Here is a 57671-nt window from a genome sequence, read left to right on the forward strand (position 1 = left end):
ACTCGAACTTCCACGGCCTTGCGGCCACCAGCACCTGAAGCTGGCGTGTCTACCAATTTCACCATCTGGGCAGTATCAGCAACGTTGCCGCTGTTGATGTGGCGCACTATACGGAGAGCTATTTGATCTGTAAACCCCTGTTTTGGTTTATAAATCAAAATTCTTTATGAAACCCCCAAATGCAAAAAACCCGCTTTCGCGGGTTTTGTGTGAGATGCAAGATTGTACTAATCTCACTCTCTAAATTGGTGCCCAGAAGAAGACTCGAACTTCCACGGCCTTGCGGCCACCAGCACCTGAAGCTGGCGTGTCTACCAATTTCACCATCTGGGCAGTATCTGCAACGTCGCCGTTGTCGATGGCGCGCACTATACGGATGCCCCTTTGACCTGTAAAGCGTTGTGATTAAAAATATTCAAAATATTTCGCGGGCGGTGTGTTTGAGCCCGCCAGACGCGTCAGAACCGGCTAATACGGCACTGCTAGAGTCCGAAATTTCCCGTTTCAATACGCGTATGCCAAACTAACCGCATATAGACAAGGTGAAAACTATCTAATGGCCGATTGGCAGACCCTCGATCCCGAGGCCGCACGTGAAGCGGAAAAATACGAAAACCCTATCCCAAGTCGCGAACTGATCCTTCAGCATCTGGCTGAACGCGGTTCGCCTGCTGCTCGTGAGCAGTTGGTCGCAGAGTTTGGACTCACGACCGAAGACCAAATTGAAGCCCTGCGTCGTCGCCTGCGAGCGATGGAGCGCGATGCTCAACTGATTTACACCCGCCGTGGCACGTACGCGCCGGTAGACAAGCTCGACCTGATCCTGGGCCGCATCAGCGGTCACCGTGATGGCTTCGGCTTTTTGGTGCCGGACGATGGCAGCGACGACCTGTTCCTGAGCCCGGCGCAAATGCGTCTGGTGTTCGATGGCGACCGTGCGCTGGCCCGTGTTTCGGGTCTGGACCGCCGTGGCCGTCGTGAAGGCGTGATCGTTGAAGTGGTCTCGCGTGCTCACGAAACCATCGTGGGTCGTTACTTCGAAGAAGGCGGCATCGGCTTTGTAGTGGCCGATAACCCGAAAATCCAGCAGGAAGTGCTGGTGACTCCGGGCCGCAATGCGGGCGCGAAGATCGGGCAGTTCGTTGAAGTGAAGATCACTCACTGGCCGACCCCGCGCTTCCAGCCGCAGGGTGATGTGCTTGAGGTGGTGGGCAACTACATGGCGCCCGGCATGGAAATCGACATCGCGCTGCGCACCTATGACATTCCTCACGTCTGGCCGGAGGCTGTGCTTAAAGAAGCCGCCAAGCTCAAGCCAGAAGTTGAAGAGAAAGACAAAGAGAAACGCATTGACCTGCGCCATCTCCCGTTCGTCACCATTGACGGCGAAGATGCCCGCGACTTCGATGACGCTGTGTACTGCGAAGCCAAGTCCGGCAAGCTGCGCTTGTTTGGCGGCGGCTGGAAGCTCTACGTGGCCATTGCCGACGTATCCAGCTACGTGAAAATTGGTTCGGCACTGGACGCTGAAGCCCAAGTGCGTGGCAACTCGGTGTACTTCCCGGAGCGCGTGATTCCCATGCTGCCCGAGGAGTTGTCCAACGGCCTGTGCTCCCTGAACCCGAAAGTCGACCGTTTGGCCATGGTGTGCGAGATGACCATCTCCAAAACCGGCGAAATGACCGACTACCAATTCTACGAAGCGGTGATTCACTCGCAGGCGCGTCTGACCTACAACAAGGTCAGCACCATCCTTGAGCACCCGAAAACCAGCGACGCCAAGCAACTGCGCAGCGAATACGCTGATGTGGTGCCGCACCTCAAGCAACTGTACGCACTGTACAAAGTGCTGCTGGGCGCTCGTCATACCCGTGGCGCGATTGACTTTGAAACGCAGGAAACCCGGATCATCTTCGGTTCCGAGCGCAAAATCGCTGAAATTCGCCCAACCACGCGTAACGACGCGCACAAGCTGATCGAAGAGTGCATGCTGGCGGCCAACGTGGCCACCGCTGAGTTCCTCAAGAAGCACGAAATCCCGGCCCTGTACCGTGTGCACGACGGCCCGCCGCCTGAGCGTCTGGAAAAACTCCGCGCGTTCCTCGGTGAGTTGGGTCTGAGCCTGCACAAAGGCAAGGATGGCCCTTCGCCGAAGGACTATCAGGCGTTGCTTGAGCACATCAAGGACCGCCCCGATTACCACCTGATCCAGACCGTGATGCTGCGCTCGTTGAGCCAGGCGGTGTACAGCGCTGATAACCAGGGCCACTTCGGCCTGAACTACGAAGCCTATACCCACTTCACTTCGCCGATCCGTCGTTACCCGGACTTGCTCACGCATCGGGCGATTCGCAGCGTTATCCACTCCAAGCAGGATACCCCGCACGTTCTGCGTGCTGGCGCGATGACCATCCCGAAAGCGCGCATTTACCCGTACGACGAAGCGATTTTGGAGCAGCTCGGCGAGCAATGCTCGATGAGTGAGCGCCGTGCCGATGAAGCCACGCGTGACGTGACTAACTGGCTCAAGTGCGAGTTCATGAAGGACCGCGTAGGCGAGACGTTCCCGGGTGTGGTGACAGCAGTTACCGGTTTTGGCCTGTTCGTTGAGCTGACCGACATTTATGTTGAAGGTCTGGTCCACGTGACTGCCTTGCCGGGCGACTATTACCACTTTGACCCTGTGCATCACCGCCTGGCGGGCGAGCGCACCGGTCGCAGCTTCCGCTTGGGTGACACGGTTGAGGTGCGCGTCATGCGGGTTGATCTGGACGAGCGCAAAATCGACTTCGAAATGGCTGAGAAAACCCTCAGCGCGCCGATTGGTCGTAAAAACCGCACCGACGAAAAGCCTGTGCGTAAAAACGTGGGCAAATCCGGGACCAAGCCGACTGAGCCGCCACCGGTTGAAGCGGCTAAACCCGCTCGCCGCAGTGCGCCAGCCAAAACCGTGAAAGCGTCTGACGGTGCTTATCGCTCCAGCGACGCAGCGGCCAATAACGCCGAAGTGCGTAAAAGCCGCGAAGTGAAAAAGGCGCTGTTGGCCGACGCGAAAAACGGCGGTCGAGCATCGGAGTCGGGAAAGTCGGGGAGGGCAGCACCCGCTAAAGACGCGGGCAAGCCTTCCAAACCCAGCAAACATCGTAAAGGCCCGCCAAAATCGGGCGTCGCGCCTGCCAGCAAAAGCGGCGGGTCGCGCAAACCTAAGGCCAAGTCATGAGTCAGTTGGAAAAAATCTACGGCATTCACGCCGTAGAAGCGTTGCTTCGTCACCACCCAAAACGCGTCAAGCACATCTGGTTGGCTGAAAGCCGCAACGATCCTCGCGTCCAGACCCTGGTCGCGCTGGCTGCTGAAAACCGGATCGACGTCGGTCAGGCCGAGCGCCGTGAAATGGATGCTTGGGTTGAAGGCGTACACCAGGGCGTTGTGGCGGATGTCAGCCCGAGCCAGGTGTGGGGCGAGGCCATGCTCAACGAATTGCTGGATCGCACCGAAGGTGCTCCGCTGATTCTGGTGCTGGATGGCGTGACAGACCCGCACAACCTGGGTGCTTGCCTGCGTACCGCCGATGCGGCCGGTGCACTGGCAGTTATCGTGCCTAAAGACAAGTCGGCAACGCTGACCCCGACGGTACGAAAAGTAGCCTGCGGCGCGGCGGAAGTGATTCCGTTGGTGGCCGTGACCAACCTGGCCGCGACGCTTAAAAAGCTGCAACAACGTGGCTTGTGGATCGTCGGTACGGCGGGCGAAGCCGAACAGGAGTTGTACGAGCAAGACCTGACCGGCCCGACCATCATGATCATGGGTGCCGAAGGCAAAGGCATGCGCCGCCTGACCCGCGAGCATTGCGACTACCTGGTGCGCCTGCCGATGGCGGGCAGCGTTAGTAGTCTGAACGTTTCGGTAGCGACTGGCGTTTGCCTGTTCGAAGCCCTGCGTCAGCGCAGCGTTAAAGCCAAGGCCCCTGCCAAAAAGAAATAACCCACACCCGGCCTCAACTGTAGGAGCGAGCTTGCCTCGCGATCTTGTAACGATCAAAAGATCGCGAGGCAAGCTCGCTCCTACGGTTTGGGGGTGTTTGAATTGTTCAAATAATCACCAATCACCTTGCGTCGCTCTTGTCCCTTCTCTACAATTGCGCCCCTTGCCATCATGGCGGGCGCATATGTGCCTCTCTAGGCAAGACACACAAGTGTCATTCACTCCTTGTCTGACCGCTTTAAGTTAGCGGCAGGCTACAACCCGTAAGGAGCATTCATGCGTCATTACGAAATCATCTTTTTGGTCCACCCGGATCAAAGCGAACAAGTCGGCGGCATGGTAGAGCGTTACACCAAGCTGATCGAAGAAGACGGCGGCAAAATCCACCGTCTGGAAGATTGGGGCCGTCGTCAACTGGCCTACGCAATCAACAATGTTCACAAGGCTCACTACGTGATGCTGAACGTTGAGTGCACTGGCAAAGCCCTGGCTGAGCTGGAAGACAACTTCCGTTACAACGATGCTGTGATCCGTAACCTGGTCATCCGTCGCGACGAAGCCGTAACTGGCCAGTCCGAGATGCTCAAGGCTGAAGAGAACCGCAGTGAGCGCCGTGAGCGTCGTGACCGTCCTGAGCATTCTGACAGCGCCGATGGCGATGACAGCGATAACAGCGACGCCAGCGATAACGCTGACGAGTAATCCACGGACCTTTTGAGGAGCCAATTACATGGCACGTTTCTTCCGTCGTCGTAAATTCTGCCGCTTCACCGCAGAAGAAGTGAAAGAGATCGATTACAAAGATCTCAACACTCTGAAAGCTTACGTATCCGAGACCGGCAAAATTGTTCCAAGCCGCATCACCGGTACTAAAGCTCGTTATCAGCGTCAGCTGGCCACCGCTATCAAGCGCGCCCGCTTCCTGGCCCTGCTGGCCTACACCGACAGCCACGGCCGCTGAGACCGGGCAGTCGACAGGTAGTAAAGGATTGAATGCATGCGTGCCCTAGCTGAGTTCATCATGCGAGGCCGTGTGCAGGCCACGTTAATCGTGGCCGGATGTGCGGCATTGCCGTTTTTGTTCTGGTTGAGTGCTGCTGCAGGTTGCCTTGTGCTCCTGCGGCGCGGTCCGAGAGATGCCTTGAGCATCCTCTCATGGGCTTTACTGCCGGCCTTGGCCTGGTGGTTTATGGGCGAACCCCGCACCTTGATGGTGCTGCTGGGAACCCTGGGATTGGCGATGCTCTTGCGCGCCGGTCAGCCCTGGTACCGCGTGCTGCTGGTCAGCGTAGCGTTGGGTGTGGTGTATGGCGTGGTTCTGGGCACGGTTTTCCGCGAACCCATTGGTGCGATGGCGCAGGAGTTGGAAAAACTTCTGCCGCAGATCCTCAGTGGTCTCTACGACAAGTTATCTGACGTAGAGCGAGCGCGCCTCGGAGCACTGATTGCACCCGTCCTCACCGGTTTGATTGCAGCTTTGATGCAGGTCGTCAGCGTGCTGAGCCTGATTCTTGGGCGTTACTGGCAAGCGCTGTTGTATAACCCGGGCGGTTTTGCCAGCGAATTTCGCAGCATCCGCCTACCGCTGGGACCAGCGCTATTGTTGCTGGCGTGCATGCTTGTAGGTCCGAACTTCGGTCCGCAAATGGCCATGCTGACGCCGTTGTGCAGCGTAGCGTTGTTCTTCGCCGGCCTGGCCCTGATACACGGGCTGGTAGCGAAAAAGCGACTGGCCAAGTTTTGGCTGGTGGGGTTGTACGTCACGCTGCTGCTGTTTATGCAGCTGATCTATCCGTTGCTCGTGGTCTTGGCCATTGTCGACAGCCTGATTGATTTTCGCGGACGTCTGGCGCCGAAAGACGCTGATAAAGGCTCTGCGGACGGTGAAGGTTAAAAGTTAAGAGGATTTTCACATGCAACTGATCCTTCTGGAAAAAGTCGCAAACCTGGGCAACCTGGGCGACAAAGTAAATGTTAAGGCCGGCTACGGTCGTAACTACCTGCTGCCGTACGGCAAAGCTACCGCTGCAACCGCTGCCAACCTGGCTGCGTTTGAAGAGCGTCGCGCTGAGCTGGAAAAAGCAGCAGCTGACAAGAAAGCTTCGGCCGAAACTCGTGCTGCTCAACTGGGCGAGCTGGAAGTGACTATCACTGCCACCGCCGGTGACGAAGGCAAGCTGTTCGGTTCGATCGGTACTCACGACATCGCTGATGCACTGACCGCCTCTGGCGTTGAAGTTGCAAAAAGCGAAGTTCGTCTGCCGAACGGCACTATCCGCAACGTTGGCGAATTCGACGTGGCTGTGCACCTGCACGCCGAAGTTGAAGCAACCGTACGCGTTGTTGTGGTAGCTGCTTAAGCAGTCTTAACTGACTGGCACCGTGTGTGCTGGACGGTTAACATCGGGCACGATCCTGTTTACAGGTCGTGCCCTTTGTCTTTCTGCTGATCCTGATTTTCACCCCAAACTGACACGTGGCCATGAACGATATTTCCGCTCCTGAGCAATACGACCTGCAAACCGCAGCCCTGAAGGTGCCGCCGCACTCCATCGAGGCCGAACAGGCTGTACTCGGTGGTCTGATGCTGGACAACAACGCCTGGGAACGCGTGTTGGATCAGGTCTCGGACGGCGATTTTTATCGGCATGACCATCGCCTGATTTTCCGCGCCATCGCCAAGCTGGCCGACCAGAACTCACCGATTGACGTCGTGACCCTTGCCGAGCAACTGAACAAGGAAGGTCAGACCTCGCAAGTCGGTGGTCTGGGCTACCTGGGCGAACTGGCGAAGAACACCCCGTCGGTGGCGAACATCAAGGCCTACGCCCAGATCGTTCGTCAGCGTGCGACGTTGCGCCAACTGATCGGCATCAGCACTGAAATTGCCGACAGCGCCTTCAACCCGGAAGGCCGCACCGCAGAAGAGATCCTCGACGAAGCTGAACGGCAGATTTTCGCGATTGCCGAGGCCCGGCCTAAAACCGGCGGCCCGGTGAGCGTCAACGACCTGTTGACCAAAGCCATCGACCGGATCGACACCCTGTTTAATACCGACGAAGCCATTACCGGCTTGTCCACCGGCTATACCGACCTCGACAACATGACCAGCGGCTTGCAGCCAGCCGACTTGATCATCGTCGCGGGCCGTCCATCGATGGGTAAAACCACCTTCGCCATGAACCTTGTTGAGAACGCCGTGTTGCGCAGCGACAAGGCGGTACTGGTTTACTCGCTTGAGATGCCAGGTGAATCGCTGATCATGCGTATGCTCTCGTCGCTTGGGCGTATCGATCAGAGCAAAGTGCGTGCGGGTCGCCTCGAAGATGACGACTGGCCACGCCTGACCTCGGCGGTCAACCTGCTCAACGATCGCAAGCTGTTCATCGATGACACGGCCGGTATCAGCCCGTCCGAGATGCGTGCCCGTACCCGGCGCCTGGTGCGTGAGCACGGCGAGATTGGCATGATCATGATCGACTACCTGCAGTTGATGCAGATCCCGGGTTCGGGGGGCGATAACCGGACCAACGAGATTTCCGAGATCTCGCGGTCCCTGAAAGCGCTGGCCAAGGAATTCAATTGCCCGGTGATTGCCCTGTCGCAGCTCAACCGTTCCCTGGAACAACGGCCCAACAAACGCCCGATCAACTCCGACTTGCGTGAATCCGGAGCCATCGAGCAGGACGCCGACGTCATCATGTTCGTGTACCGGGACGAGGTGTACCACCCCGAAACCGAGCATAAGGGCGTTGCTGAAATCATCATTGGCAAACAGCGTAACGGCCCGATCGGTACGGCGCGTTTGGCGTTTATCGGCAAATACACACGCTTCGAAAACCTCGCGCCGGGCAGTTACAACTTCGACGACGAGTAACCCGTCGCCCATTTCTGATCGCTACCGCTCATCGGCACTGTCATGTTTGACAGTTACGGCGGGTATTTGCCTGTGCCCCTAATGACTGCGCGATGGTGTGAGTCATTCAGGAGTGCCGGTAATGGATGAGCTTCTCATTTTGGTTGATGCCAATGATCAGCAAACCGGGGTGGCGAATAAACTTAAGGCCCATCAAGAAGGCTTGCTTCACCGCGCTTTTTCCCTCTTCGTGTTCGACTCCCGTGGTTGGTTGTTGCTCCAGCGTCGGGCGCCGGAGAAATACCACTCCGGCGGTTTGTGGACCAATACCTGTTGCGGACATCCGCGCGATGGCGAGCCTACTGAAGACGCGGCTCATCGCCGGCTCGGCGAAGAAATGGGCTTTGATTGCGCGTTGCAAGAAGTCACTGCCTTTATCTATGAAGCGCAGGTGCCGGGCGGGCTTATCGAACATGAATTTGACCACGTCTACATAGGTCGCCATGACGGCGAGCCTGTCCCCAACCCTGCTGAAGCGTCTGACTGGAGGTGGATCGAACCGCACCGGCTATTGAGCTGGATGGGCGCCGAGCCCGAACTGTTCACCGTCTGGTTCAAGACAATCCTCGTCAGCAGCGGTAACCAGCTTGAGCAGTGGAGCCAACGGGCTCAATTGAGAAAGCCGCAAGCCACAAAAGCAGAACGAGCTTTTTTTCAGGGTGAAATACTTGCGCGTGTCTCGCGTACCTTTGCGCTAACCATCCCTCAGTTACCAGTCGAACTCTCGCCTGCCGTTACCAATGCTTATTTGATTCTGCGTCTCGCCGACACGATAGAAGATGAACCTGCGCTCTCTCTGGAGCAGATACGCCTGTATGAAGGCTCACTTTTGGCCGTCGTGTCCGGGCAAATGGATGCCCGGCGTTTAAGTGATGAGGTCGGCGCCTTACTGAGCGTGCAAACCCTAAAGGCTGAGCATGACTTATTAGAGCATTTGGCCTGGGTCATGGAAGCCAATAGCCAACTGAGCCCGCTTCAACGCGATGCGATTGTCGATTGCCTGGCCGTCATGGGCAAAGGCATGAGCGAGTTTCGCCGTGACCTGAGCCTCAAGGGGTTAACTACCCGTCATGATCTGGATCGTTACTGCTACTGCGCTGCCGGTGTGGTCGGTGAAATGCTGACCACGTTCTTTATCGATTATGAGCCAGCGCTTGGCTCACAGCGTGCCTTACTGTCACGCCTGTCGGTGTCCTTTGGTGCTGCGTTGCAATTGACCAATATCCTCAAGGACCAATGGGAGGACCGTCAGCAGGGCATTTGTTGGCTCCCGCAAGACCTTTTTGCGGAGCACGCAGTCGAGTTGTTGGCTTTGCAAGCAGGCCAGAGGAGTCCTGGCTTTGATCGAGCGCTTTGCGAGTTGGTGGGCACCGCACACGCTCACTTGCAGCGAGCCCTTGAGTACGCGCTGCTGATTCCTGCCAAGCACGATGGGATTCGTCGTTTTCTCCTGTGGACTATTGGCTTGACCCTGCTGACTTTGCGCAAGATCCATGCGCGTCCGGGTTTCAGCTCTGAGCCGGAGGTCAGGATCTCCCGCTCGCAAGTGGCCCTGATGATGCGCCTGACCCGAGCCTCGCAGCGGTCCAATACCGGCTTACGCCTGTTGTTTAAATTCGCCGCCCGTCGGTTGCCGCTCACCCCGCTGGATGCGCAGTGGCACGAGGCGGCCTGGGCCATTCATCAGTGGCCGCGCAGTTCTATTGATTTCCTCGCGGATCCTCCGTCAAATTCGGGTATTTGAGGCCAAGCTGTCCGGCGTTCGACTTGCCAAGAAAGCCCAGCGTTACAGTCGGAATTGGTCATTTTTTGTGCTATATTCCGCGCCCGCGAATTTCTCAGTAAATGTCGCGCCCTTTTTTTGCACTCAACACCGGTCATCGACATGCAAGCAGCGAAGCCAATTTTTGACTATCCGAAGTACTGGGCCGAATGTTTCGGGCCAGCGCCATTCCTGCCCATGAGCAGGGAGGAGATGGATCAGCTTGGCTGGGATTCATGCGACATCATCATCGTGACCGGTGATGCGTATGTCGATCACCCGTCGTTTGGCATGGCCATCATCGGCCGCTTGCTGGAGTCCCAGGGTTTCCGTGTGGGCATCATTGCCCAGCCGAACTGGCAGTCCAAAGACGACTTCATGAAGCTGGGCGAGCCGAACCTGTTCTTCGGCGTTGCGGCCGGCAACATGGACTCGATGATCAACCGCTACACCGCTGACAAAAAAGTCCGCTCCGATGACGCCTACACCCCTGGTGGCATGGCTGGCAAACGTCCGGACCGCGCGAGCCTGGTGTACAGCCAGCGCTGTAAAGAAGCCTACAAAAATGTCCCGATTGTGCTCGGTGGCATCGAGGCCTCCCTGCGCCGCATTGCCCATTACGACTACTGGCAAGACCGCGTACGCAACTCGATCCTGATCGACGCCTGCGCCGACATCCTGCTGTACGGCAACGCCGAGCGGGCCATTGTCGAAGTTGCCCAGCGCCTGTCTTATGGCCACAAGATCGAAGACATCACTGACGTGCGCGGTACCGCGTTCATTCGCCGTGACACGCCCAAAGACTGGTACGAAGTGGACTCCACGCGTATCGACCGTCCGGGCAAGATCGACAAGATCATCAACCCGTATGTGAACACCCAGGACACTCAGGCCTGCGCCATCGAGCAAGAAAAAGGCCCGGTTGAAGACCCGAACGAAGCCAAGGTCGTGCAGATCCTGGCCAGCCCGCGCATGACCCGTGACAAGACGGTGATTCGCTTGCCGTCTGTTGAAAAGGTCCGTGCTGACGCGGTGCTGTACGCTCACGCCAACCGCGTGCTTCACCTTGAAACCAACCCGGGCAACGCCCGCGCGCTGGTGCAGAAGCATGGCGAAGTGGACGTGTGGTTCAACCCGCCTCCGATTCCGATGACCACCGAAGAGATGGACTACGTATTTGGCATGCCTTACGCACGTATTCCGCACCCGGCCTACGGCAAGGAAAAAATTCCTGCCTACGACATGATCCGTTTCTCGGTGAACATCATGCGTGGCTGCTTTGGTGGCTGCACCTTCTGCTCGATTACCGAGCACGAAGGCCGGATCATTCAGAACCGCTCCGAAGAGTCGATCATTCGTGAAATCGAAGAGATCCGCGACAAGGTGCCGGGTTTCACCGGCGTCATTTCCGACCTCGGCGGCCCGACCGCGAACATGTACCGCATCGCCTGCAAGAGCCCGGAAATCGAATCCGCGTGCCGCAAGCCGTCATGCGTGTTCCCGGGTATCTGCCCGAACCTGAACACCGACCACTCGTCGCTGATCCAGCTGTATCGCAGCGCCCGTGCCCTGCCGGGTGTGAAGAAGATCCTGATCGCTTCCGGCCTGCGTTATGACCTTGCGGTCGAGTCGCCGGAGTACGTTAAAGAGCTGGTAACCCACCACGTGGGCGGTTACCTGAAGATCGCCCCGGAACACACCGAGGAAGGTCCGCTCAACCAGATGATGAAGCCGGGCATTGGCACCTATGACCGCTTCAAGCGCATGTTCGAGAAGTACACCAAGGAAGCAGGCAAAGAGCAGTACCTGATCCCGTACTTCATTGCGGCGCACCCTGGCACCACCGACGAAGACATGATGAACCTGGCGCTGTGGCTCAAGGGCAACGGTTTCCGGGCAGACCAAGTGCAGGCGTTCTACCCGTCGCCCATGGCCACGGCCACGGCGATGTACCACTCGGGCAAGAACCCGCTGCGCAAGGTCACTTACAAGAGTGACGGCGTGACCATCGTCAAGAGCGAAGAGCAGCGTCGTCTGCACAAGGCGTTCTTGCGTTATCACGACCCTAAAGGTTGGCCGATGCTGCGCGAGGCACTGACCCGCATGGGCCGTGCTGACTTGATCGGCTCGGGCAAGGATCAACTGATCCCGCTGCATCAGCCGGCGACCGACAGCTACCAGAGCGCGCGCCGTAAAAACTCGACGCCGGCTGGCAGTCATAAGGTTGCCGGTGGCAAAACCACCAAGATCCTGACGCAACACACCGGCTTGCCGCCGCGTGCCAGCGATGGTGGCAACCCGTGGGACAAGCGTGAAGAGGCCAAGGCTGCGGCGTTTGCCCGTAACAAACAGGCGGCCAAAGAGCGTCAGGAAGCCGCCAAGGGCGGTAAAGGCAAGAAGCCTGTGCGCAAGCCCGTAGTCCCGCGCTAAAAGCTCGCTCCTACAGATAAGTGCACGGCCTACACCAACGCCAGCCTTCGGGCTGGCGTTGTGCATTCTGGGGTGTGGGGTTACGCGTGGGGGGCTGGGGTTTCGGTGGCGTCTGCGTCTTCTTGCGCGACTTCGTGTTCTGCATCAACGTCTTGATCGTTCTCTACAGGAGTGCCTTCTGCTGCGGCTTTTTTGCGCGCGAGCTTTTCCTCTTTCTTCTGCTCTTTAGCCAGGTCTCGTTGACGTTTGGCGAAGTTATAGTTGGGTTTGGCCATGAGCGATCCTCTTGGGGTCGAAGGTGAGGTTGAGCGGCGCGTATTCTGCCCTGTATTAGTGCCTTGCCGTTAGCTGGGTTTTTGCCAGCAGGCTGTTTGCGCGCAAAACACGACTCTACACCCAGATGCCGATTAAACCCCGAAAAAGCCCAAAATGGCCTAAGGATGCTGGTCTAACGTTCGTTTGCCTGATAGAAGGTCATGACAAAAAACGTCAGGACGTGACGTGGGTCATTGGAACAACGTCCGTTTTCGTGCATCCTGTATACAAATAATGGATTTTTTGTACCCTACCTTGGAGAAAAACCATGTTTGCAAAAGTTGTTGCGGTATCTCTTTTGACCTTGGCCAGCGGCCAATTGTTAGCAGCTGAGTGCAAGGTCACCGTTGATTCGACCGACCAAATGTCGTTCAACACCAAAGCTATCGAGATCGACAAGTCCTGCAAAACCTTCACCGTAGAGCTGACACACTCCGGTAGCTTGCCAAAAGCAGTCATGGGCCATAACTGGGTACTGAGTAAAGAAGCCGATATGCAGCCTATCTCCACTGATGGTCTGAGCGCGGGTATCGACAAAGACTATCTGAAGGATGGCGACACGCGCATCATCGCACACACCAAGGTGATTGGCGCTGGCGAAACCGACTCCGTGACCTTTGATGTCTCCAAGCTCAAAGCGGACGAGAAGTACGGGTTCTTCTGCTCGTTCCCGGGCCATATCTCGATGATGAAAGGCACCGTCACGCTGAAATAAGCGCAGGTCCCTCAAACAGCCCTGACGTGCGTTGCGCCGTCGGGGCTGTTTGCATTCAGGCTCAGGCTTTTGAGTCGGTCATCTTGAAAATGCCTTGGGCGTTGCTGCTGTCGAAGTTCAGGTCGATGCGCCCGGTGTCCGGGTCGACCTTGCGCTGAATAAATTCGACAAACGAGCCCGGCACTTGATGCTCGCGGCACTGACCTTGGGCATCGATCAGCTCGCGGGTGACGGTGCAGGCGCGGTAGGCCGTCTGCATGACCCGCCCCGAAGCTGACACCTCAATGCTGTCTTTCATTGGCCGCTGCAATTCGCGCTGCTGGGCGACGCAGGCGTTCAGGTCCTGCACGCGGTCGGTCAAGTGGTTGAAGCTGTTGCCCTCGGTGGCGATCCAGGCCATTTCTGCGCTTTCGTTGAGCAAGCACTGGTAGTCCGCAGCGTGGACTACGCCGTGTTGGCGGCCAAAGGCGCGGTGCAAGGCGGGCAACAGCGTGCGGGCCTCGCTCAGGCTGCAATGGCGGGTCAGGCTCAGGCGGTTGAGCAGGCTCAGGTGTTCAGGCTGCAGCGGGTCGAGGCTTGAGCCGACCACACGACTGACAGCGTGCTGAAAGGCCTCGCTGAAGCGCCCGGGGTGCAATTCCGAGACAAAAAACTGCGCAATGTCTTCAGGCAGGTCCATCTGGCGATAGCCCCAACCGGTCATGTTCAGTTTGGTCAGCGGGTAGGTGCGCACATCGGTAAAGCCCAGCGGCTCCAGCAAGCGCGCAAACGCCTGACGGCCGCGCGGCAATTGGCCGTTAATGGGCCAGTCCACCGTGCGAATGGCGCCGTGATCAAAGACCACCTTGCGTCCTTGCCGGGCTTGTTCTTCGACATACCGTCGGCCATCTGGCACAGCGTTGACCAAGGTGTGGAACAAACACAGGTTCAGCGCTTGCGCGAGCCATACGCGGTGCAGCGACTGTTCGCTCCAGTTAAAGCGCTGCAAGGCAGGGGGCACCTCCACATGCTCGCGCAACCAGTGAGCGGTTGGCTGATCGAGTGCCGATTCAACCAAAGAGAACAAACCATCGAAAGAAGACATGGGGCAGGGCTCTGACGACCAAATAGAGGTCTATCAAAGCCCTTGAGCCCCGTGCGGACAAGCGAAAAAAAATGCGGGGTTCATTCCGTTTTTTCTGGCTGTGGTGCAGACAGGCCTACGCGGCCTTTTGATGATGAAAGCTGCCCGTCAAAATCTTCATCTGGCCGTTATAACGTAACGAGTAAGATGTCGCGACCGGAGTATTCGAGTGCGTGGAAGGTGTATGGACAGACGTAGCGTGGTGAAATTTCTCTTGGCCGGGTTGGCATTGCCGACGCCACTCATAGCGTATGCCTCACAAGCAGTGCGGCGCGTGAGTGTCAGTCGCGTGCAAGGTTCGACCACGCTGCTGTTTGACCTCAGTGGGCCGGTCATCGCCAACAGCTTTACCCTTGAGTCGCCGCCCCGCGTGGTGATTGACCTCAAACGCGCGGTGTTGGCAGCGTCCTTGGAAGGGCTGGTGCTGGACGGCACGCCTGTTACCGCCATCCGCAGCGGCAAAACCCCGGCGGGTGATCTGCGTATCGTGCTGGACCTGGCAGATGCCGGTGTGCGTGCAGCGCTCAGGCCCCTGTCGGCCAATGGCCACCGTCTGGAGCTACAACTGACGGGCCAGCCGGCGAAAGCGCTTGCCTCATCGGTCGTCACGCCAACTGCGCCCGAGCGCCCCGTCGCCAAGCGTAGTCGAGACCTGTTGGTGGTCATTGATGCTGGCCACGGTGGCAAAGACCCCGGCGCGGTAGGCTCCAAGGGCGAACAAGAGAAGATCGTCGCGCTGCAAATTGCCAAGCTGCTGGCCAAGCGTATCGACGCGCAAAAGGGCTACAAGGCCAAGCTGGTGCGCACCGATGACATCTTTATTCCGCTGCGCAAGCGCGCCGAAGTGGCCCAGAAGCTCGATGCCGATCTGTTTATCTCTGTGCATGCCGATGCCGCGCCAAGGTTGACGGCATCGGGTGCGTCGGTCTTTGCGCTCTCGCAAAACGGGGCGACGTCCTCGATGGCGCGCTGGATGGCGGACCGGGAAAACGACGCCGATTCGGTGGGCGGCGGCTTGAACGTCAAGCTGCACAAGGACGACCCGATGGTGGCGGGCGTATTGCTGGACATGTCGATGAACGCGACCATCTCCACCAGCCTGGACTTGGGGCATCAGGTGCTGTCACAACTGGGCGGCGTTGCGCGGCTGCATCAATCGAGGGTTGAACAGGCCGGTTTTGCCGTACTCAAGTCGGCGGCGGTGCCGTCGATTCTGGTGGAGACCGGGTTCATTTCCAACGTCAATGATTGCCAGCGGCTGCATGACACCCGCCACCAGCGCAAAATCGCCGAGGCGATCTTTGCCGGGGTGGACCAGTACTTCCGTCAGCGCCCGCCTACAGCCTGACCGCGCATGGCCGTAGTCGCTGCCAAGGTACGCAGGCTGCGATGTAAAGATCACAGCCTGCGCAGAAGGTCTCACGGCGCGAACGGCATCTCGCGCTTGTGGTGGGTCTTCTCATAGGTGCTGCAGATGATGTTGAACGCCTCTTCGCGCACCGGCTCGCCGTGCAGGAACGCGTCAATCTCGGCATACGTCACGCCATGGGAGACTTCGTCGGGTTTGCCCGGCGCGAGGTCTTCGAGGTCGGCGGTGGGGACTTTCTCGACCAGAAACTCCGGTGCACCCAAATGCCGGGCAATGGCCCGTACCTGGTTCTTCACCAGCCCGCTGAGCGGGGCCAGGTCGCACGAGCCATCGCCAAACTTGGTGAAAAAGCCCATCACGGCTTCGGCGGCGTGGTCGGTGCCGATCACCAGCCCGCCAGTGGCGCCAGCGATGGTGTATTGAGCCACCATACGCATCCGCGCCTTGGTGTTGCCCAGCACAAAGTCCACGGTTTCTGGCTTCTTGCCTTCAAACGCGCTGACCTCAGCGGCCAGAGCTTTGACCGCCGGGCCGATGTTCACGGTCTGGCGCTCATCGGGGTTGATAAAGTCGACGGCCGCGGTGGCATCGGCTTCGTCCTGTTGCACGCCGTAGGGCAGGCGCACGGCAATAAAGCGGTATGCCTGATCGCCGGTCTGCTCGCGCAACTGCTGCACGGCCTTCTGAGCCAGCAGGCCTGCGGTCAGCGAGTCGACGCCGCCGCTGATGCCCAGCACCAGGGTCTTGAGCCTGGCATTGTGCAGGCAGCACTGAATAAAGGTGATGCGCCGTGCAATCTCGGACTCAAGCGCGGCGGTATTTTTAAACGGCGGTTGGACCTTGAGATCTTCAGCAATCTGACGCTGTACGGCCTGCATGATTCACTCCTTGGAGGATTGTTCAGGAACATTGAAAACGTGGCGCAAATAGGCGGCGAAGTTTGGATCAGAGCAATGGGTCTTGCCCGGCTCATCCGATATCTTGGCGACGGGCGAGCCATTACAGGCGGTCATTTTAAGCACGATGCTCATCGGCTCAACACCCGGAATGTCGCAGGTCAGGTTAGTCCCGATACCGAAGCTGACGTTGATACGCCCGCGCAACGCCCGGAAAATCTCCAGCGCGCGGGGCAAAGTCAGGCTGTCGGAAAACACCAGGGTCTTGCTCATCGGGTCGATGCCCAGGTGATGGTAATGCGCGATGCATTTTTCGGCCCACACCACCGGGTCACCCGAGTCGTGGCGCAAACCGTCGAACAGCTTGGCGAAGTACAGATCAAAGTCGGCCAAAAAGGCGTCGGTGGTGATGCAGTCGGTCAGGGCGATGCCCAACAGGCCACGGTACTCACGCACCCAGCAATCGAGCGCGGCGCTTTGGCTGTCGATCAGGCGCGGGCCCAGTTGTTGGTGCGCCATGATCCATTCGTGGGCCATGGTGCCCAGCGGCTTCATGTCCAGCTCGCGGGACAGGTTGACGTTGCTGGTGCCGACAAAGCGCCCGGGGAAGTCATGCTTGAGCACCGTGACGACTTCTTCCTGCACCCGGTAAGAAAACCGGCGACGCGTGCCGAAATCGGCGACTTGCAACTCAGCCAGTTCGTCGGTACTGGCATTGGCTTGCAGCCAGTCAAACTTGCGATACAACTGCTCGCGGGCCTCTCGCAGCAGCGTACCGGCATAGCGTGAGCGGTTGCGCACTTCACTGACAATCGCCAGTAGCGGCACTTCAAACAGAATCACATGCAGCCACGGGCCGCGCAGGCGGATAAACAGCTCGCCGTTTTCGATGCCGGTGTGCACGTAGCGCAGGTTGAAGCGGAACAGGCCCAGAAAGCGGATGAAGTCGGGCTTCATGAACGTGATGCGTTCCAGAAAGCCGAGCTGGTCCGGGGTCATGCTCAGCTCAGCGAGGCGTTCGATCTGGTGGCGAATCTCGCTCAAGTACGGGCGCAGGTCCTCGCTGTTACGGCAGCGGAACTCCCATTCGACTTCAACGTTGGGGTAGTTGTGCAGCACCGCCTGCATCATGGTCAGTTTGTAGAAATCGGTGTCGAGCAAGTTCTGCACGATGCGGTCGGCAAACACACTCTCGCTCATAGCGGCAATCTCCATGCTGCCCGTGCCTGATAGCCACGGCGTTCAGCTTTTTCAATGAATGGCGATAGTGGCGCATATTCGCAGACCGTATTGCCAGCGGTTTTTGTTTTGATGACTGCAATCCCCCTGTAGGAGCGAGCTTGCTCGCGATCTTTTGATCTTTTAAAAGCTCGCTCCTACACGGTTATGTGTCATCCAGATGTTCCATCATCCAGTTCACAAACGCCTTGACCTTCGGCACGCCCGCCGAGTGTTCGGGGTAGGCCAGGTAATACGCATCGCGGCTCGGCATCGGGTGTTGCCAGGCAATGACCAGCTTGCCTTCGCTCAGTTCTTCTTCCACCAGAAACCTCGGCAGCAGGGCCACGCCGCAGCCCACCTGCGCCGCGCGAATGCACATATAAAACGTGTCGAACCGTGGCCCGTGATAGCTGTGATCGGTGTGATAACCCTGGCTTTCAAACCATTCGTGCCAGGCCTGCGGGCGTGAGGCGTTTTGCAGCAGCACCAGCTCGGTGAGTTGCGTGGGGTCGTCGAAAGGATGGTCGGGCAAGCTCGACGGCGCACACACTGCGACCAGTTCTTCACCGAACAACCTCACCGACTCGGTGCCGGGCCGCGACCCCTGGCCAAAGTAGAACGCCAGATCACTGCGCCCTTGCAGCAAGTCATCGGCGGGCTGTTCGTTGCACACGTCCAGATGAATATGCGGGTGCCGCAGCCGCCAGCCCTTGAGGCGCGGCATCAGCCAGCGGGCGCCAAAGGTCGACGGCGTCGACACGCGCAACACCTCGGTTTCGCCGCCATACGAGCGCAGGGTGTGGGTCGACATCTCGACTTGGGTCAGGATTTTTCGGACTTCTACCAGGTACAAGTCGCCAGCGGGCGTCAGTTGCAGACGGCGCCGCACGCGGCGGAACAATAAGTGCTGAAGCAACTCTTCCAACTGCGCGACCTGTTTGCTGACTGCACTTTGGGTCAGGTTCAGCTCTTAGGCGGCGCGGGTAAAGCTCAGGTGTCGGGTCACCGCCTCAAAACACTGCAACGCCGTGATCGATGGCAGATAACGCTTGTTCAGCATAAAGACCCCCCCAGTGCTGGTTGTTCGCCGACTTTACCCGTGCAGCATGAATTTTCGGAATGATATCTCGCTTAAAGGTCGTTTGTTACCGCCGGATGAGCCAGCTACAACTAAAGGCCTAAGAACCTGTTTATTGAATCTAAGGAGTGCCCCATGGTTGCTGCATTACTGGATCGTCTTGGCGTGAACCCGGCGCTGTATCAACGCGGCAAACAGCCGGTGTACACGCCGATTGATGGCAGCCAGATTGGCACCGTGCAGTGGGAAGGGGCGGCAGAGGTTGAGCAGCACGTGACCCGCGCTGAATATGCATTTCAGATCTGGCGCAAAGTCCCGGCGCCGCGCCGGGGTGAGCTGGTGCGTCAGTTCGGTGACCTGTTGCGTGAATACAAGGCGGACCTGGGCGAACTGGTGTCGTGGGAAGCGGGCAAGATCACTCAGGAAGGCCTGGGCGAAGTGCAGGAGATGATCGACATCTGCGACTTCGCCGTCGGCCTGTCGCGTCAGCTCTACGGCCTGACCATCGCCTCGGAACGTCCGGGCCACCACATGCGTGAAACCTGGCACCCGCTGGGCGTGGTCGGGGTGATCAGTGCCTTTAACTTCCCGGTCGCCGTGTGGGCGTGGAACACCACGCTGGCGCTGGTGTGCGGTAACGCGGTGATCTGGAAGCCGTCCGAGAAAACCCCGTTGACCGCGCTGGCCTGCCAGGCGCTATTCGACCGCGTGCTCAGCAACTTCAGCGACGCGCCCCAGTACCTGAGCCAAGTGGTGATCGGTGGTCGCGACGCCGGTGAGGCATTGGTCGATGACCCGCGTGTCGCGCTGATCAGCGCCACCGGCAGCACCCGCATGGGCCGCGAAGTGGCGCCTAAAATCGCCGCGCGTTTTGCCCGCAGCATTCTCGAACTGGGCGGCAACAACGCGATGATCCTCGGCCCCAGCGCTGACTTGGACATGGCCGTGCGCGCCATCTTGTTCAGCGCCGTCGGCACCGCCGGGCAGCGTTGCACCAGCCTGCGCCGGTTGATCGCACACGAATCGGTCAAAGCAGACATCGTCACCCGGCTCAAAGCGGCGTATTCCAAAGTGCGCATCGGCCACCCGCTGGAAGGCAACTTGGTCGGCCCGCTGATCGACCAACACAGCTTTGAAAACATGCAAAACGCTCTGGAACAAGCCCTGAGCGAAGGCGGGCGGGTGTTTGGTGGCGAGCGCCAGTTGGCCAGCCAATACCCGGACGCGTACTACGTGGCCCCGGCCATTGTGGAAATGCCGGAACAAAGCGAAGTGGTGTGCAGCGAAACCTTTGCACCGATCCTGTACGTGATCGGTTACAGCGACTTTGCCGAGGCCTTGCGCCTGAACAACGCCGTGCCGCAAGGCTTGTCATCGTGCGTGTTCACCACCGACGTGCGCGAAGCCGAGCAATTCATGTCGGCCACCGGCAGCGACTGCGGCATCGCCAACGTCAACATTGGCCCGAGCGGTGCAGAGATCGGCGGTGCCTTTGGTGGCGAAAAAGAAACCGGCGGCGGCCGTGAATCCGGCTCCGACGCCTGGCGCGGCTACATGCGCCGCCAGACCAACACCGTGAACTACTCGCTGGAACTGCCGTTGGCGCAGGGTATTACGTTCGATTGAAGCTTGCCCTCACCCCAACCCTCTCCCGGAGGGAGAGGGGGCTAATTGTCGGTGTTTCTCAAACCGCGTGCGGTCAGTCCCCTCTCCCTCCGGGAGAGGGCTAGGGTGAGGGTTTTGGTCCTGGTTAGGTTTCATTGCTGGAGCTTGGCATGCCACTACAAGAACAATGCTTATGGGAAACCCTGACGCCTCAACGTCCGCAAGCGCCCGCGTTCAAGGGCGAATTGAGCGTTGATGTGTGCGTCATCGGCGCCGGGATCACCGGCCTGTCCGCCGCCATCCATTTGCTCGAACAAGGCAAAAGCGTGTGCGTGCTTGAGGCCCACCGTACCGGGCACGGTGGGTCCGGGCGCAACGTCGGGCTGGTCAACGCGGGGATGTGGATCCCGCCGGACGACATCGAAGCCGGTTTCGGTGAATCCGTCGGCAGCCAGCTCAATCGCATGCTCGGCGCCGCACCGTCGCTGGTGTTCAGCCTTGTCGACAGGTACCGCATCGACTGCCAGTTACGCCGCGAAGGCACGCTGCACATGGCCCACAACGCCCGCGGCGAAGCAGATTTGCGCAGCCGCGAGCAACAATGGAAACGCCGTGGCGCGCCGGTCGAGCTGCTCACCGGCTCTGCCTGTGAAGCCGCCACCGGCACTAAAAAAATTGCCGCTGCCTTGCTCGACCGCCGCGCCGGTACGCTCAACCCCATGGCGTACACCTCGGGGCTGGCGAAGGCCGCCAGTGATTTGGGCGGGCGCCTGTTTGATCATTCGCCGGTCACCGGGCTGGAACGCCAGGGCGCGCGCTGGTCGGTGCAAACGGCGCACGGAGCGGTCAGCGCTGAACAGGTGGTGCTGGCTTCCAATGCGTACACCGAAGGCGAATGGACTGACCTGCGGCGTAACTTTTTCCCCGGTTACTACTACCAGGTGGCCTCTAAACCCCTGACCGATGACAGCGCCAACAGCATCTTGTCCGGCGGCCAAGGGTCGTGGGACACGCGCCAGGTGCTCAGTAGCATTCGCCGCGACGCCGAGGGCCGCTTATTGCTCGGCAGCCTGGGCAACGGCAATCAAAAGCCCACCTGGTTCTTGAAGGCTTGGGCTGACCGTGTGCAACAGCATTACTTCCCGTCGTTGAAAGGCGTGGAGTGGGAGTGCACCTGGACCGGCTGCATCGCCTTCACCCCCGATCACTTGATGCGTTTATTCGAGCCCGCGCCCGGTTTAGTGGCGGTCACAGGCTATAACGGTCGCGGTGTGACCACCGGCACTGTGGTGGGCAAAGCGTTCGCAGACTACCTGTGTCACGGCGACGCCAGCGCGCTGCCGATTCCTTTTTCGGCCATGCAATCGGTGCCACATGCGGGCTTGCGCAGCTGTTTGTATGAGGCGGGTTTCTCGCTTTATCACGCTGGCCAATGCCTGAGAATTGTTATCTAAAGGTGATATTTAATCGCCAGCACGACGTTTGCGCGAACAGCGACTAGCCTCAGGTGGTGCGCCATGTAGCAGTCATGCACCGCGAGTGTGCAGATCGGTGACGCGCTGGGTTACAAGGAGAATGCCAAGGCTAGCGCAACCCGGTTGCAACGTGTGTTGAGCCTGGTGGCACTTTAAACACATAAACGGTTTTACCTTCCTCGGTTTAGACGGTTGCACGCCCAATGAAAAAGGGCCCGAAACAGTCGACATAACAATAAAACAACGGCTTTTCCCAGAATAAAAAACCAATGGCACGCGCCTTGCTCAGCGCTTTATGTGAAGTCGCAGTGCCAACTAAAAAAACTCAGGAGCACCACCTCATGTCGCAGACGTTCTACAAGAAAGGTTTTCTGGCTCTCGCGGTAGCGGCCGCGTTGGGCGTTTCTTCGTTTGTTCAGGCCGATGTGAAAATCGGTGTAGCGGGGCCGATGACCGGCGCCAACGCGGCATTTGGCGAGCAATACATGACCGGGGCGAAGGCGGCGGCTGAGGTTATAAACGCCAAGGGTGGGATCAACGGCGAGAAAATCGTCCTGGTGGCCGGTGACGATGCCTGCGAACCCAAACAGGCCGTGGCCGTGGCTAACCGCTTGGTCGATCAGGACAAGGTCGCCGGGGTGATTGGCCATTTCTGCTCCTCCAACACCATTCCGGCGTCTGAGGTGTACGCCGACGCGGGTGTGATCATGATCACGCCGGGCTCCACTAACCCGCAGGTCACTGAGCGTGGCCTGGACGCGGTGTTCCGCATGTGCGGGCGTGATGACCAGCAAGGCATTGTGGCCGGGGACTACATTGTCGATGTGCTCAAGGGCAAGAAAGTCGCGGTCATCAACGACAAGGACACCTACGGCAAAGGCCTGGCTGACGCCACCAGTGCGCAGTTGACCAAGCGCGGCGTCAAGCCGGTGCTTGAAGAGGGCCTGACCCGTGGCGAGAAAGACTTCAGCGCCCTGGTCACCAAAATCCGCGCGTCCGGCGCCGACGTCGTGTATTTCGGCGGTCTGCACCCGGAAGCCGGCCCACTGGTGCGTCAACTGCGTGAAGCGGGCCTCAAGGACGTGAAGTTCATGTCTGACGATGGCGTGGTTACCGACGAACTGGTCTCCACCGCAGGCGGCAAACAGTACGTTGACGGCGTGTACATGACCTTCGGCGCCGACCCGCGCCTGCTGCCGGACAGCAAGGCCGTGGTCGAAGAGTTCCGTAAAGCCGGCAAAGAGCCAGAAGGCTACACCCTGTACGCCTATGCCTCCCTCCAGGCCCTGGCGGATGCCTTCAATGGCGCCAAGTCCAACAAAGGTGAAGACGCCGCCAAGTGGCTCAAGGCCAATCCTGTAGCCACCGTGATGGGCAAGAAAGAGTGGGACGCCAAAGGCGACCTCAAAGTCTCTGACTACGTGGTTTACCAGTGGGACAAAGACGGCAAGTACCACCAGTTGGAACAGCAGAAGTGAGATGAGCTGCTCGCTTGAACGGCGCATTGCGTCCGTTCAGGCGGGAATGAGTCTGCACAACCTGCCTTTTTTCCAGGAGCTGCGTAAACCGCACCACCCAGGTTAATACCTGTCAGTTAAGCGAACGCTGTTTTAAATGCAGCAAAAAACCTGTGGGAGCCTGGCTTGCCAGCGATGCAGGCGATGCGGTCTTTGTGTTGAACCGCGCCGATACCATCGCGGGCAAGCCCGCTCCCACAGGTGATACGCGTTAACGGGCCGGCATCAACCATCCAGGCCGCTTTTGGCGGTGTGGCGGGCGCGAGTTTGCGCAATCGCTCAACTGCGTGAGATTGCGTTATGGACGGTATTTTCCTGCAGCAACTGCTGAACGGCCTGACCCTCGGGTCTGTCTACGGCCTGATCGCCATCGGCTACACAATGGTCTACGGCATCATCGGCATGATCAACTTCGCCCACGGCGAGGTGTACATGATTTCCGCTTACCTCGCGGCAATCAGTCTGGCTCTGCTGGCGTACTTCGGTATCGAATCCTTCCCATTACTGATGTTGGGCACCCTGATCTTCACCGTGGTGGTCACCGGCGTGTATGGCTGGGTGATCGAACGCGTGGCCTATAAACCGCTGCGCAACTCAACCCGGCTGGCGCCGCTGATCAGCGCCATCGGCATTTCGCTGATCCTGCAAAACTACGTGCAAATCGCCCAAGGCTCGCGCCAACAAGGCGTACCCACGCTGCTGAGCGGCGCCTGGCGCGTCGATATCGGCACCGGCTTTGTGCAACTCACCTACACCAAGGTCTTCATCCTGATCGCCGCGTTTGTCGGCATGGGTTTGCTGACCTACATCATCAAGTACACCAAGCTGGGCCGCATGTGCCGGGCCACGCAACAAGACCGCAAAATGGCCTCGATTCTGGGGATCAACACCGACCGGGTCATTTCCTACGTGTTCGTCATCGGCGCCGCCATGGCCGCGTTGGCCGGTGTGCTGATCACCATGAACTACGGCACGTTCGACTTTTATGCAGGCTTCATCATTGGCATCAAAGCGTTTACCGCTGCGGTACTCGGCGGGATCGGATCACTGCCCGGCGCCATGCTCGGGGGGATCATCCTGGGGGTATCCGAGTCACTTTTTGCCGGGTTGATTAACTCGGACTACAAGGACGTGTTCAGCTTCTCACTGCTGGTGGTGATTCTGATTTTCCGTCCCCAAGGCCTGCTGGGTCGTCCTCTCGTGGCGAAGGTGTAAGTATGTCTGCAGCCATTAATAAACCGATTGATATCAAAAAGAGCGTCGTCGATTCGATCCTTGCCGGGTTGATCTCACTGATTGTGTTCGGGCCGATCGTGGGGGTCGTGCTCGATGGCTACAGCTTTAACCTGCAACCGGCGCGCGTCGGCTGGCTGGTGGCAATTGTGATGGTCGGGCGCTTTGCCCTGAGCCTGTTCCTGCAAACCTCCCGCGGCCTGAAGATTCTTCACGGGTTTGAATCCACAGGTTCAGGTGTGCACGTGTTGCCGCCAGACTACAAATCGCGGCTGCGCTGGATCATCCCGCTGCTCATCGTTATTGCCATCGTGTTCCCGTTCTTCGCCAATAAATACGTGCTGACCGTGGTGATTCTGGGGCTGATCTACGTGTTATTGGGCCTTGGGCTGAACATCGTGGTGGGCCTGGCGGGGCTGCTCGACCTCGGTTACGTGGCGTTCTACGCCATTGGTGCCTACGGCCTGGCGCTGGGTTATCAGTACCTGGGGCTGGGTTTTTGGTCGGTGCTGCCGCTGGCGGCGATTGCGGCGGCGCTGGCGGGGTGCATTCTCGGGTTTCCGGTGCTGCGCATGCACGGTGACTATCTGGCCATCGTGACCCTGGGCTTTGGTGAAATCATTCGCCTGGTGCTCAACAACTGGCTGTCGTTTACCGGCGGGCCCAACGGCATGCCGGTGCCATCACCGACCTTTATGGGCCTGGAATTTGGTCGGGTGGCCAAAGAGGGCGGGATACCGTTCCACCAGTTCTTCGGGCTGGACTACAACCCCAACGTCAAATTCCTGTTTATCTACATCGTGCTGTTTTTGGTGGTGCTGCTGGTGCTTTACATCAAGCACCGCCTGACCCGCATGCCGATTGGCCGGGCGTGGGAAGCACTGCGCGAAGACGAAATCGCCTGCCGCGCCATGGGCCTGAACCACGTGCTGGTCAAGCTCTCGGCGTTCACCCTGGGGGCATCGACCGCAGGCTTGGCCGGGGTTTTTTTCGCCAGTTACCAAGGCTTCGTCAACCCGTCCTCGTTCACCTTCTTTGAGTCGGCGCTGATCCTCGCGATTGTGGTGCTCGGCGGCATGGGGTCGACGGTGGGCGTGGTGATTGCCGCGTTCGTCCTGACCGTGGCCCCGGAACTGTTGCGCAGCTTTGCCGAATACCGCGTGTTGCTGTTCGGCGTGTTGATGGTGCTGATGATGATCTGGCGCCCGCGTGGCCTGATCCGTATCAGCCGTGTCGGGGTAACACCGCGTAAAGGAGTGGCGCCATGAGCAAGCCTTTGATGGACAAAGACGTGGTGCTCTCGGTCGACAAACTGATGATGCATTTTGGTGGGATCAAAGCCCTGAGTGACGTCAGCCTCAAGGTCAAACGTAACTCGATCTTTGCATTGATCGGCCCGAACGGCGCGGGCAAAACCACGGTGTTCAACTGCCTGACCGGGTTTTATAAAGCCACCGGCGGCAAGATCGAAATCACCGCCCGTGGCGCCCACACTAACGTGATCAAGCTGTTGGGCGAGCCGTTCAAACTCAGCGACTTTATCTCGCCCAAAACCTTTGCCAGCCGCCTGTTCTACAAAATGTTCGGCGGCACCCACTTGGTTAACCGCGCAGGGCTGGCCCGTACCTTCCAGAACATTCGTCTGTTCAAAGAAATGTCCGTGCTGGAAAACCTGCTGGTGGCGCAGCACATGTGGGTCAATCGCAACCTGCTGGCGGGCATTCTTAACACCAAGGGTTACCGTAAATCCGAAAGCGATGCCCTCGACCATGCGTTTTACTGGCTGGAAGTGGTTGATCTGGTCGACTGCGCCAACCGGCTGGCCGGCGAATTGTCGTACGGCCAGCAGCGGCGCCTGGAAATCGCCCGGGCCATGTGCACGCGGCCGCAAATCATTTGCCTCGACGAGCCTGCTGCCGGGCTCAATCCCCAGGAAACCGAAGCCTTGAGCGCGATGATTCGCCTGCTGCGCGATGAACACGACCTGACGGTGGTGCTGATTGAGCACGACATGGGCATGGTCATGAGCATTTCCGATCACATCGTGGTGCTCGACCACGGCAACGTGATCGCCGAGGGCGGGCCGGAAGCGATCCGCAACGACCCCAAAGTGATTGCAGCCTATCTGGGTGCTGACGAAGAGGAGCTGATATGACGAGCACGATCCTCGAACTCAAGGAACTGGATGTGCATTACGGGCCGATTCAGGCCCTGAAAAAAGTCTCGCTGCACATTGAAGAGGGCGAAACCGTAAGCCTGATCGGCTCCAACGGCGCGGGCAAGTCGACGCTGCTGATGTCGATCTTTGGTCAGCCCCGCGCCAGCGGCGGGCAGATTCTGTACCGGGGCGTGGACATCACCCAGAAGTCCTCGCACTACATCGCCTCCAACGGCATTGCCCAATCGCCGGAAGGGCGGCGCGTGTTTCCGGACATGACCGTGGAAGAAAACCTGCTGATGGGCACCATCCCCATTGGCGACAAGCACGCCAGCGAAGACATGCAGCGAATGTTCGAGCTGTTTCCGCGGCTCAAGGAGCGGCGCACCCAGCGGGCCATGACCATGTCGGGCGGCGAGCAGCAAATGCTCGCCATCGCCCGGGCGTTGATGAGCCGACCCAAGTTGCTGTTGCTGGATGAACCGAGCCTGGGGCTGGCGCCGATTGTGGTGAAACAGATCTTTGCCACCCTGCGAGAACTGGCCAAGACCGGCATGACCATCTTTCTGGTGGAGCAAAACGCCAACCACGCCCTGCGTCTGTCCGACCGCGCCTACGTGATGGTCAACGGCGAAATTCGCCTGACCGGCACCGGCAAGGACCTGCTGAGCAACGAAGAAGTGCGCAACGCCTACTTGGGCGGGCATTAACCCCCCGCCACTTAACTGTAGGAGCGAGCTCGTCTCGCGATCCTTTGATCTTTTAAAAAGATCGCGAGGCAAGCTCGCTCCTACAGGGTTGCCGCAAATTGTGGAAAACAATATTGCAACCCTACTAAAGCGCGACATATAGACGCTATAAATCCCTGTTTTGTCATCATTTTGACTTGTCCCCGTTTGCTGTGGAGGCGGCTGTGGGTAACGTGGGAGTAGTTGGCTGAAGCCCACGTTATACGTGGCTTTCAGCGCTGTGGTTGTTTTTTGATCAGCGGTTTTTGCTGGATGTGCTGCGTGATTTGTCAACAGGTTTATTGGCATATGCGGTGTTTTAAAATACTGTCACCAACCTGTGGATAAGTCTGTGATTAAACTCTGGAAAGAACGCGGCAGACGGCGTACTGACTGGCTTGTGGCTATCGTTGTGCTGTAACGGTTCTGCACTCTTTTGGGGCGTTTGCATGCCGGGTGTCTGCAGGTCAAGTTAAAAACACTTCAAGCTGCGCTACAGGCCTTGTGCACAAAGGCTTTTGCGCCATTCGAGTTGCCCCCAAAGACTGTGGGCGGGCCTGTGGATAAGATGAGTGTAAACATCGCCAGCCCATACGGGCCGTGGCCTGCAAAGGTTTGGTTGTTTTTTGTACAAAATCTCGGCCTTGCTGCTGACTCTTGAGCCGGGCATTCTGCTGTGGGTCTTATTTCAACGGCGGTCCAAGCCCGCCAGCCAAGGAGAACACGATGACTTCCACGTTGTTTATTACCGGCGCTACCTCCGGATTTGGTGAGGCGTGTGCGCGCAAATTTGCCCAAGCCGGCTGGAAACTGGTCCTGACTGGCCGCCGCGAAGAGCGTTTAAACGCGCTGTGCGAAGAACTCTCCCAGCACACCGAAGTGCATGGCCTGGTGGTGGACGTGCGTGACCGCGCCGCCATGGAGCACGCCATTGCCAACCTGCCGCCTTCGTTCAGCAAGCTGCGCGGACTTATCAACAACGCCGGCCTGGCCTTGGGCACAGACCCGGCGCCCAAGTGCGACCTCGACGATTGGGAAACCATGGTCGACACCAACATCAAAGGCCTGATCTACACCACCCGCCTGCTGCTGCCGCGCCTGATCGCCTACGGCCGGGGGGCCGGTATCGTCAACCTGGGTTCCGTGGCGGGCAGCTACCCGTATCCGGGCAGCCACGTCTACGGCGGCACCAAAGCGTTCGTGAAACAGTTTTCGCTGAACCTGCGCTGCGATTTGCAGGGCACCGGCGTTCGCGTCAGCAACGTTGAGCCAGGCCTGTGTGAAAGTGAGTTCTCGCTGGTGCGTTTTGCCGGTGACCAGGCGCGTTACGACGCGACCTACCAAGGGGCCGAGCCGATCCAGCCGCAAGACATTGCCGAGACGATTTTCTGGGTGCTCAACACCCCGGCGCACATCAATATCAACCGCCTGGAATTGATGCCGGTCACCCAGTCGTGGAGCGGTTTTGCCATCGAGCGCCGCGCCAAGGAGTAAACTGGCGCCTGCCAGCCTACCCGCGACCTCTCAAAGAGGTCGCATTCAACCGGGCTGAAAGGAGTTTGTGTGAGTAACCGTGGTGAGCAGCAACTGCTCAAACAATCAACCGTTCTAATGTTCGCGGTGGCCATTGCCGGCATCGTGACCGGCTTCGTTTCGGGGTCGCAATCCATCTTGTTCGATGGCTTTTTCTCGCTGATCGCGACCTTCATCAAAGTGCTGATGCTGATAACCGCGCAGTTGATCGCCAAAGAAAGTAACCAGCGTTTCCAGTTCGGCTTCTGGCACCTTGAACCCATGGTGCTGCTGATCGAAGGCAGCTTTTTGCTGTTGATCGCGATCTACGCCTTTCTCAATGGGGTGTTCGGCATCATCAATGGCGGGCGCGATATCGAGCTGGGGCTTGTAATCGTCTATGCGGCGGTATTTACCGTCGTCGAATTCGGCTACTACTTCTGGATTCGCCATAAAAACCGCACACTCAAATCAACCTTGATCCAGTTCGATAACATCAGTTGGCTGGTCGACGCCATGTTGTCGGCGGGGCTGTTGATAAGTTTCGTCACCGCTTTGGTGCTCAAGCAGCAAGGTTATGCACAGTGGGCGGCGTACGTGGACCCGGCGATCTTGATCTTGCTGGCGCTCAGCATGCTTGCACCGGCGTTCAAAATCCTCCGGCCAGCCTTGCGTGACGTACTGGGCATCGCCCCGGACGCGCTGGATGACAACGTGCGTGATGTGCTCGAAGCCGTCTCGGCACGGCATGGTTTTGAAGGCTACAAAACCTATGTGCAAAAGCACGGCCGGGCGCGTTTTATCGAGATCCACATTGTGTTGCCGGCGGGTTATCCACTGGCCGGGGTGCAGACCCTGGATGCACTGCGTGAAGAAATCTCGGGCATGCTGGGCACGGCCGACAGTGCACGCTGGCTGACCATCAGCTTTACCGGGGATCGCAAGTGGATTGCGTAACCTGAATCTTCTGTAGGAGGGGCCGCCCCGTCTTCGACGCCGCGCTGTCGCGCAGCAAACAGGACAGCGAGTATCTTCAGCATCCCCCAATCGGTTCCCTCTCCTTCGGGAGAGGGCTAGGGTGAGGGGGGCTCTTAGATCAAGATCAAAAGATCGCGAGCAAGCTCGCTCCTACAGAGGTTTTTAGCGTTCGAAATACTGCGCCAACCCGCTGTAGCAGGTGGCCAGGTGATACGGCGTGGTTGACGGCATGTCTTCGCGGCTGACGTTGCCCTGGCCATCGCGGCACTCGTACCAGCCGCCTGTGTATAAAAAGCGCTGCTGCAACGCCAGCAATTGGCGTTGCACACGCTCGGCGCCCTCTGGGCGCAAGGTCAGGGCGCGCAGGTACTCGGCTTGAGCCCAGATGCGCTGGGTGCCATCACGCAGGGTCCCGTCCGGTGCAAGCATGCCGCACACCGCGCCGGTCTGCGGGTCTACGCCAACCTGTTCAGCAAAGCCAAACGCGCGGTCCAGCGAGCCATGCAAGGCGGTGCCGCGCAGCAGCGGCGACGAGGCCAGCAAGAACAACCATTCAAACTGATGCCCCGGCTCAAACCAGTTATCCACAGCGCCACGTGGCTTCTCCAGCATCACGTTATGCACAGGCTCGATAAAATGCTGTTGCATGCCGTCGGTCAGTGCCAGCAGGGCGCTTTGAACCGTTGGGTCTTCGCGCACCGACAGCGTCGCCAAAAAGGCTTCGGCCAGGTGCATCAACGGGTTCTGCAACGGCCCGCTGCCCAGTGACGACCAGTCCTGATCAAGGGTGGCTTCGTACAAGCCGTTGCCCGTGCTGAACTGCTCAAGCACCACTTGCAGGGCGGCATTGAGCACTGACTCCACCAGCGGCTCGCGCACTTTGGCCCAGTAATGGGCGCAGGCGAAGATGATGAACGCGTGGGTATACAGGTCTTTGCGTTGATCCAATGGCGCGCCGTGGGGGTCGATGCTGTAGAACCAGCCGCCGTGTTCGGCATCGTGAAAGTGGCTCTGCAATGAACGGAACAGCGCCGCCGCGCGCTCGGCGGCGGCCGGGAACGCCGGGTCGTCGATCAGGCTGGCAAACACATACAACTGGCGTGCACAGGCCATGGCGCGATAGCGCTGGGGCGGCAGCGGTTGATGGGCGGGGCTGAGCGCCTCGTAAGGCAGTGCCAGTTCGGCGTTCCAGCCGGGGCCTTGCCACAGCGGCACGATGACCTGACGGAAATGTGCTTGCACGGCCGCAAAGGTTGCGGTCAGTTCAGGCGAAAAGGCGGAGTTGGCTACATCAGGCATCGGCGGACGTCGTCACGGCTGGGGCGTTTGCGCGACATGATACACCGTGATTCCGATCGGATGGCCTGAACTGTGTAGGAGCGAGCTTGCTCGCGATCTTTTGATCTTTTAAAAGCTCGCGAGCAAGCTCGCTCCTACAGGTGGTTTATGGCACCAATAAGCCCTGTTTCTCGATAAACGCCACGATGGTGTCCAGGCCGTGCCCGGTCTTCTGGTTGCTGAACACAAACGGCTTGCCGTTGCGCATGCGCGTGGTGTCGCTGTTCATCAGCTCCAGCGACGCACCCACCAACGGCGCGAGGTCGATTTTGTTGATCACCAGCAAGTCAGACTTGCAGATCCCCGGCCCGCCCTTGCGCGGTAACTTGTCCCCGGCCGACACGTCGATCACGTAGATGGTCAGGTCCGACAGCTCCGGGCTGAAGGTAGCGGACAAGTTATCCCCACCAGATTCCACCAGAATCAGATCCAGCCCCGGAAAACGCCGGTTCAACTGGTCTACCGCTTCGAGGTTGATCGAGGCGTCTTCGCGGATGGCCGTGTGCGGGCAACCGCCGGTTTCGACACCGATGATGCGCTCAGGCGCCAACGCTTCGTTGCGCACCAGAAAGTCGGCGTCTTCGCGGGTGTAAATGTCGTTGGTGACCACTGCCAGGTTGTATTTGTCGCGCAGGGCCAGGCACAGGGCCAGGGTCAGCGCCGTTTTGCCGGAGCCCACCGGGCCACCGATGCCGACACGCAAAGGGTGTGTGTTCATTACATTCTCCTAGGAACGAAACAGGCGGCTGTACTGGCGCTCGTGGGCCATGCTTGCCAAAGACAGGCCGAAAGCGGCGCTGCCCAAGTGGGATAAATCGAGAGAGCTGGCGTGCTGCTGGGCTTGCTGCAATGTCGGCGACAGCTCGCTGGTCATGCGCTGAGCCGCTTGCTGGCCCAGCGGCAAGGTTTTCATCAGCACCGCCAATTGGTTTTCCAGCCAGCTCCACAGCCAGGCGGCGAGGGCGTCTTGTGGGCTGATGCCCCAGGCGCGCGCGGCCAATGCCCAGCCAAGGGCCAGATGCGGCTCGTGTTGTTGTGCGAGAAACAGCCGGGCTGGGTCGTCCAGTTCGGGTAAGCCGTTGAGCAATTGCTGCAACGAGTAGCCCATTTGCCGGCTTTCCTGGTGCAGCTCGCGGGTTTCACGGCTGGCACGGTGCTCGTCGCAAAAACGCTGCAAGGCGGTCCAGTCCTGATCAGCGGCGGCCTGACAATGGGCCAGCAACAGCGGCGCTTCAAAGCGCGCAAGGTTGAGCAGCAACTGATCGCGGATCCACCGTGCGGCGGTGATCGGGTCGTTGACGCGACCATCGTCTACGGCCATTTCCAGCCCTTGGGAATAGCTGTAGCCGCCAATCGGCAACTGCGGGCTGGCCAGGCGCAACAGCGCCCATGCAGGACTCACAAACGCACACCAAACTGATGCAGGCGCGGCGCGTAGTTGAAGTCTTCTTCGCCCGCCCGTGAATGGTGATGCCCGCCGCCGTAGGCGCCATGTTCCGGCTGGAACGGTGCTTCTATGGATTCGGTGGTCGCGCCCAGTTGATCGAGCATGGCCTTGAGGACGTAATCATCGAGCAGGCGCAGCCAGCCATCACCGACTTGCAACGCCACGTGGCGGTTACCCAGGTGATACGCGGCGCGGGTCAGTTCAAAGGCGTTGGGGCAGGTGACGTGCAGCAGTTTTTCGGGGCTGGCGCACACGCGCACGATGCGTCCGTCCTGCGCTTGCAGAAAATCACCGTCACGCAGCGGCGGCTGGCCGCGCTCAAGGAACAGGCCAACGTCTTCGCCTTCATGGCTAAAGCAGCGCAGGCGACTTTTGCTGCGGGCTTCGAAATTCAAATGAAGCTCGGCGCTCCACACGGGGTGGGTTTCGACTTTGCGGTGAATCACCAACATTGGAAGGCTTCCTGCAATTAACAATAGAACAGGCACAGCAAGGTGCTTGCCAACCTGGGGCAGGCGGCAAACTGTAGGCCCAAACACAGTGCAGAAAGATGAAGATGTTCTAAAAAAGTGCGGATAAGCAGATGGTGCGCACCAATTGGGTGCGCGCGGTTATTCGGTGCTGCCCAGCCCTTGCCAATGCTTGAGCCCGATAAAGATAAAGCGCAGTTGCTGGCTGATTTTGGCTTGCGCCTGCAAGTAATCGGGCAGCGCCTCGGCCGGAGGGTCGATGATATCTGGCAAGGCGGCGAACACGCTTTTCACTACCAGATCGGCAATCACCGTCAGCGCCGCGTGGTTCAAGTGCTGCAGCTTGGGCTTGGAACCGAGGTCGGTCGCCAGGTCCGACGTGATGTCTTCACGCAGCGCGCCAATGGCCTGGCGAACCGGCTGTGAGCCGCCGTACTGCTCGCGGGCCAGAAACAAAAACTGTGAGCGGTTGGCCTCTACGACATCCAGAAAGATGCGCACCGAAGCGTTGATCACGCCGCCCATAAACAGCTCGTTATGGCGCACCAGGCGAATGGTTTCGCGAAAGGTCTGGCCCACTTCACTGACCAGCGCCAGGCCCAGTTGGTCCATGTCGCTGAAGTGGCGATAAAAGCCGGTAGGCACGATGCCCGCAGTTTTAGCGACTTCGCGCAGGCTCAAGCTACCAAAGCCGCGACCCGATTCCATCAAGTGGCGGGCAGCATCCATCAGCGCGAGGCGGGTTTGTTGCTTCTGTTCGGCGCGAGGCAGCATTGGGGCGGATGTTCCAGACAAGTACAGCCGGGCACTCTAGCAAATCGGCTTTGAAGGCAGTAGTGATGACATGCACAAACCCAGTGGGAGCGGGCTTGCTCGCGATGGCGGCGTTGCAGTTTATCGGGGCATCGACGTTGACGCTATCGCGAGCAAGCCCGCTCCCACACGGTCATGCTCAGCTTGCACGCTGATTGCGCTCGGCCAGACGGTCCGCTCCGCCTTCAGCGACAAAGGTGCTGCCTTTGGTGCGATCGTAGCCATCTTCGGCCACGCGTTTGTGTTGGTCCAGGGTGCGTTGTGCGCCGTCTTCAGCGAGCTGATTGAGCGGCTGGCTGACGCTGCTGGAGGCCGGTTGGGCCATTGGGGTTGGCTCTTCGTCAGCGGGCATGGCGAACGCGTTAAAGGCCAGCAGTGAAAGAGAAAGGCTAAACAAGACAGGGCGTTTCATGGTGTGTGCTCCGTAGCAGTGCAACTCAGGGTTGATGGAGGCAATGCTACGCTTGCACGCTCGATATCAAAGTTCATACGGCCAATGGTGATAATCGACACAATTGATATTCCCGCGACAAGGCCTCTAGCCTGCGCAGTTGAGGGTACACAGATGCACGTTCACAACGCCTGTGCAGGCGATGCCGAGGTTTTTTTCCGGGAAAACACTGCTCGGATTAAACCTTGGGCCGTCTTTGCCAGTCGTACCTTCATAGTCACCAGGACGTTGAGTCGTCATAAAGGAGCCGCACCATGACGCGCACCCGTAAAACCCTTGCCTGGATAGGCGGTATTGTTGTCCTGCTGGTGGTCGTATTGGTGGTGATCATTTCTACCTTCGACTGGAACCGCCTCAAGCCGACCATTAACGCCAAAGTGTCCGAGGTGCTGCATCGCCCGTTTGCCATCAACGGCAACCTGGCCGTGCGCTGGCTGCGCGAAGACGGCCAGGGCGGCTGGCGTGCCTGGGTGCCGTGGCCGCATGTGATTGCCGAAGACCTGACCCTGGGTAACCCCGACTGGTCAAAAACCCCCGAAATGGCCAGCCTCAAGCAGGTTGAACTGCGCCTGTCACCGCTGGCGCTGTTGAGCCAGACCGTGGCCATCCCGCGCATTGACCTGAAGGAACCCAAAGCCAAACTCGAACGCCTGGCCGATGGGCGGGCAAACTGGACCTTCACGTTCGACGCCGCCGACCCAAACGCCGAGCCCTCCAACTGGAAAGTGGACATTGGCGCAATCGGCTTTGATAAAGGCCAGGTGTCGCTGAACGACCAAACCCTGAAAACCCGGCTCGACGTGCTGATCGACTCGCTGGGCAAACCGATCCCGTTTAGTGAGATCGTCGGCGAAAAAGAAGCGAAAAAGACTCAAGACAAGGGCGCTGTGCCGCAGGACTACGCCTTTGCCCTGAAGGTCAACGGCGAGTACCACGGCCAGAAACTCCACGGCACCGGCAAAATCGGTGGCTTGTTGGCGTTGCGTGACACTAACCAGCCGTTCCCGCTGCAAGCGCAAGTGAGCATTGCTGACACCAAAGTTGCGTTGGCCGGCACCCTGACCGACCCGCTGGACCTGGGGGCGCTGGACCTGCGCCTGAAGCTGGCAGGCAGCAGCCTGAGCAACTTGTACCCGCTCACCGGCGTGACCTTGCCCGACTCGCCGCCGTACTCCACCGACGGCCATCTCACCGCCAAGCTGCGTGAGGCCACTGGCGCGACGTTCACGTACGACAACTTCAACGGCAAGATCGGCAGCAGCGACATTCATGGTGACCTGAGCTTTGTGGCGAGCAAGCCACGGCCCAAGCTCACCGGCAAACTGGTCTCCAACCAACTGCTGATGGTCGACCTGGCGCCGCTGATTGGCGCGGACTCCAACGATAAACAAAAGGCCCGTGGCGGCAGCAGCAAGCAACCGGCGGACAAAGTGCTGCCGGTCGAAGAGTTCCGCACCGAGCGCTGGCGCGACATGGACGCCGATGTCGAATTCACCGGCAAGCGGATTGTCCAGAGTGCCGACCTGCCGTTCACCGACCTGTACACCCACGTGGTGCTCTCTGACGGTGTGCTGAAGCTGGAGCCGCTGCGTTTCGGCGTGGCCGGCGGCAAGTTGGATGCACAGATCAACCTCAATGGCCGCGACACCCCGTTGCAAGGCCGGGCCAAGCTGACGGCGCGCAACTTCAAGCTCAAACAGCTGTTCCCGACCTTTGAGCCGATGAAAACCAGTTTTGGTGAACTGAACGGCGATGCCTCGATTTCCGGCACCGGCAACTCGGTGGCGCGGTTATTGGGCACGGCCAATGGCAATTTGAAGATGCTCATCAATGACGGCGCCATCAGTCGCAGCCTCATGGAAATCGCCGGGTTGAACGTCGGCAATTACGTGGTGGGCAAAATCTTTGGCGACAAGGACGTGAAGATCAACTGCGCGGCGGCTGATTTCGGGATCAAGGATGGCTTGGCCACGTCCCGGTTGTTTGTATTCGATACCCAGAACGCAATCATCTACATCGACGGCACGGCCAACTTCGCCACCGAACGGCTGGACTTGAAGATCACCCCGGAATCCAAGGGCTTCCGGGTGTTCTCGTTGCGCTCACCGTTGTACGTACGTGGCACCTTTGCGCATCCGGATGCCGGGGTCGAGGCGGTGCCTTTGCTGTTGCGCGGGGCGGGGATGGTGGCGCTGGGCGTGATTGCCGGCCCGGCGGCGGGGCTGCTGGCGCTGGTCGCCCCGAGCGGTGACGTCCCTAACCAATGCGCGCCGCTGCTGCAACAAATGCAGCAGGGCAAAGTGCCGAAAACGGTGAAATAAGCGGCCCTCAGACAGCACTGTGGGAGCGGGCTTGCTCGCGATGGGGTCGATGCGGTGTCACTTAATCACCGTGTCGATGCCATCGCGAGCAAGCCCGCTCCCACCAGTTGGGTGATGCTTACAGGTCTTGCAGAATATCCGCCATGTCGTCGGCGTGTTCTTCCTCTTGCGCCAGGATGTCTTCAAAGATCCGGCGTGTGGTCGGGTCTTTGTCGCCGATGTACTGGATGATTTCACGGTAGCTGTCGACCGCAATCCGTTCAGCGACCAAATCCTCGTAGACCATTTCTTTCAGGGTCTTGCCCGCCACGTACTGCGCATGTGCGTTTTTGGACAGCAGGTCCGGGTTGAACTCCGGCTCGCCGCCCAGTTGCACAATGCGCTCGGCCAGTTTGTCGGCGTGTTCCATTTCCTGGTTGGCGTGCTCCAGAAACTCGTCGGCAGCTACGCTGGCCTTCAGCCCATTGGCCATGAAGTAGTGGCGTTTGTAACGCAGCACGCACACCAGTTCAGTGGCCAGGGATTCGTTGAGCAGCCGCAGGATTTCTTCGCGGTTGGCGTGGTAGCCCTCGGTGACGGCACCGTCTTCGACATTTTTGCGAGCGCGGTCGCGCAGGGTGTTTTTATCGGTCAGATGGATCTCGGTCATTTCTATCTCCTCACTAATCCGGTGGCCGCTTCGCTCTGTTGGCGAGGTCGGTTCGTTAGTTGTGAGTTCAGCGCGCCGAGAAAGTTTTATCTATTTTCAACCGGTCTGGATTTACCCAGCGGTGTCGTCCAGCGCTCAGACAAGATCACCCCGCCCAGTGTCAGTGCGCCGCCGATCAGGTGGAAGATATGCAGTTGCTCCTTGAGCACGACCGCCGCAATCAGCGCGGTAATCAGTGGCAGCAAGTTGAAAAACAGCGACGTGCGGCTCGGGCCGAGGGTAGCCACGGCCTTCATCCAGGCCAGCGGCGCGAGCATCGAGGCGAGGATGCAGGCGTACATCACCAGGCCGATGTTATGCACGCTGGGGCCCATTTTGGGCGACAGCAGGTACATCGGAAACAACACCACAATGGCCACCAGCACTTGCAGGTAGAGCATCTGCAACGGCGGCAGGCGCAACTGCCACTTTTTCAGCAGGGTGCTGTAAATCGCATACGCCAGGGTGGCGACCAGCATCATCGCGTCGCCCAGGTTCAGGCCGTGGGCGAGCAGCACGCTCAAACTGCCGCTCGACACCACCACCAGCACCCCGACAAACGACAGGACGGCGCCCACCAGTGCGCCACGGGTCAGGCGCTGGCCCAGGCTGATGATCGACATGGTCAGCACCATCAGCGGCATCAACGACAGGATGATGCCCATGTTGGTGGCCGAGGTGAGTGCGGCGGCGAAGTACGCCAGGCTCTGGTAAACCGCCATGCCGAGCACGCCGAGGATAAAAATCTTGCCCAGGTTGGGGCGGATCACCGACCAGTTGGCGATCACCGGCTTGAGCATGAACGGGGTAAACAGCAGCCCGGCCAGCAACCAGCGGTAAAAGCCGATCTCGGAAGGGAAGATCGCCCCGACCGCTAATTTGTTGACGACGGTATTGCCGGCCCAGATCAGAATGGCCAGCAGCGGGAAAGCGTATTGCATCAGAAACAACCACAGGGTGAGTAAGCGGCAATTATCCGCTTGTCTGTCTGCACGCCTATACTGCGATCCAGCCAACCTCCGCTTGAATCCAGACAGCATGCGCAAAAAATTGATTTGTGTTCCCGAGTTCGAGCAACTGCCTGCGCCGGTGTACTTTCGGTATGCCGAGTTTGATGCCGACAGCCATTCCACGCCCCATCTGCACAGCTGGGGGTCGCTGGGTTATGTGTCTAACGGCGTCATGCGCTATGAGGTCGGCGGGCGACGTTTTATGTCGCCGCCGCAGTACGCACTGTGGGTGCCGCCCAATACCGAGCATAGTTCCTACAACTCCCACGCGATTGTTTACCGCTCGGTGTATCTGGATGCCGTGCTGTGCGAGCAATTGCCCCGTGAGCCGGTGACGCTGGCCATCAGCGATATTCTCAAAAGCATCCTCAGCGACTTTGCCCGCCGCGACATTCACATCCCGCAGACCGAAGCGGATATCCGTCTGGCCCAGGTGTTGGTCGACCAACTGCAACAAGCCCCGGTGCACCAGTGTTATTTGCCCTATGCCAGCCATCCGGGGTTACAACGGGTGCTCGAAGCGTTACAGGCCCAGCCCGGCGATAATCGGCCGCTGGGCGAATGGGCAGAGCAGGCGCATGTCAGCGAGCGCACCCTGGCGCGCTTGTTTGTGCGTGAGTTGGCCATGAGTTTTGGGGAGTGGCGTCAGCGCCTGCGCTTTCTGGCCGCGATTGAGGCGCTGGAATCCACCCGCAGCGTGCAAGACGTCGGGTTTGACCTGGGTTACAGCACGTCTTCGGCGTTTATCGCGATGTTTCAGCGCCAGGCCGGGTGCTCGCCAGAGCAGTATCGACGGCAGTTACGACCGCGCTGAACACGTCGTCGGTAGCTGTAACAGAGTTTGTCTACACTGTGATGAACGTCGCTGCCACCCGGTGCGGCCATAAGGAGAAAACTCCATGAAGATGCTGCGTGTTCCTCTGCTGCTGATGGGTTTACTGCTGTGTTCGCACAGTTTTGCTGACACCGCTCAACAAAACAAAATGACCACCTGCAACGCTGACGCCAGCGCCAAGGCCCTCAAGGGCGATGAGCGCAAAGCGTTTATGAGCAACTGCCTCAAAGCTGCACCGGCTGCAGCCACGACCCCGCAAGAACGCATGAAAAACTGCAACGCCACCGCCACCACCCAAGCCCTCAAGGGCGATGCGCGCAAAGCCTTTATGAGTGACTGCCTGAAGAAAAAATAATTGGCATCTTGTGGGAGCGGGCTTGCTCGCGATTGGGACGGCGCAGTGTTACTGAAAGAACGTAGCGTTTGTATCGCGAGCAAGCCCGCTCCCACAGGGAACAACAGCAGGTTTCCGTCAGTCACATTTTGTAGTGATCCCCGCTGAAGGCTGGCAGACTGCCCATCCTTTTTGCGCTGCTTGTTTTGAGGCTGTATGCCATCGTTTTCTCAGCGTCACATTTTGTTCGCCAGTTACATCATCATCGCTGGCAGTCTGTTACTGGTCTTTCCGCTGCGCCTGTTGCCCAGCCTGCTCGCGGGTTTGCTGGTGTTCGAACTGGTCAACATGCTCACCCCGCAACTGCAACGCCTGATCGCCGGGCGCCGTGCGCGCTGGCTGGCGGTGGCCTTGCTGGGCACGCTGGTGGTCAGCTTTTTGGCGTTGATCTTTGCCGGTGCCATCAGCTTTTTGCTCCATGAAGCGGAAAACCCCGGCGCCTCGCTGAACAAATTCATGGTGGTGGTCGACCGGGCACGCGGGCAATTGCCGCCGTTTCTGGACGGTTATCTACCTGCCAGCGCGGCTGAATTTCGGGTCGCCATTGGCGACTGGATGAACAAACACCTGAGCGAACTGCAACTGGTGGGCAAAGACGCGGCGCACATGTTCGTGACCTTGCTGATCGGCATGGTGCTGGGGGCGATCATGGCCTTGCAGCGCATCCCCGACGTCAGCCGCCGCAAGCCGCTGGCCGCTGCACTGTTCGACCGTTTGCACCTGCTGGTGCAAGCCTTTCGCAACATCGTTTTTGCACAGATCAAAATCGCCCTGCTCAACACGCTGTTTACCGGGATTTTTCTGGCGTTGGTATTGCCGATGTTTGGCGTCCACCTACCGCTGACCAAAACCCTGATCGTGCTGACCTTTTTGCTGGGCTTGTTGCCTGTGATCGGCAACCTGATCTCCAACACCCTGATCACCATCGTTGGCTTGTCGCTGTCGATCTGGGTGGCGGTGGGCGCGTTGGCGTACCTGATTGTTATCCACAAGCTGGAATACTTTTTGAACGCCAAAATCGTCGGCGGGCAGATCAGTGCCAAGTCGTGGGAGCTGTTGCTGGCGATGCTGGTGTTTGAAGCCGCCTTCGGCCTGCCCGGCGTGGTGGCCGGGCCGATCTACTACGCGTATCTGAAGAGTGAGCTCAAGCAGATGGAGCTTGTGTAACAGCCCCTCACCCTAACCCTCTCCCGGAGGGAGAGGGGACTGATTGGGGGGTGCTGAAGATTTTTGGCAGCCTGTCACCCTTGCACTGAACCTGAGAACACCTCGGTAAAGCTCCCTCTCCCCCCGGGAGAGGGTTGGGGTGAGGGTTTTGCTGTTCAGCCGTAACGCTTTTTAGCCTCAATCGCCAAACCGCTGCCGATGCTGCCGAAGATGTTGCCTTCTACATGGCGTGCATTGGGCAGCATGGCCGAGACGCTCTGGCGCAAGGCCGGAATGCCGCTCGAACCGCCGGTGAAAAACACGGTGTTGACTTGCTCAACACCCACACCGGCATTGCTCAGCAATTGCGTCACGCTGTTGCGGATGCGTTCGAGCTGGTTGTCGATGGCGGCTTCGAACAGCGCCCGGCTCAGGTCAACGCTCAGACCGGCTTCGACACGGTCCAGCGGCACATGGCGGCTGTCGCTGTGGGTCAGTTCGATTTTGGTTTCTTCGATTTCCATCGCCAGCCAGTGGCCCGCGCGCTGTTCGATCAACTTGAACAGGCGGTCGATGCCGCCGGTGTCTTCGATGTCGTAACGCATGCTGCCTAGCGCCAGCTGGGATTTTTGCGAGTACACCGAGTTGATGGTGTGCCAGGTCGCCAGGTTCATGTGGTGGCTGGTGGGCATGTAAGCGCCGCTTTTCATGCGGCTGCCGTAGCCGAACAGCGGCATCACGCCTTGCAGGCTCAACTGTTTATCAAAGTCGGTACCGCCCACGTGCACACCGCCGGTGGCCAGAATGTCGTCCTGGCGGTTGTCCAGGCCACGACGCTCTGGCGACAAACGCACCAGCGAGAAGTCAGAAGTACCACCGCCAATGTCGACGATGAGCACCAGTTCTTCGCGCTCGATGGTCGACTCGTAGTCGAAAGCGGCCGCAATCGGTTCGTACTGGAACGAGACTTCTTTGAAACCGATGGCGCGGGCGACGTCGGCCAGGGTGTTTTCGGCTTCCTGGTCGGCCAGCGGGTCTTCATCGACGAAGTACACCGGGCGACCCAGCACCACCTCTTCAAACTCCCGACCGGCGGCAGTTTCGGCGCGCTTTTTAAGCTGGCCGATAAACAGCCCCAACAGGTCCTTGAACGGCATGGCCGTGCCCAACACGCTGGTGTCGTGCTTGATCAGCTTGGAACCCAGCAGGCTTTTGAGCGAGCGCATCAGGCGGCCTTCGTAGCCTTCCAGGTACTCATGCAGCGCCAGACGGCCATACACCGGGCGGCGTTCTTCAATATTGAAGAACACCACTGAGGGCAGGGTGATCTTGTCGTCCTCCAGCGCAATGAGGGTTTCCATGCCGGGGCGCAGCCAGCCGACAGTGGAGTTGGAGGTGCCGAAGTCGATGCCGCAGGCACGGGCTGGAGAGGCGCTTTTCATGTCTTTCAAGTTCCGGTTAAAAAACGGCCGCGCAGTGTATGCCAGTCGCTCAAAGAATCGAAGCGCGACGAATCGTTAATTCGCAGGTTTTAATCCACTTGAAAGACTATCCTTCACCCCCAAACTCTCAGACATTGGCGTGGTAGCCATTGGGCTGCCGATAAACTTTTGCTGCGCTGTCCAGTCACAAGATTGAGACCGGTCAATAGACAGGCCGGTCGACCAGAGCATTCTGGGGCATTGTGCGGCGCGATTTTGATAACGGATGGTGAGCCTTACATGGACTTCAAAGACTATTACAAGATCCTGGGTGTCGAGCCCACGGCTGACGACAAGGCGATCAAGACCGCCTACCGCAAGCTGGCGCGCAAATATCACCCGGATGTGAGCAAGGAAAAAGACGCCGAGGAGAAATTCAAGGACGTCAATGAGGCGTATGAAGCGCTGAAAAGCGCCGATAAACGCGCCGAATACGATGAAATGCGTAAATACGGCCAGCATGGCCAACCGTTCCAGGGGCCACCGGGCTGGCAAGGCCACGCGGGCGGTGGCTTCGAGGATCAAGGCGATTTTTCAGACTTCTTCAGCTCGATCTTCGGATCGCGCGGCGGCGGCTTTGGTGGGCAATCTGGCCGCAGTGCGGGCCGTCGTGGGCAGGATGTTGAAATGGAATTGCCGATTTTCCTTGAAGAAACCCTGTCCGGCGAATCGAAGCCCATCAGCTTCCAGATCGGCGGCGTGAGCAAGACCCTCAACGTTAAAATCCCGGCCGGTGTGACCGACGGCGAGCGCATTCGCCTTAAAGGCCAGGGCGGCCCGGGTGTGGGCGGCGGGGCCAATGGTGATCTATACCTGATCATTCGTTTTGCGCCGCACCCCAAGTTCGACGTAGAAGGCCACGACCTGGTCATCACCGTGCCGGTGGCACCGTGGGAAGCCGCGTTGGGCACCAAGGTGCAAGTGCCGACCTTGACCAGCAAGCTGAACCTGACCGTTCGTCCGGACAGCCAGTGCGGTCAACGTTTGCGCATCAAGGGCCACGGCCTGGCAGACAAAAAAGGCCAGCGCGGCGATTTGTACGCCCAATTGAAAGTGGTCATGCCTAAAGAAAGTGATGAGGCGGCCAAAGCCCTGTGGCAAGAACTCGCTGAAAAAGCAGCATTCGACCCGAGAGCCCAATGGAGTAATTGATCATGAGCAGCACCCTGATCGTTCAGCTGGACATGGAAAGGTTCTGCGAAGAGGCCAATATCCCGGCCACTTACGTGATAGAGATTGTCGAACACGGAATTATCGAACCTCAGGGCCGCACGCCGGACGTGTGGCGTTTTGCCGACTATGAGCTGTCTATTGCAAGGCGTGCGGCCAAGCTGCACCAGGACCTGGAGATTGAGTGGGAAGGAGTGGCGCTGGCGCTGGAACTCATCGATGAAGTGCAGCAGTTGCGCGTCGAGAATCAGCGGCTCAAGCATCGGCTGGCGCGTTTTGCGGTGGATTGATCGCACAGGGTTCCACGCTCTGTCGCCGGGAATACATAAGTACCGCTAGCACCCGCGAGCGGCTCGATAACGTGATGACCTGTCCCCCTCTTTCAGGTCATCACGATGATAGTTCCCACCACGCCGCCTGCTGGCGGCAGGCTGCCCGACCACGATCAGGCGCTGACGGCTGTTGATGAGTTTTCGGCGCTGGCCAAAGAGCGCATGCCGGGCTGGTTGTTGTCAGCCGACAGCGAACTCAAGCCCAAGGTCATTCAGGCCCTGCTCAATCATCACCGTGACGAAGCCGCGCTGGCCACGCGGATCAAGGCCATCACGTCCCCTGTGGCGTTTGCCCGGCCTCTGCTGATCAAGGCACTCACAGCTTTGCGGCTTACCGGGTTTGATGTCGATCACAACGTTCTGGTGCGCATCAAGCGCCTGTCGCTTAACCCGTTGGGCGATGCGATTAAAGACCCTGTGCAGTTCTTGTTGCCCAGGTCATTGATTCCGATCGTCAACACAACGCACATGACGTTGCTTGAAGCGGCGTTGCAGAACGTGTCGAGCGCCGAACTGAATGATGAGCTTGGCGGTGAGGCGTTTATTCTGGAGCGCAGCGACAGCCAGGTGCGCTCGCCATTGGACCCGTTGCAATTTGCCAACCTGTGCCGGTCCCTGAACCTGGGCGAGCAGTACCAGCGTTATCTGAAAAACGTGTTCCCTGCTGTGGAAACCACGGGGGCTGATTTGCTCCCCGGCAGTATTGCCCCCGAGTTTATTGCTCATGAAAAAAGCCGTCTCGCATGGCTGAGTCACAAGGCGTTCCTGGGCAACGCTATCAGCCGGGCGGGTCACACCTTGTTGCAGCAGTGGCTGGGGGGCGAGGCCCAATTGCGTTGGGGCGCCAGGGACGTGCGGGTGTGCAACCTCAGCCTGTTGTCGATCAAGCTCGACAGTGGCAGCTACGGCCCGTGCCCGTTGTACGGTGCCTTGCTGTTTATCGGCAAGGCCAGGGCAGGCGAAACCGCGCTGCCCTGCATGGTGTACATGCCCCACGACAAAGAGCGGCCACTGTTCGAATACCCTTCACTGGAGCACTTCAATAAGCAGTTGGCCCTTCGCCTTCGTGAAACAGGCCCGCGCATGGCGCTTAAAAAGACGGTGGAGTTGCGTTATCAGTCGGCCTTGATGACGCAGTTGCAGCGTGCGTTGCGTTTCAAAGGGCTCACGACATCCGGCGTGCCAGTGATTGAGTGGCGCACCGCTTCGCGTTTGGACATTGTCCTGCGCGATGCCGGTGAGCCACCCTGGTCTGCCTTGTACCGTCAGTATTCGATGCTGACCCTGAACAACGCCCGCGCCCTGGTTGTGCCCACCGACCATGAAGCTGCAGAGTCCCTTGCCCAGCGCATCGCCTCCTTGTTTGAAAGCGGTCAGCCTGTGTTCAATCTGGCGGCCTTCTTTTTGCCGGGACTGGGGGAAATGCTGATGCTGGCCACGGCGGTGCAATTACTGTCCGAGCTCTATACCGGGGTGGAGGACTGGAGCCATGGTGAGATCAACGAGGCGATTGCGCACTTTGGCTCCGTGGCGCAAAACCTGTTGGTGATGGGCGTTGGGGCACGTGCCAGTTCGGCATGGGCTTCGCTCAAGCCGCCACTGCACCATCCCGCGCTGTTGAACAAGATGGCGCCCGTTATCGAGGCGAACGGAGATAAAAAGCTGTTCAAGGTCGACCTGACGCCCTACCGCAGCAAGGTCGTGATCGACCCGCATCTGGAGCCTGATGCCCAAGGCATTTACCGCGTTGATGAGCGTCAGTACGTGTACATCCAGGGGCATGCGCATGAAGTTCGTTTCGACGTTGGCAAGCAGCGCTGGCAGGTGCAGCACCCCTTTCGCGCCGACACTTACACCCCGACCCTCGAACATAACGAACACGGAGCCTGGCAGTTGGCGCTGGAGCGGCCCGCCGAGTGGAACACTGCGCAGGCGTTGCACAGGGCATGGCCTTATAAATACCCGTTAAGCGAAGCAAAAATCGAGCAGGTCAGCCGCATTATTAGTCCCCATGAGCGTGCGCTTCGCTGGAGCCACGTCCAGCGGGAACGCCCGCCAGGTCTGGTACTCGATACCCTCAAGCGCTTCAAAATGGCAGAGGAAGCCGAGCAATTGATCGCCCGGCTGCAAGCCCCGCAAACAGTGCGCTGGGAAGACAGCCCGGACATTTTGCACCTGATGCTTAAACTGCCCGGCTGGCCAGCAGGGCGCGGCGTTCAATTACTGGACGCCGAGGGCAAGGTTTTGTCCTATGTATCGCTGAACGGGCGTAGTGCCCAGGACTTGCGCATCGTCAGCGCAGACCTTGCGCGTGACGGCTTGTTCAAAACCATCGCCTCCCTGATCCCCCAGGCCGATGCCACGGCGTTGCTCGGGGCCGCAGCGGTCACGCCCGAACAGCGCACCACTGCGTTGACCGAGCGCGTCGCATCCTTCGCGAAAACGCAGAAACAGGCCTTGTTCAACCTGCGTTATGCGCGCAGCGAACATTTTACTGATGGCTTGATGGCGACTATTCACCAGCAATACCCGAGCTTGCCCACCCGTGTGGTCAGTGAAGTGATTGAGCGGGCGAGCGTTAGCGAAATCAAGAGCTTTGAGGTTCAGCAAAAAGTGCCCCTGCGCCTGGCCGAAGAGCTGCGTTTGTATGCCCATGAGGTGAAAACCGCCCGGGCGCTGGAAGGCTGTTTTCTGGACGTAGCAGACCCGACACTCAGTCTGAAGCTGATCTCGGCGTTTTTTGCGCAGACGGAGCGGGGCAGACACTATCTGGACAAAGACCCCGTACTGTATCGGCGGCGAACCGACCCGACGTTGACTGCGTTGCAGGCACAGCATGCCTTGGGCTTGATGAAGGGGGACCGGGGCTTGCGCAATGATTTCGCGCAGCATGTACACAACCACCCTGAGCAAACGCGCACTGCGCTGGGCTTACAGCCGATCAAACCCTGGTTCAAGTCACCCATGCGCCTTGCCAATGGGCGGTCGGGTTATCCGTTGAGCGGGGAGCGCGGCACAGCGCGCACGGGGCTACTGGTTCGTCGCGTACAAGACCTTTATCCGACATACACCCGTGAGCAATGCCTGGAACTGGTCAGCGCCCTGGAAACCCGCAAGGTGTGGCCAGAGGCCGAACTGGCGCGGCTCCAGCTGGAGCGGGAGGCGCTGGATGATGCTTTGCGCACATGGTGCAGCGTGCCGCTGCCCGAGCATTCTGTTGCCGCGCGCCGGGATGTCTTGCCGGGCACCATCAAGCGCGCCGTCAGCCATGCAATTCGACGTGCCTGGCGCCGGGAAAGCTACGTGCAGGAAGGTTCGGGCGGCATGCCGGGCTACCTTGAGGCCGGGCGACTGTCGCCTGCAGATTTACCTGACATGCGCGGCTACATGCTTGACCTGAGCGGTATGCCTGCCGGTGACTTGCCCAAGCTTGTCGGTGACTTCAGCCATATCTCGGTGCTGGTCATGGATGACATGGCCTTGACCAGCGTGCCTGAGCAATTTTTGCAGAGTTTCCCTCAGGTGCGCTGGCTGTCGATGCAACACAACCAGCTTAAAAGCGTGCCGTTGGCGCTCACTGAAATGAAACGCCTGCAAAAGCTCGACCTGAGCCATAACGCCATCGAGTTGACCCCTGAGGGCGTCAAGGCCTTGGCTGAGCAGGTAAATATCAAGGAGCTGGACCTGTCCGACAACCCGCTGGGTTTGCCTTTGGATGTCAGCGGCCTGGAGCAGTTGCGATACCTCAACCTACGGCGTACACGCGCGACAGAGTGGCCAGTGGGGGTTGAGACAGTGCTCACCCTCAGGAGCCTGGATTTGCGCGACAACACCCTCGGCGTGATCCCCGATGCGGCGCTCAACAGCCCGTCAAACCTGGGCGAGGTGACCTACCTGCATGGCAACACGCTAGCCCCCGCTTCCCAGGAACGACTGGATCTGTATGTCAGACGCACCGGTATCAGCCTGGGCGACACTTCGGATCGCGTCCCCCACAGTGGAACCGACCAACCTCGTCATGCCTGGTTGCTAAGCGGTGTTGATGACAGCGCTGCCAGGCGTACAGCGATCTGGAAGAACCTTGAGCAGGACCCGTTCGCCGAAGACTTGCGCGAGTTTTTGGGCGGGCTGCGCGACAGTCCCGAATACGTCAATGAGCGTACGCGCGCGGCATTTGTCAAACGCGCCGGTGCTGTCTTGCAAGCTTTGGGGGAGAACAACGAATTAAGAGAGACGCTGATCGCGCGTATCCGTATAGGGTCAACCAGTGCTGAATCGAGTGCGTTGACCTTCAGTGACTTTGAGCTATTGACGTCAGTTGCGCAGGCGAAAGCTGCGGCCGATCAGTCGGGCAATGAGCATGCGCTGTTACGCTTGGCGCGCAGAGTGTTTCGCCTGGATCAGGTGGAAGGCTGGGCCCAGTATTTGCTGGATGAGCGGTTGGCTTACCGCTTTTTGGACGGCATGGGGGCTCAGGACGTTGTGCAATTGCAGGACCTGCGTCTGGTATTGCGCATCGCGCTGGCCAAGCCCTTGGAGTTAACGGCGCAACCCCGTGCCGAGGCGTTTGAGAGCTTGCCGTCTGTCCCGGCATTAGGGCTGGAGAACATACGCCGGGCAGTGTTGCGCGATGAAGCCTCGGGCAGCCAATTGCTGGACTTTATCGCCAGCCGGGATTTCTGGGTGACGTTCTTGAAAAGCAAATACCGCGACCGGTTTACCCAAGTGCGCGATACGTACACCAGCCAGTGCGATCAATTGGAGTTTGGCGCGCGGCTGCTCTCCGATGACCTCTACCAAAGCAGCCTGGAACTGATCAGGTCAGCCCATAACGCGGCACAAAGAGAGTTGCTCAAAGAACTGACCCGCCAGGAGATGGCAGACCACCCGTTTTAACCAGTAATACGAGGCTCGAACCCAAGGCGCGCACTGACCCGCGCTTTTGGTTTTTTACCTGCCCGTCCATATATAGATAGCCCTTGAGCGTCGCTGCCACTGGATAACCTGATGACTCATTTCATTCATCCAGGTAATCCCGATGCCCGATTCTCCAACACCCCAGCCTTCTGGTAATCCGCCTGTCGTTGTCAAAGGCAAGCACGATGAATTCATCAAAAAATCTATTCCAGACCACCTGATTACCCTCTCACCCGCTCGACGCAAGGCGCTCAAAGGTGCCAATCCCGAGGCGGTGCAGTGGTACTCCAAGGTGACTGCCGAACAGCGAGTCGAGCTGCAAAAATTGATCGTGGCCCGGATCAAGGCGCAGGGCAAACTCGACAAAACCATGGGCAAGATCCTGCCCCTCACAGATTTTGCCAGGCCGCTGCTTGAAGCCGCGTTGAAAGACATCGGTCATACGATGGACGTCAACGAGGTGCATCTACGGCTTTACAGCACTGTTGAGAATGACGATTTCGGCGTTTCCGAAGCCTTTAACGTCCGCACGCTGTCATTGCTGCAGGCCGCGCTGCACAACTTTGAAGAGGTCGAAACCGGCGACGGGCATTTCACTGATGAATCCGGCTTCATCGCCCGCCCCGATGAGCGGGGGCATTTTAAGCCGTATGTCACGCTCCTCACGATCCAGGCGTTTGTCCAGCTGTGCCGATCCCTGGATCTGGGCACGTTGTACCAGACCTACTTGAAGACTTTTCTCGATTCAAAAAGCGAGATTTATCAGTCCCTGCTGCAATCACACTTTATTGATCACCATAAATCGGTGCTGATGGCAGATGCCTATGTGGCCATGCTCAAGGGCGATATCACCGTTGAGCATTACAAGATGCTGTTGGTGGTCATATCGGGACCTCAGCCGGCGAGAATCGAAGGGAAGCAGGTCTGGTACCGATCTGTCCTTTTGTGGGATATGACCCTCAGGGGCTGCGTGGTGTTTGAGCCGCGGATCAAATACTTTCCTGCGTCATGGATCATCGTCTGGATCCCCGGCGACCCGCATCACCCGCTCAAGTACTACCCGTCACATGACGCGTTTCAAGCCGATTTGACGAAAAAACTGACGCCCGAACGCCTGACAGTGCCCAGAAGCTCAGAGCTGACGCCCTATCAACAGTTTCTGAGCCAGTTTATCGACCAGAGCAAGCATCCGGAGTATTACAACCGCCTGACCGAGCCGTTCACCCACGCACCGCCGCCGCCCGTGGTGCTGCCTGGTGGCACGGTGACAGATGAAGACGGGCGCTGGAGCATTAGGGCCAACTCACCGATTGACTTGCCCGCTTTCACGTCACGGGTACTGTCTGCTGCACCGGCGGTTTACGTCGGCGTGGTACCGCTGAACCCCCGTGATGAGTGGTTCCAGCCGGATCTGTGGCAATACTTATTGGAGGTCATGATCAAGAAAAGCCTCGCGGATGGGCGAAGCTTGGCCATTTCCACTGAAGATGCGGATACCGCCTACCTGCTCCGGCGCACGTCGCACTACTTCAATTTGTTTACGCTGGTGCTCAATACGGTGTCATTCGTCGTGCCGGAGCTGGGGCTGGTCATGCTGTCGGTCATGGCCGTTCAACTGTTGCACGAGACCATAGAGGGCATCGTTGATTGGTCTGCGGGGGATGTACGGTCCGCCTGGGCGCACTTCTCGGATGTCATTGAAAACCTCGCTATTGCTGCTGCGGGAGCTGTGGTTGCCCATTTCAAGGTGAATCCGGTCATTCAGAAACTTAAAACCATCACGTTGCTCAACGGCAAGACGCGCCTGTGGAAACCCGAGCTTGCCCCCTATGAGCGGTCACAAGGTGTCCCGCCGAGTTCGCGGGCCAATGAGGCAGGTCTGCACGTGGTCGGGGAGCAAGAGGTCTTGCCCCACGAAGGCAAACACTATGAACTCAACACGGACCCCGTCACCGGTGAGTACCGGACTCAGCACCCCACGCGCAGCGACGCGTATCAGCCGGTGTTCCGGCACAACGGCGAGGGTGTCTGGGTGCATGAAACCGAGCAGCCCCTGACCTGGAGTGACGAGACCCTCAGGCAGCGCCTGGGCACTGTGACAGAGGGGTGCAGCGATGCGGAATTCAGGCAGGCGTTGCGCATTAGCGATGTGTCCTTTGATGATCTGCGGCGTATGTACGTCGACAACGAGCCCATTCCCGCCGCGCTCAAAGACACGCTCAAACGCTATGCCGCGTATTCGAAGGCCCGCGGTGTCGGCCCGTCTATCTTGGTCGGGCGCCTGCCCCGTGAGACGTGCACTTATGCCGTGACCTTTGCCCTTGAATTGCCACGCTGGCCCCGGAACGTCGCGTTTGAGGTGTATGAGGCCGCGAGCCCGCTTACGACCGCCAAACGGTTTGGCAATGCTCAGGCCACCGGAGCAGACGTCATAAAAATCAGCGACGTTGAGCTGATGAGCGGTAAGTTGCCCGAGCGCGTGGTCGACCGCTTCTCGCGCTCTGAACTTGAGCAGTTGCTGGGCGAATCGGTGCCTTTTGAGGCGCAGGAGCGTGTTCAGCTGGTAAGAGAAAAACTGGCCACGCACGCCTCAGATAACGCCGGGCGTTTGTTTGAGAGCATCTTCAATGATGTTATCCCTGTGAATGACCCCGATGCCGCAGCGCTGAGGTTGATTCAGCGGGCTTATCCGCGGTTGACCACGTCGCGCATTCGCGGCTTGCTGGCTGACGCGTCACCGGCTGAAAAGGCGGTGTTACAGCAAGGCAAAATCCCGATGAAGCTTGGACTCAACGCCTTACACGTCCAGCGCGCGATGCGCATTGAGCAGGCGTATCTGGGGCTTTACCTGGATGAGATGGTCACTGCCGACACTGAGATTTTGGTGATGAACTCCTTGGAGGCACTGCCCGGCTGGAAGGATGACTTGCGCCTTGAGGTGCGTGATGGCAGCCGCGACGGCACGCTGCGAAGCCAGTATGGCGCCGAAAACGCCAGCCAGCGAAAAGTGTTGGTCAGGGATGCCGATGGTCGTTACGAGACATTCGACTCACAGGGGCAGTCTTTGCACGGGCAGGATGATTTTATTGCCAGCTTGCAGTACGCGTTGCCGGATGCGCACCGCACCTCAATTGGTTTGCCGCATACCGGTCAGGGCGAGGCGCTAAAAGTGTTATTGCGCGAACATGCCATTACACGATCGCGCTTGCGCCAATTGCTGAAAATACCGCCCGACGAGTTACCGTTTTTCAAGTCGCCAGTTCGGCTGTCGCCCAAGCGTTCAGGCTACCCGTTGAGTGGTCGGGGTGTTGGCGAGGCAGCGGCCCACCTCAAGCTTCAGGCGCTTAAAGAGCGCTTCCGGGCGCTGTACCCGGAGAAGACCGTGCAGCACCGCTGGGACCCGGCCAGCCCTGACATTTACACCGACTTCCTGGAGTTCCAACGCCTGCATGGGGAGGCCGTCGAAGAGAAACTCAGCCTGCTTGAGCAGGAGTTCCAGCAGATGGATGCCAGCCTGAATCAATGGATCCGTTCGCCGATCAACGATCAGCCACTACCGCCACGGTTGACACGGGAACAGGGTCAGGTGATTCAACTCCGTCAGCACATCCGCAAGACACTCACCGCTGTCTGGCAGAAGGCCACTCATTTGACGGTACGTGAAGCCGGCCGCGAGTTGGGGTTCAGCATCAATTTTGAAGACGTGCCAGGGCTGGGTGAGGTACTCGGCACGCTGCCACCGCTGGAGGCCAACTTTGATCATGTCCGGGATATCAATCTCAATGGGATCGGTGTGACCGATTCGATCGATGGTTTTCTGTCAAATTTTGAGCGCATACGCTCGTTGCAAGCTGATAAAAATCGGCTGACGCGTCTACCTGAGGCGTTGGGCTCCATGCGTAACCTGGCGTTTCTGGTCCTGACTGAAGGCACTGTACAACTGACAGAGAGCAGCATCGCCGCCTTGAAGGAATTGACCCTGCTGGAACGTTTGGGGCTTTCGCTTAACCCGTTAGGGTTAGCTCCGGACATCAGCCGCATGCCTGCCCTGGAGGTTCTCGAGCTTTCTCAATGCGAGCAGCGCAACTGGCCGACCGGGTTGTTTGATCAGCCAAGGCCCGAGGCATTCAGCTTGAACCTTACCGCCAATGAACTGACCAGCATTCCCGATGTTGAGCCGGGTTCTGATCAGGCCAGAACATTGGCCAGAACCCGGTTGAGCCGCCATCGAGTTTCAGATGCCGTGCTGGAAAAATACAACGCCTACAAAACCTCTGTCGGCATAGACCCCGAACGCATCAACCCACCTTCAGGCGTGCAGGGGCGACGCCAATGGACCCGCGGGCCGGGTGTCAAAGACAAGGCTGAGAAGCAGGCGCTTTGGGACCGTTTAGAACAGGCGCACGGCTCGGAACCGTTTTTCAATGAGCTGGCCCGGCAAGGGGATGACCTGCGCAACAGGCCTGATGACTTTAAGCGCAACATGGAAACCCGGGTCTGGCAGATGCTCGAAGTCATGGATGAAAGTGTGGCCGTGCGCGAAAAGCTGTTCACCATGGCCAATGCGCCTATTACCTGTACAGACGCCGGGCTGCAGGTGTTTAACGCCATGGGGGTCGAAGTGTTGTTGTATGAGGCGTTGCGCCTGGAACCCATCGATCTGGCCCTGAGCAAGCTCGAACTGTTTAATCTGGCGCGTGGTCGGGCTCGTCTGGATCAACTGAACCGGATTGCCCGGGCGCGAGTGCGTGAGCTAGTGGCGCAAGGTCGCTCATTTCCAAAATACGATGCGCAAGACCTTGTTATTCCCCAGTTTGATGCTCAAGGCAATCGGTTGAAAACGATTGACGAGGTGGAGATCCATCTCGCCTACACCACCTTGCTGGCCAAGCGTCTGGACCTGCCTTGGCAGTTGGAAATGTTCTTCGCCGAGCCCGACGTGACTCCAGCCATGCTTGACGCTGCGTACAGCCAAGTGCTGGCGCTGGAAGAAGGGGAGGGGCTGCGTAATCAGATAATTAAAATCCCGTTCTGGCGCGAGTTTATCGAGCGTACCAACAGCGCCCTATTCGCGGCGCTGGATGAAAAGGCTTTGGCTCTGTTTGAATACCAGAGTGATCAGAAGAGCCTGGGGCTTACTGACCCATTGCCGGCGCTGGCACAGCGTGCGTTGCAAAAATCCATCGATGCTGCGGCCCGTCATTTGGGCATTGCACCCGCAGATGTTGTCTATGGTCGCGCCATGACCGACCTTGAATACGACGCCATGACCCAGTCATTACTGGACGAGAAAGACGCGTTAATGAAGTCACTGACCGATCAGGTCGCAGGCCGTAAAGCCACCTGAGCCTTGCAGCCGGGGGTGTTCAGGCCTTCGGCAGCACCACGGTAAATGTCGTGCCCTTGTCTAGCGTCGAGGTCACGGTAATTTCGCCGTGGTGCGCGTCGACCACTTCTTTAACGATAAACAAACCCAGCCCCAGGCTGGTGGTCGCGCCGGGTAATGTGGCGTCTTCGCTTGGGCTGCGCACCAGCGGGTCAAATAAAGAGCCCAGTGCATCTTTAGCAATCGGAATGCCCAGGTTGTGTACGCACAGCCTGACGGTGTCACTGCTCCCCACGACACTCAAGTTGATTTCGCCCTGCCTGGCACCATGTTGCAGGGCGTTACCAATCAGATTTTGTAACAGCTGCCCGATGCGGCTCGGGTCCCACAAGCCTTCAACGTCGCCCTCTACGTGCAGGGTCGGTGTGCAATTGGGCTGACCTGCGCTGGCTTCTTCAAGGGCTCTCTGGCAAGCGTCAGCCAAGTTCATCAAGCGCCTTTCAATGGGCATTCCGCTGCCCAGCCGGCTGCGCACAAACTGCAACAAGTCACTGATCATCGTCCCCATGTAGTGGGTGCCATTTTTGATCGCGGCCACGTAAGTCAGCGCCTGGTCATCCAGTTTGGCTTTGCGTTGGAGCATTTCGGTGGAAAAGCTGACTGCCTGTAAGGGGGCGCGCAGATCGTGGCCCAAAATGGCCAGGAAGATGTCCCGCGAGCGATTGACCTGCTCGGCATAGGCCGCCGTGGACTCTGCCAACGCTTCATCAATCGCTTCGTTAAAGCGAATCATGTCGTGAAGGTGGTTCTGGTCGGGGCTCTCGACGCTTTTTACCCACAGGCGAATGACGCAGGCTCGCAGGTGGCGAAACTCTGAGGTCATCTGCACCAGGTCAAACCCGACGGCGTGGCGCAATTCACCGTGGCTGGCAGAAGCGTGGTCCAGGCTTGGGGTTTTTGCCGGGCCTTCGCCCTCAGCCTTGGCCTGTTGTTCGCTGGCGGTTTGTGCCGTGACCATGTCGCGTGAAGCCGCCAGCAAAATGGCTTTGGCGTGGTCGCGCAGGGCTGCGCTGTCCATCGTTTCGGCGGCCGGGGTAATGGTGGCGGCGAACTGCTCCCATTCATCCACGATACGATCAACATTTTCCACGATGAACTGGGATAGGCGCATGGCCGCACACCTTGCTGCAAGAGCGGTAGTCATAAAAAGGTGACGCATAGTACGCCTTCATACAACGTCCTTCATCCAGCTTGGTCCCGAGCGGCAAAAAATCAAGCCCCCGACGGCATCACTGAGGGCTGCACGCGAGGGTCCGATCGCGTGCAGCTTTGCTCAGTGCAGCCGGTTGTCAAAACAAAAAGTACCGCTGCGCCATCGGTAGCACGTCGGCGGGCTCGCACCACAACAACACGCCGTCAGCCTTGACCTGATAGGTCTGCGGGTCGACGTCGATGTGGGGCAGGTAGCCGTTGTGGATCAGGTCGGTTTTTTGCACATCGCGACAGCCTTTGACCACGCCAATCTGCTTTTTCAGCCCGAGTTTTTCCGGGACCCCGGCGTCGGCCGCCGCCTGACTGATAAAGGTCAGGCTGGTGGCATGCCGCGAGCCGCCGTAGCTGGCGAACATGGGGCGGTAATGAACCGGCTGCGGGGTGGGGATCGAGCCGTTGGCGTCGCCCATCAGGCTTGAGGCAATGGCCCCACCTTTAAGAATCAACGTGGGTTTGACCCCGAAAAACGCCGGGCGCCACAGCACCAGATCGGCCCATTTGCCCACTTCAATCGAGCCCACCTCATGGCTGATGCCGTGGGTGATGGCCGGGTTGATGGTGTACTTGGCGATGTAGCGTTTGGCGCGGAAGTTGTCGTTGCCGGGCGTATCTTCCGGCAACGGGCCGCGTTGTTTCTTCATCTTGTCGGCGGTTTGCCAGGTGCGCGTAATCACCTCGCCCACCCGGCCCATGGCCTGGCTGTCAGAGCTGATCATCGAGAACGCGCCAAGGTCGTGAAGAATGTCTTCAGCGGCAATGGTCTCGCGGCGGATACGGCTTTCAGCGAAGGCCACGTCTTCGGCAATGCTCGGGTCCAGGTGATGGCAGACCATCAGCATGTCGAGGTGCTCGTCGATGGTGTTGCGGGTAAACGGCCGGGTCGGGTTGGTCGAACTGGGCAGCACGTTGGTGAAGCCGCAGGCCTTGATGATGTCCGGGGCGTGGCCGCCGCCTGCACCTTCGGTGTGGTAGGTGTGGATGGTGCGGCCCTTGAAGGCGGCCAGGGTGGTTTCGACAAAGCCGGACTCGTTCAGCGTGTCGCTGTGAATCGCCACCTGCACGTCGTACAGGTCGGCCACGCTCAGGCAATTATCGATGGAGGCGGGCGTGGTGCCCCAGTCTTCGTGCAGCTTGAGGCCGATGGCCCCAGCTTCGACCTGTTCGATCAACGGCTGCGGCAGGCTGGCGTTGCCCTTGCCGGTAAAACCCATGTTCATCGGGAACGAATCGGCGGCTTGCAGCATGCGCGCCATGTGCCACGGGCCGGAGGTGCAGGTGGTGGCGTTGGAACCGGTAGCGGGGCCGGTGCCGCCGCCGATCATGGTGGTCACGCCGCTGTTCAGCGCTTCATCAATTTGCTGGGGGCAGATGAAGTGAATGTGCGTGTCGATGCCGCCTGCGGTGAGAATCATGCCTTCACCGGCAATAACTTCGGTGCTGGCGCCGATGGCGATGGTCACGTTGGGCTGGATGTCCGGGTTGCCGGCTTTGCCGATGCTGTGGATACGGCCGTCTTTAAGGCCCACATCGGCTTTGACGATGCCCCAGTGATCGATGATCAGCGCGTTGGTGATCAGCGTGTCGACTACCTCGGCGGCGAGCAACTGGCTCTGGCCCATGCCGTCACGAATCACCTTGCCGCCGCCGAACTTTACTTCTTCACCGTAGGTGGTGAAATCCTGCTCGACCTCGATCCACAACTCGGTGTCGGCCAAGCGAACCTTGTCACCCACAGTAGGACCGAACATGTCGGCATAAGCCTGGCGGGATATTTTCATTGCACGTTCCTAAGACAGTTAGACCGAACCTGTAGGAGCGAGCTTGCCTCGCGATCTTTTGGAAGATCAAAAGATCGCGAGGCAAGCTCGCTCCTACGCAGGGGAAGAGCGGTTAATCCAGATTGCCCATGACTCGCCCGGCAAAGCCGAACACGCGACGCAGCCCGGCCAGTTCCACCAGTTCCACTTCGCGGGTTTGCCCGGGCTCAAAGCGCACCGCTGTGCCCGCGGGGATGTTGAGGCGCATGCCACGGCTGTCGCCGCGATCAAACATCAGCGCGTCGTTGGTCTCGAAAAAGTGATAGTGCGAGCCCACCTGAATCGGCCGGTCGCCACGGTTGGACACGCTGAGGGTGTGGGTGCGGCGACCGACGTTGAGTTCGATCTCGCCCGCTTCAATCCGGTATTCGCCTGGAATCATTGCGGCTCACTCAAGGTTTTGTAGTAGATGGCTGTCGGCGCGTAGG

45 protein-coding genes, 1 tRNA gene and 1 pseudogene (1 of these 47 running past the window's edge) are annotated in these 57671 nt (G+C 58.9%); 28 read left to right on the forward strand and 19 right to left on the reverse strand.

Features of this window, described 5'->3' with window-relative positions; all coding sequences use genetic code 11:
* Positions 1-246: 246 nt before the first annotated feature.
* Positions 247-333, reverse strand: a tRNA-Leu gene (locus tag GHO32_RS18365).
* A 223-nt stretch (positions 334-556) separates the two neighbouring features.
* On the opposite strand from GHO32_RS18365, the gene rnr reads away from it, so the two are divergent.
* From rnr to GHO32_RS18410, 9 genes are all read left to right on the forward strand, one after another.
* Positions 557-3220 carry a ribonuclease R gene (rnr, locus tag GHO32_RS18370; RefSeq protein WP_153334994.1) on the forward strand — a complete coding sequence of 888 codons (2664 nt, stop codon included), beginning with the start codon at positions 557-559 and terminating at the stop codon, positions 3218-3220.
* Complete coding sequence (gene rlmB, locus GHO32_RS18375; protein ID WP_048366586.1) at positions 3217-3984, forward strand: 23S rRNA (guanosine(2251)-2'-O)-methyltransferase RlmB; 768 nt, start codon at positions 3217-3219, stop codon at positions 3982-3984. Before rnr ends, rlmB begins: the two co-directional genes overlap by 4 nt.
* Positions 3985-4260: 276 nt before the next feature.
* Complete coding sequence (gene rpsF, locus GHO32_RS18380; RefSeq protein WP_003439045.1) at positions 4261-4686, forward strand: 30S ribosomal protein S6; 426 nt, start codon at positions 4261-4263, stop codon at positions 4684-4686.
* Between the two features lie 28 nt (positions 4687-4714).
* Positions 4715-4945, forward strand: coding sequence for a 30S ribosomal protein S18 (rpsR, locus tag GHO32_RS18385; protein ID WP_003171373.1), 231 nt, complete (start codon positions 4715-4717; stop codon positions 4943-4945).
* 36 nt (positions 4946-4981) lie between these two features.
* Complete coding sequence (locus GHO32_RS18390) at positions 4982-5878, forward strand: hypothetical protein (RefSeq protein ID WP_048366585.1); 897 nt, start codon at positions 4982-4984, stop codon at positions 5876-5878.
* 19 nt (positions 5879-5897) lie between these two features.
* Positions 5898-6344: a 50S ribosomal protein L9 gene (gene rplI / locus GHO32_RS18395; RefSeq protein WP_048366584.1), complete on the forward strand. Its 447-nt coding sequence runs from the start codon at positions 5898-5900 to the stop codon at positions 6342-6344.
* 122 nt (positions 6345-6466) lie between these two features.
* Positions 6467-7861 carry a replicative DNA helicase gene (dnaB, locus tag GHO32_RS18400; RefSeq protein ID WP_153334995.1) on the forward strand — a complete coding sequence of 465 codons (1395 nt, stop codon included), beginning with the start codon at positions 6467-6469 and terminating at the stop codon, positions 7859-7861.
* Between the two features lie 121 nt (positions 7862-7982).
* Positions 7983-9644: an isopentenyl-diphosphate Delta-isomerase gene (idi, locus tag GHO32_RS26655; RefSeq protein WP_256671011.1), complete on the forward strand. Its 1662-nt coding sequence runs from the start codon at positions 7983-7985 to the stop codon at positions 9642-9644.
* A gap of 141 nt (positions 9645-9785) precedes the next feature.
* Entirely contained in the window at positions 9786-12092 is a 2307-nt protein-coding gene (locus GHO32_RS18410; RefSeq protein ID WP_123751166.1) for a YgiQ family radical SAM protein, read from the forward strand.
* Between the two features lie 80 nt (positions 12093-12172).
* Here GHO32_RS18410 and GHO32_RS18415 read toward each other — a convergent pair whose 3' ends face one another.
* Positions 12173-12367, reverse strand: coding sequence for a hypothetical protein (locus tag GHO32_RS18415; protein WP_123751167.1), 195 nt, complete (start codon positions 12365-12367; stop codon positions 12173-12175).
* A 308-nt stretch (positions 12368-12675) separates the two neighbouring features.
* On the opposite strand from GHO32_RS18415, the gene azu reads away from it, so the two are divergent.
* Positions 12676-13122, forward strand: a complete 447-nt coding sequence (gene azu, locus GHO32_RS18420) for an azurin (protein WP_048366579.1) — start codon at positions 12676-12678, stop codon at positions 13120-13122.
* A 61-nt stretch (positions 13123-13183) separates the two neighbouring features.
* On the opposite strand, the gene GHO32_RS18425 is transcribed toward azu, so the two are convergent.
* On the reverse strand, positions 13184-14206 hold the full coding sequence (locus tag GHO32_RS18425) for a DUF1338 domain-containing protein (RefSeq protein ID WP_153334996.1): 1023 nt from the start codon (positions 14204-14206) through the stop codon (positions 13184-13186).
* Between the two features lie 223 nt (positions 14207-14429).
* Between GHO32_RS18425 and GHO32_RS18430 the strand changes: the two genes are divergently transcribed.
* Complete coding sequence (locus GHO32_RS18430) at positions 14430-15593, forward strand: N-acetylmuramoyl-L-alanine amidase (RefSeq protein WP_153334997.1); 1164 nt, start codon at positions 14430-14432, stop codon at positions 15591-15593.
* 71 nt (positions 15594-15664) lie between these two features.
* Here GHO32_RS18430 and nadE read toward each other — a convergent pair whose 3' ends face one another.
* The 3 genes and pseudogenes from nadE to GHO32_RS18445 all read right to left on the reverse strand — a co-directional run bounded on the left by nadE (position 15665) and on the right by GHO32_RS18445 (position 18791).
* Complete coding sequence (nadE, locus tag GHO32_RS18435; RefSeq protein ID WP_153334998.1) at positions 15665-16492, reverse strand: ammonia-dependent NAD(+) synthetase; 828 nt, start codon at positions 16490-16492, stop codon at positions 15665-15667.
* Positions 16493-16495: 3 nt separating this feature from the next.
* A complete protein-coding gene (pncB, locus tag GHO32_RS18440; protein ID WP_153335014.1) occupies positions 16496-17710 on the reverse strand; it encodes a nicotinate phosphoribosyltransferase in 1215 nt (404 codons plus the stop codon).
* Between the two features lie 184 nt (positions 17711-17894).
* Positions 17895-18791: pseudogene (locus GHO32_RS18445) on the reverse strand (LysR family transcriptional regulator).
* Between the two features lie 153 nt (positions 18792-18944).
* Between GHO32_RS18445 and GHO32_RS18450 the strand changes: the two are divergent.
* From GHO32_RS18450 to GHO32_RS18490, 9 genes are all read left to right on the forward strand, one after another.
* On the forward strand, positions 18945-20435 hold the full coding sequence (locus GHO32_RS18450; RefSeq protein ID WP_048385303.1) for an aldehyde dehydrogenase family protein: 1491 nt from the start codon (positions 18945-18947) through the stop codon (positions 20433-20435).
* Between the two features lie 149 nt (positions 20436-20584).
* Positions 20585-21868 carry an FAD-binding oxidoreductase gene (locus GHO32_RS18455; RefSeq protein WP_153334999.1) on the forward strand — a complete coding sequence of 428 codons (1284 nt, stop codon included), beginning with the start codon at positions 20585-20587 and terminating at the stop codon, positions 21866-21868.
* A 362-nt stretch (positions 21869-22230) separates the two neighbouring features.
* The gene (locus GHO32_RS18460; RefSeq protein ID WP_048366570.1) at positions 22231-23367 is read left to right on the forward strand and encodes a branched-chain amino acid ABC transporter substrate-binding protein; all 1137 of its coding nucleotides are present in this window, start codon (positions 22231-22233) and stop codon (positions 23365-23367) included.
* Positions 23368-23706: 339 nt separating this feature from the next.
* The gene (locus tag GHO32_RS18465; RefSeq protein ID WP_048366569.1) at positions 23707-24621 is read left to right on the forward strand and encodes a branched-chain amino acid ABC transporter permease; all 915 of its coding nucleotides are present in this window, start codon (positions 23707-23709) and stop codon (positions 24619-24621) included.
* 2 nt (positions 24622-24623) lie between these two features.
* Entirely contained in the window at positions 24624-25907 is a 1284-nt protein-coding gene (gene livM, locus GHO32_RS18470; protein WP_153335000.1) for a high-affinity branched-chain amino acid ABC transporter permease LivM, read from the forward strand.
* An 11-nt stretch (positions 25908-25918) separates the two neighbouring features.
* The gene (locus GHO32_RS18475; protein WP_123751273.1) at positions 25919-26794 is read left to right on the forward strand and encodes an ATP-binding cassette domain-containing protein; all 876 of its coding nucleotides are present in this window, start codon (positions 25919-25921) and stop codon (positions 26792-26794) included.
* Positions 26791-27507 (forward strand): ABC transporter ATP-binding protein, encoded by a 717-nt coding sequence (locus tag GHO32_RS18480; RefSeq protein ID WP_048366567.1) that lies wholly within the window; start codon positions 26791-26793, stop codon positions 27505-27507. The genes GHO32_RS18475 and GHO32_RS18480 overlap by 4 nt, the downstream gene beginning before the upstream one ends.
* Before the next feature lie 744 nt (positions 27508-28251).
* Entirely contained in the window at positions 28252-29019 is a 768-nt protein-coding gene (locus tag GHO32_RS18485) for an SDR family oxidoreductase (RefSeq protein ID WP_153331846.1), read from the forward strand.
* 69 nt (positions 29020-29088) lie between these two features.
* Positions 29089-29994: a cation diffusion facilitator family transporter gene (locus GHO32_RS18490; RefSeq protein WP_262124779.1), complete on the forward strand. Its 906-nt coding sequence runs from the start codon at positions 29089-29091 to the stop codon at positions 29992-29994.
* 183 nt (positions 29995-30177) lie between these two features.
* Here the strand turns inward: GHO32_RS18490 and GHO32_RS18495 are convergent, their stop codons facing one another.
* From GHO32_RS18495 to GHO32_RS18520, 6 genes are all read right to left on the reverse strand, one after another.
* Positions 30178-31314 (reverse strand): AGE family epimerase/isomerase, encoded by a 1137-nt coding sequence (locus GHO32_RS18495; RefSeq protein ID WP_153335001.1) that lies wholly within the window; start codon positions 31312-31314, stop codon positions 30178-30180.
* A 145-nt stretch (positions 31315-31459) separates the two neighbouring features.
* Complete coding sequence (gene ureG, locus GHO32_RS18500; protein ID WP_048366563.1) at positions 31460-32071, reverse strand: urease accessory protein UreG; 612 nt, start codon at positions 32069-32071, stop codon at positions 31460-31462.
* Between the two features lie 9 nt (positions 32072-32080).
* On the reverse strand, positions 32081-32755 hold the full coding sequence (locus GHO32_RS18505; RefSeq protein ID WP_368668415.1) for an urease accessory protein UreF: 675 nt from the start codon (positions 32753-32755) through the stop codon (positions 32081-32083).
* Entirely contained in the window at positions 32752-33252 is a 501-nt protein-coding gene (gene ureE, locus GHO32_RS18510; RefSeq protein WP_048366561.1) for an urease accessory protein UreE, read from the reverse strand. The genes GHO32_RS18505 and ureE overlap by 4 nt, the downstream gene beginning before the upstream one ends.
* Positions 33253-33411: 159 nt before the next feature.
* A complete protein-coding gene (locus GHO32_RS18515) occupies positions 33412-34044 on the reverse strand; it encodes a TetR family transcriptional regulator (protein WP_153335002.1) in 633 nt (210 codons plus the stop codon).
* A gap of 178 nt (positions 34045-34222) precedes the next feature.
* Positions 34223-34495: a hypothetical protein gene (locus tag GHO32_RS18520; protein ID WP_048385314.1), complete on the reverse strand. Its 273-nt coding sequence runs from the start codon at positions 34493-34495 to the stop codon at positions 34223-34225.
* 293 nt (positions 34496-34788) lie between these two features.
* On the opposite strand from GHO32_RS18520, the gene GHO32_RS18525 reads away from it, so the two are divergent.
* Positions 34789-36855: an AsmA family protein gene (locus tag GHO32_RS18525; protein WP_153338183.1), complete on the forward strand. Its 2067-nt coding sequence runs from the start codon at positions 34789-34791 to the stop codon at positions 36853-36855.
* A gap of 118 nt (positions 36856-36973) precedes the next feature.
* Here the strand turns inward: GHO32_RS18525 and GHO32_RS18530 are convergent, their stop codons facing one another.
* On the reverse strand, positions 36974-37504 hold the full coding sequence (locus GHO32_RS18530; RefSeq protein WP_048366557.1) for a bacterioferritin: 531 nt from the start codon (positions 37502-37504) through the stop codon (positions 36974-36976).
* 86 nt (positions 37505-37590) lie between these two features.
* A complete protein-coding gene (locus GHO32_RS18535; RefSeq protein WP_048366556.1) occupies positions 37591-38484 on the reverse strand; it encodes a DMT family transporter in 894 nt (297 codons plus the stop codon).
* A 97-nt stretch (positions 38485-38581) separates the two neighbouring features.
* Here GHO32_RS18535 and GHO32_RS18540 point away from each other — a divergent pair, with 97 nt between their 5' ends.
* From GHO32_RS18540 to GHO32_RS18550, 3 genes are all read left to right on the forward strand, one after another.
* Positions 38582-39367: a helix-turn-helix domain-containing protein gene (locus GHO32_RS18540; RefSeq protein WP_048366555.1), complete on the forward strand. Its 786-nt coding sequence runs from the start codon at positions 38582-38584 to the stop codon at positions 39365-39367.
* A gap of 85 nt (positions 39368-39452) precedes the next feature.
* The gene (locus tag GHO32_RS18545; RefSeq protein ID WP_153335004.1) at positions 39453-39743 is read left to right on the forward strand and encodes a PsiF family protein; all 291 of its coding nucleotides are present in this window, start codon (positions 39453-39455) and stop codon (positions 39741-39743) included.
* 195 nt (positions 39744-39938) lie between these two features.
* The gene (locus GHO32_RS18550) at positions 39939-40949 is read left to right on the forward strand and encodes an AI-2E family transporter (protein ID WP_153335005.1); all 1011 of its coding nucleotides are present in this window, start codon (positions 39939-39941) and stop codon (positions 40947-40949) included.
* Positions 40950-41104: 155 nt separating this feature from the next.
* On the opposite strand, the gene GHO32_RS18555 is transcribed toward GHO32_RS18550, so the two are convergent.
* Positions 41105-42370 carry an Hsp70 family protein gene (locus tag GHO32_RS18555; RefSeq protein WP_153335006.1) on the reverse strand — a complete coding sequence of 422 codons (1266 nt, stop codon included), beginning with the start codon at positions 42368-42370 and terminating at the stop codon, positions 41105-41107.
* A 279-nt stretch (positions 42371-42649) separates the two neighbouring features.
* Here GHO32_RS18555 and cbpA point away from each other — a divergent pair, with 279 nt between their 5' ends.
* The 4 genes from cbpA (at position 42650) to GHO32_RS18575 (ending at position 54175) form a co-directional block, all read left to right on the forward strand.
* Positions 42650-43561 carry a curved DNA-binding protein gene (gene cbpA / locus GHO32_RS18560; protein WP_048385322.1) on the forward strand — a complete coding sequence of 304 codons (912 nt, stop codon included), beginning with the start codon at positions 42650-42652 and terminating at the stop codon, positions 43559-43561.
* 2 nt (positions 43562-43563) lie between these two features.
* Entirely contained in the window at positions 43564-43869 is a 306-nt protein-coding gene (locus tag GHO32_RS18565) for a chaperone modulator CbpM (RefSeq protein ID WP_048366550.1), read from the forward strand.
* Positions 43870-43974: 105 nt separating this feature from the next.
* Positions 43975-48807, forward strand: a complete 4833-nt coding sequence (locus tag GHO32_RS18570) for a dermonecrotic toxin domain-containing protein (RefSeq protein ID WP_153335007.1) — start codon at positions 43975-43977, stop codon at positions 48805-48807.
* Positions 48808-48949: 142 nt separating this feature from the next.
* Positions 48950-54175, forward strand: coding sequence for a dermonecrotic toxin domain-containing protein (locus GHO32_RS18575; protein WP_153335008.1), 5226 nt, complete (start codon positions 48950-48952; stop codon positions 54173-54175).
* Positions 54176-54194: 19 nt separating this feature from the next.
* On the opposite strand, the gene GHO32_RS18580 is transcribed toward GHO32_RS18575, so the two are convergent.
* From GHO32_RS18580 to GHO32_RS18595, 4 genes are all read right to left on the reverse strand, one after another.
* A complete protein-coding gene (locus GHO32_RS18580) occupies positions 54195-55325 on the reverse strand; it encodes a sensor histidine kinase (RefSeq protein ID WP_153335009.1) in 1131 nt (376 codons plus the stop codon).
* Between the two features lie 178 nt (positions 55326-55503).
* Positions 55504-57204, reverse strand: a complete 1701-nt coding sequence (ureC, locus tag GHO32_RS18585; RefSeq protein ID WP_048366546.1) for an urease subunit alpha — start codon at positions 57202-57204, stop codon at positions 55504-55506.
* Between the two features lie 112 nt (positions 57205-57316).
* Positions 57317-57625: an urease subunit beta gene (locus tag GHO32_RS18590; RefSeq protein ID WP_048366545.1), complete on the reverse strand. Its 309-nt coding sequence runs from the start codon at positions 57623-57625 to the stop codon at positions 57317-57319.
* Positions 57622-57671, reverse strand: the 3' end of a protein-coding gene (locus GHO32_RS18595; RefSeq protein ID WP_153335010.1) for an N-acetyltransferase. It continues 484 nt past the right edge of the window; only the last 50 of its 534 coding nucleotides appear in the window; its start codon lies beyond the right edge, outside the window — the gene reads right to left on this strand; the stop codon is at positions 57622-57624. The genes GHO32_RS18590 and GHO32_RS18595 overlap by 4 nt, the downstream gene beginning before the upstream one ends.

The sequence above is a fragment of the Pseudomonas sp. FSL R10-2189 genome (genome assembly GCF_009600325.1).
In the GTDB taxonomy this organism is placed as follows: domain Bacteria; phylum Pseudomonadota; class Gammaproteobacteria; order Pseudomonadales; family Pseudomonadaceae; genus Aquipseudomonas; species Aquipseudomonas helleri.

Coding starts and splice junctions, on each gene's coding strand:
- rnr (WP_153334994.1), top strand. CDS start 557: ATGGCCGATTGGCAGACCCTCGATCCCGAGGCCGCACGTGAAGCGGAA.
- rlmB (WP_048366586.1), top strand. CDS start 3,217: ATGAGTCAGTTGGAAAAAATCTACGGCATTCACGCCGTAGAAGCGTTG.
- rpsF (WP_003439045.1), top strand. CDS start 4,261: ATGCGTCATTACGAAATCATCTTTTTGGTCCACCCGGATCAAAGCGAA.
- rpsR (WP_003171373.1), top strand. CDS start 4,715: ATGGCACGTTTCTTCCGTCGTCGTAAATTCTGCCGCTTCACCGCAGAA.
- GHO32_RS18390 (WP_048366585.1), top strand. CDS start 4,982: ATGCGTGCCCTAGCTGAGTTCATCATGCGAGGCCGTGTGCAGGCCACG.
- rplI (WP_048366584.1), top strand. CDS start 5,898: ATGCAACTGATCCTTCTGGAAAAAGTCGCAAACCTGGGCAACCTGGGC.
- dnaB (WP_153334995.1), top strand. CDS start 6,467: ATGAACGATATTTCCGCTCCTGAGCAATACGACCTGCAAACCGCAGCC.
- idi (WP_256671011.1), top strand. CDS start 7,983: ATGGATGAGCTTCTCATTTTGGTTGATGCCAATGATCAGCAAACCGGG.
- GHO32_RS18410 (WP_123751166.1), top strand. CDS start 9,786: ATGCAAGCAGCGAAGCCAATTTTTGACTATCCGAAGTACTGGGCCGAA.
- GHO32_RS18415 (WP_123751167.1), bottom strand. CDS start 12,367: ATGGCCAAACCCAACTATAACTTCGCCAAACGTCAACGAGACCTGGCT.
- azu (WP_048366579.1), top strand. CDS start 12,676: ATGTTTGCAAAAGTTGTTGCGGTATCTCTTTTGACCTTGGCCAGCGGC.
- GHO32_RS18425 (WP_153334996.1), bottom strand. CDS start 14,206: ATGTCTTCTTTCGATGGTTTGTTCTCTTTGGTTGAATCGGCACTCGAT.
- GHO32_RS18430 (WP_153334997.1), top strand. CDS start 14,430: ATGGACAGACGTAGCGTGGTGAAATTTCTCTTGGCCGGGTTGGCATTG.
- nadE (WP_153334998.1), bottom strand. CDS start 16,492: ATGCAGGCCGTACAGCGTCAGATTGCTGAAGATCTCAAGGTCCAACCG.
- pncB (WP_153335014.1), bottom strand. CDS start 17,710: ATGAGCGAGAGTGTGTTTGCCGACCGCATCGTGCAGAACTTGCTCGAC.
- GHO32_RS18450 (WP_048385303.1), top strand. CDS start 18,945: ATGGTTGCTGCATTACTGGATCGTCTTGGCGTGAACCCGGCGCTGTAT.
- GHO32_RS18455 (WP_153334999.1), top strand. CDS start 20,585: ATGCCACTACAAGAACAATGCTTATGGGAAACCCTGACGCCTCAACGT.
- GHO32_RS18460 (WP_048366570.1), top strand. CDS start 22,231: ATGTCGCAGACGTTCTACAAGAAAGGTTTTCTGGCTCTCGCGGTAGCG.
- GHO32_RS18465 (WP_048366569.1), top strand. CDS start 23,707: ATGGACGGTATTTTCCTGCAGCAACTGCTGAACGGCCTGACCCTCGGG.
- livM (WP_153335000.1), top strand. CDS start 24,624: ATGTCTGCAGCCATTAATAAACCGATTGATATCAAAAAGAGCGTCGTC.
- GHO32_RS18475 (WP_123751273.1), top strand. CDS start 25,919: ATGGACAAAGACGTGGTGCTCTCGGTCGACAAACTGATGATGCATTTT.
- GHO32_RS18480 (WP_048366567.1), top strand. CDS start 26,791: ATGACGAGCACGATCCTCGAACTCAAGGAACTGGATGTGCATTACGGG.
- GHO32_RS18485 (WP_153331846.1), top strand. CDS start 28,252: ATGACTTCCACGTTGTTTATTACCGGCGCTACCTCCGGATTTGGTGAG.
- GHO32_RS18495 (WP_153335001.1), bottom strand. CDS start 31,314: ATGCCTGATGTAGCCAACTCCGCCTTTTCGCCTGAACTGACCGCAACC.
- ureG (WP_048366563.1), bottom strand. CDS start 32,071: ATGAACACACACCCTTTGCGTGTCGGCATCGGTGGCCCGGTGGGCTCC.
- ureE (WP_048366561.1), bottom strand. CDS start 33,252: ATGTTGGTGATTCACCGCAAAGTCGAAACCCACCCCGTGTGGAGCGCC.
- GHO32_RS18515 (WP_153335002.1), bottom strand. CDS start 34,044: ATGCTGCCTCGCGCCGAACAGAAGCAACAAACCCGCCTCGCGCTGATG.
- GHO32_RS18520 (WP_048385314.1), bottom strand. CDS start 34,495: ATGAAACGCCCTGTCTTGTTTAGCCTTTCTCTTTCACTGCTGGCCTTT.
- GHO32_RS18525 (WP_153338183.1), top strand. CDS start 34,789: ATGACGCGCACCCGTAAAACCCTTGCCTGGATAGGCGGTATTGTTGTC.
- GHO32_RS18530 (WP_048366557.1), bottom strand. CDS start 37,504: ATGACCGAGATCCATCTGACCGATAAAAACACCCTGCGCGACCGCGCT.
- GHO32_RS18535 (WP_048366556.1), bottom strand. CDS start 38,484: ATGCAATACGCTTTCCCGCTGCTGGCCATTCTGATCTGGGCCGGCAAT.
- GHO32_RS18540 (WP_048366555.1), top strand. CDS start 38,582: ATGCGCAAAAAATTGATTTGTGTTCCCGAGTTCGAGCAACTGCCTGCG.
- GHO32_RS18545 (WP_153335004.1), top strand. CDS start 39,453: ATGAAGATGCTGCGTGTTCCTCTGCTGCTGATGGGTTTACTGCTGTGT.
- GHO32_RS18550 (WP_153335005.1), top strand. CDS start 39,939: ATGCCATCGTTTTCTCAGCGTCACATTTTGTTCGCCAGTTACATCATC.
- GHO32_RS18555 (WP_153335006.1), bottom strand. CDS start 42,370: ATGAAAAGCGCCTCTCCAGCCCGTGCCTGCGGCATCGACTTCGGCACC.
- cbpA (WP_048385322.1), top strand. CDS start 42,650: ATGGACTTCAAAGACTATTACAAGATCCTGGGTGTCGAGCCCACGGCT.
- GHO32_RS18565 (WP_048366550.1), top strand. CDS start 43,564: ATGAGCAGCACCCTGATCGTTCAGCTGGACATGGAAAGGTTCTGCGAA.
- GHO32_RS18570 (WP_153335007.1), top strand. CDS start 43,975: ATGATAGTTCCCACCACGCCGCCTGCTGGCGGCAGGCTGCCCGACCAC.
- GHO32_RS18575 (WP_153335008.1), top strand. CDS start 48,950: ATGCCCGATTCTCCAACACCCCAGCCTTCTGGTAATCCGCCTGTCGTT.
- GHO32_RS18580 (WP_153335009.1), bottom strand. CDS start 55,325: ATGCGCCTATCCCAGTTCATCGTGGAAAATGTTGATCGTATCGTGGAT.
- ureC (WP_048366546.1), bottom strand. CDS start 57,204: ATGAAAATATCCCGCCAGGCTTATGCCGACATGTTCGGTCCTACTGTG.
- GHO32_RS18590 (WP_048366545.1), bottom strand. CDS start 57,625: ATGATTCCAGGCGAATACCGGATTGAAGCGGGCGAGATCGAACTCAAC.